The sequence below is a fragment of the Brassicibacter thermophilus genome (assembly GCF_055378355.1).
The window spans coordinates 576,714-634,384 of record NZ_AP042446.1 but is presented as its reverse complement, the minus strand read 5'-3'; the positions used below and the strand labels follow the sequence as shown (position 1 = coordinate 634,384).

Sequence of the window (57,671 nt, the reverse complement as noted above, 5' to 3'; positions counted from 1 at the left end):
ATTATATGTGGTATATTGACTCAATCTTCAGGCAGTATACTTATAGACGGCCAAATTCCAGGGCCATATACTAAATCGATCATCTCATATCTACCTGATAGAAATCACTTATACAAATGGATGAAAATAAAAGATGCTATCAATTTTTATAAAGATTTTTACAGAGACTTTAATGAAGAAAAAGCTTACGATTTATTAAAATTTATGAAACTAGACAAAAACTCAAAGATAACATCTCTATCAAAGGGAATGAGTGAAAAGCTAAATCTTACCTTAGTATTATCACGAGAAGCTAAGTTATACGTATTTGATGAACCTATTGCAGGTGTAGACCCAGTAGCTCGAGAACAAATCCTTAATGCCATTATTCAAAACTTTAATGAAAAAAGCTCTGTTATCATAACTACACATCTCGTAAAAGACATAGAACGAATTTTTGATGATGTAGCTTTTATATCTGAAGGAGAAATTATACTTAATGGTAATGCCGAAGAACTCAGAATAGAAAAAAATAAATCAATAGATGAATTATTTAGGGAGGTGTTTGAATAATGTTCAAGCTAGCAAAATATGATATAAAGGGAAGCTATAAGCTTTACCTCATAGTTTTTATATCAAGTATCATTTTAAGTTTAGGAGTATTCCTTAAACAAGATTCTTGGCAAAAAATTAGCATATTTTCCCTAATAACCTTAATAAGTGTTGCATTATTCATAATAGTATTAGTTTTTTCTGTAAGATCTTTCAGAAACGAACTTTACGAAGATAGAGGATACCTCACTTTTACATTGCCAGTAAGCGGTAAAGAAATATTGATAGCAAAAATACTTGTTACTTTATTGTGGTTTGCTATTGCTACAGTAATAACTGGTATTTTAGAATACTTTGCAGCAAATTTATTATTTAACAAAAATTTCATAAATATGATATTTCAAAGTATTAGTACAAAATCAGTGATTATTTCAATTATTTATGCATTATTTAATATGATTTTTTTAATGATTACCATATATTCTGCTATAACTATAAGCAAAGTAACTTTTAAAAAATAAAAAGGTTGGTGGTTTTGCAGGATTTATATTCTTTATTATAATTAATATCTTTACTTTTATGACAAGTTATAAACTTTCCAAAGCTTATCCATTATATGTTAAGATTAGCGATAAAATAAACCATATGAGATTTAACGAAATGGTCAGTTTTAATGTTTCCCCAAGCCTTGTGTATAAGATAAATGCTACTTCCGCTATAATTTATGTTTTAGCATTTATTGGCTTATTTATTCTGACTAGTTATCTATTAGACAAAAAAATTGATTTATAAAATTAACGGTAACTTTATAGATGACAATCAATCTGTAGAAATCGGAGAATTAAGAACATACAATGAATCTTACGATTTGGAAGGGCAAAAAAGCTTAGATGTAGATATTGACCTAAATGCAGTGAGAGTAAATCTAGAAAAAGCTGAAAATAAATTATTTGAATCAAACATAGAAACCAATATAAATAAAATGACTCCTGATATTAAACTTAATGGCAATAATTTATATATAGGTGACAAATACGAAAAATTTAAACCAAAAAGCTTAAATAATGCAAAAAATACGTGGGATTTAAAGCTTACAGATAAAATTCCATTAAATTTAGACATTAAAATTAATGCAGGTAAAAACAATTTTGACTTTACAGATATGATTATAGATAGAATTTCTTTAGAATTAAATGCTGTAGATAATGAAGTAACTTTTAATAGTATAAACAAAGGTAATCTTAAAGAATTTGATATAGATCTAAATGCAGCCTCATTGCAGGCAAATGGCTTGGGTTATGCAGGAGTAAGCGATATTGATGCAGAAATAAATGCTGGAAGCTTAGAGCTTAAATTTGACGAGAACATTCACAAAGATGTTTCGATAAAAATAGAAAGTAATGCTTCTAGTTCAACTATAATATTGCCTGAAGATGTAGGATTTAAAGTTGAACTGGATAAAAATCTATCTAGCCTAAATATTAATGACTTTGATTACTCAAATCCTCAAAAAAATGTATATATTAGCAATAATTACAATGACGCAAAATATAAGATAAATATAGAGATAGAAGGAAATATTTCAAGCTTCAATATCAATGGATTGTAAATAAAGATAAAACCTCTGGCTTGAAAACCAGAGGTTTATTTATGCCCTAAATATAACAGATTCTTTGTTAAACATCTTAATAGTTATAAAAATTGATAATCCTACGTATATTATACTCCATAAAACCACTATAACGATATGTTTAAAGTTTATTATGGGTACAATTGCTTCTTTTATTATAGCTATAGTATTAATTACAGGTATGTGGAAATATTTTTCTGGTATAGCTCTTCCGTCAAGAAACATAGTTAAATATGCTGGAATCATTAACACAATTGTTAAAGGGCTGAGATAAGTTTGAGCTTCTTTAAAGTTTCTTGCATAAAAGCTTACGACTAGTTCTAATCCAGCAAATACTAATGCAAGCCCTAAGCAGAATAATGCTATTACTATAATAGATGATACCGGCAACATTACTCCTGCTCCCATGAAATATGGATTAATTTTTGAAGCAATTAAAACCCCTATAAGTGCTGCTAAAGTTCCCATAATTCCAGCTATTACCACAGTAAAATATTTTCCTACAAGTATGGATAGCCTACTAGCTTTAGTAGTAAGAAGAGGTTCAAGTGTCTGCCTTTCCTTTTCACCAGCACCTAAATCAGTAGCTGCAGGTATGCCTCCAACAGCAGACCATATTGTAAGCATAAAGGGAAGTAACATAGCAAATATAGCCATGCTTGTTCCATCTTCTTTTGCAATAGAATTTTCTTTTATTTCTATAGGAGTCAAAATATCAGGGTCTATTCCTTTCTGTTTTAACCTTGTATAAGCTATTTCTTGTGAATAATCTTTTATGATACTTCGTAGTCGTGAAAAGGCTATACTTGAATTTTGGCTAGATTCATCATATATAAGCTCTATTTTCCCCATTTCACCTTTTTCAATATTTTCATCAAATCCTTTTTCTATTTTTAAAATTACCTTAACATCAAGCTTATTCAATGCTTCATAAGGATCACCTATGTTTTTAATATTAACATTTTTATTGTTTTTAAGATACTTCACTAATTGGTTATCTTCTTCATAAATAACTGAAATATCAACAGGTTTACTACCTTCGTCCATTAATCCTGATGTTCCTATTCCTATTACAAAAGCTAATACTGGAAATATTATTATGGGTATAATTATACTAGTAAAGATTGTTTTTCTATCTCTAAATGTATCTTTCAACTCTTTTTTTAATACTATCCACATATACCTAAAGCCCATTATTATCACCTACCAATTTCACAAAAATATCCTCAAGGCTTAATCCAGAATATTTATCTTTCAAATTTTCAAGCTTAGACACTTCAACTATGGAACCTTTATGAATAATTCCCACTTCATCACATAGTTTTTCTACTTCTTCCATAGAATGACTGGAGAATATTATTGTCTTCCCTTCATCCTTTAACTCTTTTATAAACTTATGTACTATTCTTATGGCCGTAACATCTAGCCCAGAAGTAGGTTCATCAAATAGCATTACTTCAGGATTATGAACTATACTCCTTGCTATAGCCACTTTTTGTTTCATCCCTTTAGAAAACTTTCCAACTCTTCTATCTATGTATTCATCCATATCCAATCTCTTAGATAATTCATTTATTCTTTCATTTATTTTATTCTTTTCCATACCATTTAATAGTCCAAAATACTCAATATTCTCTCTAGCTGTCAATCTATCATACAATCCTGTACTTCCTCCAAATAAAATTCCAATTTGAGCCCTTATACCTGCTGGATTTTTTACAAGGTCCACACCATTTATAATAGCAGTACCTTCCGTTGGCTCTAACATTGTAGCAAGCATCCTAAGAGTAGTAGTCTTCCCTGCTCCATTTTCGCCTAAAAGACCAAATACTATTCCCTTATCTACTTTAAATGAAATCCTCTTCACAGCTTCAACATTTTTAAATTTCTTAGTTAAATTTCTTAATTCTATCAATATATTCACCCCTTCAATTCATTTCTACAAGAGTACATACTGCTTGAGCAGATATTCCTTCCTCCCTTCCTTCAAAACCTAATTCCTCTGTAGTTGTTGCCTTTACATTTACATCTTCAACAGCTATATTTAAAGCCTGAGCAATATTTATCCTCATTTGTTCTATATAAGGTGAAAGTTTTGGTTTTTGTGCTACTATTATAGAATCTATATTATTTATCTTGTATCTATTTTCTTTTAATATTACTGTTATTTCTTTTAAAAGCTTAATACTTGATATTCCTTTATACTTATCATCAGTATCTGGAAAATGTTTACCAATGTCTCCTAAACTCATAGCACCTAATATACTGTCTATAATAGCGTGAATTAAAACATCAGCATCAGAATGTCCTAAAAGCCCTCTTTTATATTCTATTTCTACACCACCCAGTATCAATTTTCTACCTTCTATTAATTTATGAACATCATATCCAATACCTATCCTCATTGTACCTCTCTCCCATCATTTAAAAATGATAAAGCAAGATTTAAATCTTCTATGGTAGTTATCTTAATATTTCTATAATTTCCCATAATCATATGTACTTTTTCACCTATTCTTTCTACAAGCATACTATCATCAGTGGCTACTATATTATCTTTCTTCGCCTTTTTATGAGCATCTAATATTGTATTATAATAAAAGGACTGAGGTGTTTGCACAGCCCATAATTTTTTTCTTTCAGGAGTATCTACAACATTACGTTTGTCATCTACAATCTTTATAGTGTCTTTCACTGGCACTCCTAAAACACAACAACCATATTGAATAACACCTTCAATACAATTAATTATATCATTTTCTGTTATAAATGGCCTTGCCCCATCATGTATTAACACAATGCTTTTATTATTACTTACTTCTAATAAACCATTGTATACAGAATCTTGCCTCTCTTTTCCTCCTGTTATAATTTTAACAACTTTATTATATTTATACTTATGAATGATTTCTTTTCTGCAATAATCTATTTCATTTTGTTTTAATACTAAAATTATTTCATCAACATATTTACAATTATTAAACTTTTCTATCGTATGAGCTAAAACAGGTTTATCATTTAACAAAATAAATTGTTTATTTATCTTAGTATTCATCCTGCTACCTGTTCCCGCTGCAGGTATTATAACAGAAATATATTTTCCTTTATATGCCATTATCTTCACCTCTTAAATTATTATATCATATAGCATGTCTGTTAATGGCAAAGAAAAATGTATTAGAAAATATCTGCAAATTCTATTTACTTGAAGAAATCGTAAAAAAATAATCTATTAAATTTTAACCTTACAATAGTTATGTATTTTCTCACTTAAAAAAATTACATAAAAAAAGCCTAACTAAAATAGCTAGGCTTTATAAGTATACTATAAAAATTATACAGCTCTATCAACTAATGTTTTAGGTTTAGCAAATATCATTCTTCCTGCTGCAGTTTGTAGAACACTTGTAACTAATACACCTATTGTTTGGCCTATATGTTTCTTCCCACCTTCAACAACTATCATAGTACCATCATCAAGATATGCTAATCCTTGGCCTGATTCTTTACCGTCCTTTACTACCTGTACTACCATTTCTTCTCCAGGCAATACTACTGGTTTTACAGCATTAGCAAGCTCATTTATATTTAAAACATCAACTCCATGAAATTCAGCAACTTTATTCAAATTAAAGTCATTAGTTACTACCTTACCCTTTAAAAGTTGAGCAACCTTAAGAAGTTTACTATCTACTTCTGCAACGTCATCAAAGTCCTTATCATAGATAATCACTTCTATATCCAACTCTTTTTGGATTTTATTTAATATGTCCAAACCTCTTCTGCCTCTATTTCTCTTTAATGAATCAGATGAATCAGCTATATGCTGTAATTCTTCTAAAACAAACTCAGGGATAATCAATGGCCCTTCAATAAAACCAGTCATACAAATATCTGCAATCCTTCCATCGATGATAACACTTGTATCTAAGATCTTTGGCGTAGCTTTAGAAACAGTTTTAAGTGGTTTTTCCTTTGTTCCCGATTTCTTAAATACATTTAATAAAACACTAAAATCATCTCTTTTTCTAGTAGGAATTTTCACTCCAAGATATCCTAAAATTAAATAAAGTACTATTGAAACAATAACTCCTATATAAGGAGTATCAAGACTGTAAAATGGTTGACTTACCAAATATGCAATAACTAACCCAACTATTAATCCAACTGAACCTAAAATGATATCTGATGCTGGTATATTTTGAAGTTCTCCTTCCATAAAAGAAGTAATCTTTTTCCCCAACTTAACAAACTTTGGCGTTAAAATAAAAAATATAATTCCTCCTAACAAAACTATAAAAATGTTAATTAAAATGCCATAAATCCCCATTTCAGAAAGCTTTAATACTCCAAATGTCGATAAAGCAGTTACTACTCCATAACCTATTAGCATACCTATAAGAGTAATAAAACCTCTGATAATTTTATTTGCCATATTTTTAATCACCTCCTACTATCATTGTTTCCAATATATAATCATTCTATAACTAAGATACCACATTTTTCAATATTTAATCATAATATAAAACTATTATAGTGTAAAAAACCTTAGTTAAAATTTTTTTCTAATTAAGATATTATTATACTATCACTTATCAAAATATGCAACAAAAACAAGCGCCTAAAAAGACGCTAATTCACAATCTCTTCAATTAATTTCTCTGTTTCCGCCTGCCCTAACCCTTTTGATAAAACAATCTCACTTATCAGCATCTGTTTCGCACTGTTAAGCATCTTTCTTTCACCTGTGGATAGTCCTTTTTCCCTATCCCTTATAATAAGATTACGAACAACACATGCTATCTCATAAATATCCCCACTTTTAATTTTATCCATATTGGCTCTATAACGTCTATTCCAATTTTGAGGCATTTTAGTTTTATTATCACTTAACACAGCAAGTACCTGCTCTATTTCATTACTGTCTACAACCTCTCTGATACCAATCTGCTCTACATTGTCTATAGGAACCATAACTTTCATATCACCCATAGGCATCTGCATAACATAGTATTTTCGCTTTTCTCCTAATATCTCTTTTTCCTCTATTGCAACTATAATTCCTGCTCCATGCATAGGATATACTATTTTATCCCCTATATTAAACATAAAGCATAACCTCCCAACTATAGACCTGACTACATTATTAAGTATACTATATTTATGTAAGTTTGTCAAATAATTAAATAAATTATTTTACCACATAAGCTCTAGTGTTGTCAATGACATTTTTTTATTTCAAAATTAATTTTTCAATGAGTGATAATTAAATTGTTAACCCGTTTATCTTTTCTTAGTAAAAATTTTAATTTATATTAATTTAATAATTCTTTTAATTGACAAATGCTTGTACCAATCAGTATAATTAGAGTGTAGATATTAACTATAATTGAGGTGATTTAATGGATAGCGATAAACTTTGTGATGATTTTCAAAGTAAAGTATCCGATGTACTCATAAGGCACAAAAGTATATTAGACACAATTTCAAAGTTAGAAGAATCAAATGCTAGAATTAATAGAGCTGTAGTGAAGTCTACCACATCATGTGGTTGTATAAAAATTAATGCTAGTAAGCAAGAGTATAAAAAAGAAACCCTTGAAGAACTAAAATCCCATTTAAAAACCCATGTTGATGGCAAACTTTGTGAAATATGTAAAGAAAAAATCGAAGAAGAAATTGGTAATTATATGTTTTATTTAGCAGCATTATGTAACACCTTAGATATTAATCTCTCTGATGTCATATATAAAGAATTAAAAGAAATTAAAACCTTAGGTGTTTATAGTATGTATTAATATTAGCTCAAATTTGCCTAACAGCTAAATCTATGCTGTTAGGTTTTTGATGTATTATATGTGCCTATCTAGATAAAATTGTTCTTGAAATCTTCTTAAGCTTTCTTTAATAGTTTTCGCTCTAATCTCTCCTATGCCTTCTGCTGCATCAAGCTGAGATATAGAAGCTTTCAATATTCCTTGAAATGAACCAAACATATTTATTACATTTTCAATAACACTAGAAGGCAAACGAGGAATTTTACTTAAAAACCTATAACCTTTAGCATGTACTCCTTTATCTAAGGAATTAATATCATCATCATATCCTAACAAACTAGCAATAGTAGTTAAATTTAACAATTCTTCTGAAGATAATCGACTAATATCTTTCTTTATATCGAGATATTTATGTTCATTGCATTTAGTACAATAATCTCGAATAATATTTATACCGTCTTCTTCAACATTATCTATTAGTTCTTCCAATTGCATACTTATAAGCCTTCCTTCGTTACCTAATTCGATTATATATTTTTTTATTTCCAAAGATACCCTCATTACCATTTCTGTTCTCTGCAACACCTTCACTACATCATATACAGTAACTAAATCCTCGAATTCCAATGCTCCCAAATTTGCTGTCTCTTGTTTTAATACTGCTTTATATTTTTCAAGGGTTTGTATTGCCTGATTAGCATTATTTAAAATCTTACTTGAATCTTTTATTATATATTTACAAGTACCTTTATATAAAGTAATAATACTTCTTCGCTGTGAAATTGCAATAACTAACTCCCCAGTCTGAGTTGCAACTCTTTCCGCTGTCCTATGCCTTATCCCAGTTTCATTAGAAATTATAGAAGAATCTGGAATTAGCTGAGCATTAGCATATAATATTTTTTTGCAATCCTTGCTTAATATTATTGCTCCATCCATCTTTGCTAATTCATACAAATGAGCTGGTGTAAATTCACTATTTATGTAAAATCCTCCATCTACTATATCTAAAACCTGTTGAGTATCTCCTACTACTATCAATGCCCCTGTTTTTGCCTTTACTATATTTTCTAATCCTTCTCTTAGAAAAGTGCCAGGTGCTACAATTTTTAAGGACTCATATATATTTTTTTGCATAGGTAATTGTTCTTCCATAGTCCTTTACCCTCCTAGAACTATATCCAATGCATCAGCAACACTTGAAACCCCAACGATATCTATTGTAGTGTTTAATTTTAGATCCCTAAGATTAGACTTGGGAATAACTATTCTTTTAAATCCAAGCTTATCTGCTTCTAGTATTCTCTTATCAATATTATTAACAGCTCTCACTTCTCCAGTTAAACCAACTTCTCCAATTACTACAATATCAGAATCTATTTGTATATCTCTAAAACTAGAAGCAAGTGAACATATTATTCCCAAATCAATAGCAGGCTCTCTTATCTGAATTCCTCCTATTACATTAACATAAGCATCATAGTTTTGCATTTGAAGTCCTACTTTTTTCTCTAAAACTGCAATCATAAGTATAACTCTATTATAATCTATACCTGTAGCTACTCTTCTAGGCATTCCAAAAGCAGTATAACTTACCAAAGATTGAATCTCTATAAGCATAGAACGGGTACCTTCCATACTTGGAACAACAATAGTTCCCGAAGCATTTAACGGTCTTCCAGACAATAACATTTCTGAAGGGTTTTTTATCTCAACTAACCCTTCTTCCCTCATTTCAAATATTCCTATTTCATTTGTAGAACCAAACCTATTTTTAACTGCTCTTAAAATCCTATATATTAGATGCCTTTCACCTTCAAAATATAGTACAGTATCTACCATATGCTCTAAAACCCTTGGACCTGCTATAGCTCCTTCCTTAGTAACATGGCCTACAATAAATGTTGCTATCCCATTTATTTTAGCAAGTTTCATCAATATACCTGTAACTTCCCTAACTTGGCTTACACTACCTGGAGCTGATGTTATATTAGGGGTATATATAGTTTGAATTGAGTCTACTATTAATACATCTGGATCCAATTTTTCTACTGCATTTCTTATTATATCCATGTTTGTCTCAGATAATATGTAAAGATTATTAGACTTTATATTCAATCTATCAGATCTCATTTTTATTTGCTTAGGCGATTCCTCTCCAGATACATACAATACGTTAATATTATTATGAGCTAAGTTATTAGCAACCTGTATCAAAAGGGTAGATTTTCCTATTCCAGGGTCTCCTCCTACTAATATTAAAGACCCCTTTACTAAACCTCCACCTAGAACTCTGTCAAGTTCTTTTATTCCAGTTGTAGTTCTCTCTTCATCTTCTACCTTTATATCAATTAATTTTTCAATTTTCCCTGACGAATGTCCTTCAAATCTGTCAAGCTTACTATTTTTATGATATGTTTCTTCAACAAAAGTATTCCACTTATTACAAGATGGACATTTTCCCATCCATTTAGGAGTTTCATATCCACACTCTTGGCAAACAAATTTTGTCTTGATTTTACCCATTTTAATCCTCCTCTGATCTATACAATATCCTCATATAGTATTAAATATTCAATATACGCATAACAAAATCCTTGTATGAAATACTACTTATATTTCATACAAGGATTTGTTAATGTTTTTTATCTATCTACTATTAATACTTATTAAATACCAATTTATTATTATCGCAATCAACAGCTATATTATCATCTTTTGATACATTTCCTTTTAAAATCTCCTCTGACAATTGATCTTCAATTAGCTTTTTGATTGCTCTTTCTAAAGGTCTTGCTCCAAATGTTGGATCAAATCCTTTTTTAGCAATGTAGTCTTTAGCTTTATCTGTAACACTAATATTTATATTTAACTTCTCTAGTCTCTTTTCTAAATCCTTTATCATAATACCTACAATTTCCTTAATATGTTCTTCGTTTAATGCGTGGAATACTATAACTTCATCTATCCTATTTAAAAATTCAGGCCTGAAGGTCTTTTTTAATTCATCTGTAATATTTTCTTTCATTTTTTCATATTCAGCTTTTTCTTCATTAGCTTGTGCTGTAAAACCTAAAGTTTTTTGCTTTTTAATAGTATTAGCACCTACATTAGATGTCATAACAATTACAGTATTTTTAAAATCCACAGTTCTTCCTTTAGAATCTGTAAGCCTACCATCATCTAACAATTGTAATAATACATTGAATACATCAGGATGAGCTTTCTCAATTTCATCCATAAGTATTACCGAATACGGTTTGCGCCTAACTTTTTCCGTTAATTGTCCTCCTTCATCATATCCTACATATCCTGGTGGTGACCCAATTAATTTAGACACAGAATGTTTTTCCATATATTCTGACATATCTAGCCTAATTACTGCATTTTCATCGCCAAAGAGAGCTTCAGCTAAAGCTTTGGTCAAATATGTCTTACCAACACCTGTAGGTCCAACAAATATAAATGTACCTACTGGCTTATTTGGGTCTTTTAATCCAACTCTTGCTCTTCTTATAGCATTCGAAATAGCAGTCACTGCTTGGTCCTGCCCAACTACTTTTTTATGAAGAATTTTTTCTAAATTAAGTAGCCTTTCGCTTTCTTCTACAGTAAGCTTATTTACAGGAATCCCAGTCCATGTTGAAACAACATGTGCAATTTCATCATACCCAACTTCTGTAGAAATTGACTGTTTCTTCTGCTTCCATTCTTCTTTTCTTCTCTCTAGTTCATCTTTCAGCTTTTTCTCTTCATCTCTGATTTTTGCAGCTTTTTCATAATTTTGAGTATTAATTGCTTCTTCTTTTTCTTGGGATAATTCTTCTAATCTATCTTCTACATCCTTTAAATCAGCTGGTGCAGTTATTGACTTAAGTCTTACCCTTGAAGCTGCCTCATCTATCAAATCTATAGCCTTATCTGGTAAAAATCTATCAGTAATATATCTAGTAGACAATTCAGCAGCAGCGTTTAATGCTTCATCGGTTATTTTTACTCTATGATGTGCTTCATATTTATCTCTTAACCCCTCTAGTATTTTTATAGTATCTTCTATAGAAGGTTCATCAACCATAATTGGTTGAAATCTTCTTTCAAGAGCTGAATCTTTTTCAATATACTTTCTATACTCATCTAATGTTGTTGCCCCTATTACTTGTAAATCACCTCTAGCCAATGCAGGTTTAAGTATATTAGATGCATCTATTGCACCTTCAGCAGCACCAGCACCTACTATAGTGTGAAGCTCATCTATAAAAAGTATTATACTTTTAGCCTTAATTATTTCTTCAATAACTGCTTTTAATCTTTCTTCAAATTCTCCTCTATACTTTGCTCCTGCTAACATAGAAGACAAATCTAATGTTACTACTCTCTTATCTTTAATTATTTCAGGTACTTCCCCTTCAACTATCTTTTGTGCCAATCCCTCTGCTATAGCTGTTTTACCCACTCCAGGTTCACCCACTAAGCAAGGATTATTTTTTGTTCTTCTACTTAAAATCTGTATTACCCTCTCTATTTCCTTACTTCTTCCAATTACCGGATCAATTTTCCCTTCTATTGCCATCCTATTTAAATCTCTTCCGTACTTATCGAGATTTGGTGTACTAGTTGAACCCTTGCTATTGTAATGGCCTTGATTTCCTTTGTTATACCCATCATTCAGCATATTTATTATGTCTTCTCTAACTTTATTGAAATCTACACCCAAACTCTTTAAAATAATTGCAGCTACTCCTTCTCCTTCCTGCATAAGTGCTAAAAGTATATGTTCTGTTCCAATGTAATTATGTCCCAGATTTCTTGCTTCAATTAGACTTAGTTCAAATACCCTTTTAGTTCTAGGAGTAAATCCAAGTACATCTGTTACATAACTACCATAACCTATAGCATTTATAACTTGTTGCCTTGCTTTATTTATATCCACACCAACATTATTTAAAACCTTTGCTGCAACACCGTCAGCTTCTCTTAAAAGCCCCAATAATAGATGTTCTGTCCCAACATAATTATGTTTTAATCCTTTTGCTTCTTCTTGTGCCAACAGTATAGCCTTCTGTGCTTTTTCAGTAAATCTACCAAACATAGCCATATTATCACTCCTAACCTGTAATATTCTGTCTGATCATCTCAGCTCTCTTTATATCCCTCTCTCTTGCAGATAGTTCTTTATTATATCTTTTTTGTAAACTTGCTGGCTGACTATCAATCATCAAATTATCAATGATATTTATATCTACATCTTTTATAATACCCATTACTATACCCATTCTTACATTAGATAACAATTTCATAGCTTCCTTAGACGAAATTATTCTTGAATTTTTCAAAATACCAAAAGATCTGTAAACCTTGTCTTCAATCTCAATACTTCTTTTGTCCAAAAGAATTTTTCTTAAATCTCTTTCCTTAGCTATAATCTGCATTACAACATTATTTAATTTTTTGATAATATTTTCTTCTGTATCCCCCAAAGTTACTTGATTTGATATTTGAAATATATTTCCCATAGCTTCTGTTCCTTCTCCATACAGTCCTCTTACTGTAAGTCCTACTTGGTTAACCGCCTGTAAAACTGTGTTTATGTTGCCTGTCATAACAAAACATGGCAAATGCACCATTACAGAAGCCCTTAATCCAGTACCTACATTAGTGGGACAAGAAGTTAGATAACCAAATTCTTCATCAAAAGCATAATTAAGATTAGCTTCTATTTCGTCATCTACTTCACTACATATATCCCATCCTTTTTCCATATTTAATCCTGGCAAAATAACTTGTATCCTTATGTGATCTTCTTCATTTATCATGACAGTTACTTTTTCATCATTTTTTAACCAAAAACCACTTATTTGTGGTCTTTTAGTAAGCCTTGGGCTTATAAGGTGGTTCTCAATAAATACAGTTCTATTTAATGGAGACATAATGCTTAAATCATAGAAATTAAAATCCTGTAATAGAAAACTTTTGCTTTGTCTTAATGAACTATTTACAATATTAATAATCTCTCTTCCTTCTTCATCAGTTACAAACTGAGGAAATTTTTTATTAGATATATTTCTTGCAAGCCTTATTCTACTACTAATTACTATATCTTTTTCTCTTCCTTCTCCAATTAACCATTTTGCCAATTTTCTCACCACCAATCATTCATTAATCTTATTTTGTAATTCCTTAATTTTATCTCTTATAACTGCTGCTTGTTCAAATTCCTCTGCTTGTACTTTTGCATCTAATTCACTCTTTAATCTTTCTATCTCTCTTCTAACACTTAATTTTCCTCCTGCTCTTTTAGGTACTTTTCCAACATGGGTATCATGACCATGTATTTGTCTAAACAGAAGAGTTAATTTTTTTCTAAACGATTCATAACAATTACTACATCCAAACTTGCCAATTTGTTTGAATCTATCATAAGTCATCCCACAACTATCACATTTTATTTCTTGTTCAAAACTAATAGGCACCTGTCCTTCCTGCATATTATCCAACAAACCTGTTAAAAATTTATGAAAAGAAAAAGAAGGGTTAATTTCAAATTCTTTATGTTTAGCTGCACAACTTTCACATAAGTGTAGCTCTATTACTTTACCATTTATTATTTTCGTAAAATGTACAGTAGCTTGATTTTTCCCACAATCTTCACAAAGCATCATTTTACCTCCTAACTATTCTTTTACCAAAGCCAATATCATATTTTTTAATATACTAGCTCTAATCTTTCCCCTATCTGCTACTTCACCACTTAATGACCTATCGCTGAGAGCAATTTTCATTAAGTTTGCCTCTCTTTCTGTTACTATATTTTCATCTAAAAATCCTTCGATAATACTATATGCTTTTGCCTTAGATATAGAGTCTCCAATACACTTAAATACCTCATCCTTTATATATTCACCATCATTTAAATTAACTTTTACTATTTTTATATATCCCCCTCCACCTCTTCTACTCTCAACATAATATCCTTTATAAGAAGTAAACCTAGTTGTTAAAACATAGTTTATTTGAGATGGTGCACAGTTAAAATACTGTGCTAGTTCATTTCTTTGTATCTCCACTGTTCCATCTTCTGCATCACTAATAAGATTTTTTATAAATTCTTCTATTATGTTACTTAATGCTGACATGTTATCACTCCATCATATTGACTTTGACTTTCTTTGTCCTTCATCTTTATTTTCAATTATATCACATGTTTTTTCAATGTCTAATTATACTATTATTTATCAATAATTTAGGATTATTTACGATTAATAAAGTTTTAATTTGTTTTTCTAAGTTTTGCTAAGTATTTCATAAGTTTTATACGTTGAGAGAATTGCATAATTACTATAGAGTCAAATTTCTGCAAGTTATAAATTTTCTAACTCCGTTTTTTTGACTTTTGATTAAATTTATTATGAAATCTAAATAAATAAAAAGGAGAAGTAAATAATTACCTCTCCTCTAAAATCTACTCTTCATTTTTAGATTCTTCAATTATCTTTTCACTTATATTTGCAGGTACCTCTTCATATCTTGCAAATTTCATCTTAAAGCTTCCTCTTGCTTGAGTCATAGATTTTAAATCTATAGCGTACTTAAACATTTCTGCCTGAGGAGCTTCTGCTTTAATCAATTGTTGCCCGTCAGGTTGTTTTTCCATGCCAAGTATTCTTCCTCTTCTCTTATTCATATCTCCCATGATATCTCCCATATAATCTTCTGGCACTAAAATCTCCACACTCATTATAGGCTCTAAAAGAACTGGTTTGGCAGCCTCCATGCCTTTTTTAAATGCTATTGAAGCTGCTATTTTAAATGCCATTTCATTTGAATCAACAGGGTGATAAGAACCATCAAATAACGTAGCTTTCACATTCACAACTGGATATCCAGCTAAAACTCCCTTTTCCATACACTCTCTTAGTCCCTTTTCTACTGCTGGGAAATACTGCTTTGGTACTGCTCCACCAAAAACTTCCTCTTCAAAAACAAAATCTTCTTCACAAGGTTCAAATCTAATATGAACGTCCCCATATTGGCCTGCTCCACCTGATTGTTTTTTATGTTTACCTTGAACACTTGATGTACCTTTAATTGTTTCCCTATAAGCTACCTTAGGATCCGACATTTTAACATCAACACCAAATATACTCTTAAGCTTACTTGCTATAATAGTAAGGTGCATATTTCCCTGACCGCCTAAAAGTAATTGCTTAGTTTCATTATTTCTTTCAACAATAAAAGTTGGGTCTTCATCAGTTAATCTATGAAGAGATGAACTCATCTTTTCTTCGTCACCTTTTGATTTTGGTTCAACTGCCATAAATAAACATGGTTCAGGGTATTTAATAGGTTCGTAACATATAGGCGCATCCTTAGCACATAAAGTATCACCAGTTTCTGTGTATTGTAGTTTAGCTATAGCACCAATATCTCCTGCTACTATTTTATTAACTTCTATTTGATTTTTCCCTCTTAGGAAGAATAACCCCCCATTCTTTTCATTTTCATCCTTATTGGAATTGTAAATGTCATCATCTTTTGATAAGCTACCTGAGCAAACCTTAAAGAGCGATATTTTACCAACAAATGGGTCTACTATTGTTTTGAAAACAAAACCTGAAAATGGTTCTTCAATACTACACTTTCTTTCTATTTTATCAGTAGTACCAGGTTTAAATCCTTCAAATTTACCTCTATCTAATGGAGAAGGTAGATAATTTAACATCATATCAAGAAGAACGTCTATACCGATATCCTTAAGTGCAGAGCCTAATATCACTGGCACTAAATCGCCTTCTAATATTCCTTTTCTTAAACCTTTTTGTATTTCTTCCGGAGTAAATTCTTCTCCTTCAAAAAATTTTTCCATTAACTCTTCATCTGTTTCTGCTACTGATTCTATTAATTGTTCTCTTAATGTCTGTGCATTTTCTGCTAAATCTTGGGGTATATCAATATCTTTTACATCTTTACCACTATACTCTTTTCCTTTCATAGTAACTATATCAACAAATCCTTTAAAATTTTCATCTTTGCCAATAGGTAAAGCAAAAGGAACTACCTTATTTCCAAATTTATCTTTCAAATCATTAATCAGTTTTTCATAGTTAATATTTTCTTTATCCATTTTATTTACAAATATTAATGTTGGAATGTTTCTTTCATTCAAATATTTCCATGACTTTTCTGTACCTACTTCAACTCCAGAAGAACCATCAACCATTAAAACAGCTCCGTCAGCTACTCTTAATGCCCCATAAACTTCTCCTACAAAGTCAAAATATCCTGGTGTATCTAAAATATTAATTTTAGATTTTTTCCATTCTATAGGAATTAATGATGTACTTATAGAAAACTGTCTATTGTTTTCTTCTTTACTGTAGTCAGAAACTGTGTTCCCTTCTTCGATTTTCCCTTTTCTTTTAATAATTCCTGCCTTAAGTAAAATAGATTCTGTTAAACTAGTTTTTCCGCAGCTGCCATGTCCTAAGAATGCTATGTTTCTGATTTGATTTGTTTGATATTCTTTCATATATTTTCCCCCTTGCCTAGCTTTATATTTTTTCTGGCTTTTATCTTTTATACTAATTTATTCTACAATATTTTATAAATTCCTTTACAAAATATTGTATATATACATAGTAAAAAATAATACTGGTTTTTAACATTCATAGAAAATATTTCATTGTTTTATTATATTCAAAAAAAGCGTTATTTATAATGTTAAATTAAAAAATCGTTTTCACAAAAATTAAATAGAATTTCCTTATTTACAAATATATCATAAAATTCTCTTTAATCCAAATGTTTTTTATATAAAAAAAAGAAAATTGCATATTTAAAAAGGTATACCTTATAAATAAAGATATACCTTTCTTTTTTTACATTACTTTTTCTAATTTTATGCCAGTTTCATGTCCGTTTAAATCTTGCTTTTCAAAGTCTGGACCTGATACTTTCTCTATACTTATAGCTAATGTCTCTTTCATGATATAATCTTTATGCACTTCTACGGCATTTGCTATCTCTTCGTCTCCATCGTAATATATTTTTATATTATCCATCATTTGATATCCGTTATTTTTCCTCATCTGCTGAACCTTAGATATAAATTCTCTAGCATATCCTTCATCTAAAAGTTCTTTTGTAAGGTTTGTATCTAAGATTACAAACAAATTGTTTTCCATAGCAACATTAAATCCTTCTTTAGCTGATATGTTTATAGAAACATAATCTTTAGTAACTTCAAAGTCTTCTCCATCGAGGTTAACTGTAATAGTTTCTCCGTTCTCCAATTTAGGTGCTACTTCAGAAGAATCAAGATTAGAAAGCACTTTAGCAAAAGTCTTTACTTTTGGTCCAAGAACAGGCCCAGCAACTTTGAAGTTTGGCTTTAATGAAAAATTCATAAACTGATTTAAATTGTCCTCAAAAATTACCTTTTTAACATTTAATTCTTCTTTTATTAATGGAACCAAATCAGAAATAAGCTCTTCATATTTTCCATCTATCAATACTTCACTAATTGGCTGACGCACCTTTATCCTTACAGATTCTCTAGATGCCCTTCCAAGTGTAACTAAATCTCTAACTAAGTCCATTTTCTCTTCAAGTTTATTATCTATCATATCTTCGTTGAATACTGGATATTCACTTAAATGAACTGAAACTTCTCCTGTTAATTTTCTATAAATCTCCTCTGATATATAAGGTGCAAATGGAGCAATAATCTGTGATAAACCTTTCAAAATCTCATAAGTAGTCTTATATACAGCTTTTTTATCTTCAGTAAGTTCAGTAGCCCAAAAACGTCTACGTGAACGTCTAATATACCAGTTGGACAAATCTTCATTAATAAACTCTTGTATCCTTCTTATAACTCTAGTCAAGTCGTAAACATTTAAATCTTCTTCTACAGCCTTCAAAAGATTATTATATTTTGAAATAATCCATCTGTCTAACTCTGTCCTGTCTTTATAATCAACATCAAACTCTCTTGGGTCTATATCATCAGTATTTGCATATAGGGTAAAGAAATTATAAACATTTTCTATAGTTCTAAAGAATTTACTTTGAACTTCCCTAAGTCCGTCTTCATCAAATCTAGTTGGAGTCCAAGGTGGAGACACATAAAGTAAATACCATCTTAAAGCGTCTGCTCCATACCTGTCGAACAAATCAAATGGGTCTACAGTATTCCCTTTAGATTTAGACATTTTTCTACCATTTTTGTCTAAAATATGAGCATTTACTAAAACTCTTTTATATGGTGATTTGCCTGCTACAAATGTTGATATAGCAAGTAATGAGTAAAACCATCCTCTTGTTTGATCTATTCCTTCACAAATAAAGTCTGCAGGGAATAGTTCTTCAAAGAAATTTTCTTTATTTTCAAAAGGATAATGATGTTGTGCAAATGGCATTGAACCACTATCAAACCAACAATCAATTACATCCTTAACTCTAGTCATTGTCCCACCACATTTTGGACATTTTATATGAACATTATCAACATATGGTCTGTGTAATTCAATGTTTTCATCTATATCTTCTATTGCTTTTTCGACAAGCTCTTTTCTCGAACCTACACTTTCAGTATGCCCACATTGACATCTCCAAATATTTAAAGGAGTTCCCCAATATCTGCTCCTTGAAATAGCCCAATCATTTAGATTTTCAAGCCAATTACCAAATCTTTTTTCTCCTACATAATCTGGATACCATTCAACACTATTATTATTCTCGATAAGCTTATCCTTAAGCTCAGTCATCTTAATGTACCAGCTTGGTTTAGCATAATATAATAATGGAGTATGGCATCTCCAGCAGTGAGGGTAGTTGTGACCTATTCTTTGTTTTTTATAAAGCTTGCCATTTTCTCTTAACCATTTAATTATCTCTGGGTCTGCGTCCATTACAAACATACCCTTCCAAGGTGTATCAGTATATTTCCCCTTATCATCAACAGGTTGAAGAACAGGTAAATCATATCTCCTTCCAGTATTGTAGTCATCTTCACCAAATGCAGGTGCAGTATGGACTAATCCTGTACCGTCTTCAGTAGTAACATAATCAGCTAAAGTAACGAAAAACGCCTTTTTATCAGTTTTTATAAAAGGCATAATCTGTTCATATTCCATATACTCCATGTCTTTACCTTTTAATTCTTCTAAAACTTCAAATTCACCTTCTATTACTTTTGAAGCTAGTGTCTTTTCTACATAATATACTTCTCCATCTTCTGATTTAACTCTTAAATAAGTTGCTTCAGGATTTACAGTAATACTTACATTTGAAGCCAATGTCCACGGAGTAGTTGTCCATACAAGGAAATATTCGTCCTTATCTTTAAGCTTAAACTTAACTATAACTGTATCAGTCTTTATCTCTTCATAGCCCTGTGCTACCTCATGAGAAGCAAGTCCTGTACCACATCTTGAACAATAAGGGAGAATCTTATGTCCTTCGTACATCAAGCCTTCTTTATTAAATTTGTCTAAAAGCCACCATACTGTTTCAATGTAATCATTATCGAGAGTAATATAAGGATTATCTAAGTCTATTAGATAAGCCATCCTCTTAGTCATTTCTCTCCATAATCCTTCATATTCAAATACAGATTCCTTACATTTTTTATTAAATTCCTCAATACCATAGTTTTCAATATCTTGCTTATCTTTTAAACTTAATTTTTTCTCTACTTCAATTTCTACAGGAAGACCATGAGTATCCCATCCTGCTTTTCTTTCTACTTTGTAGCCTTTCATAGTCTTATATCTGCATACAGAGTCTTTTAATGTTCTTGAAATAACGTGGTGTATACCAGGTCTACCATTTGCTGTTGGAGGTCCTTCATAAAAAATAAATGGTTTATTTCCTTCCCGAATTTCTACACTTTTCTTCAAAAGGTCAATATCGTCCCAATATTTTGATATCTCTTTTTCTCTTTCACATACCGGTAACTTTGAAAGCTCTTGAAATTTTGCCATGTTTTCACCCTTCCTCTTTTAAGTATTGTTCAAAAATTATTCTCTTGTAAATAAAAACCCTAAGCCAAAAGACTTAGGGACGAATTTACCGCGTTACCACCCAAATTATAGGATAAATCTAATTAAATAGAATATTATCCTATCACTCATTATACTTTAACGCAAGTATACGAGAAACCCTACTAAAAATTTCAGGTTTCCAGCTCAAAGGTGATTTTCATAAGGGAGCTCATTATAATCTCTCACCAAAATGATTATTTCTCTGTAAACTACCTTCCCTTACTACTGTCCTCGTCATAGCCATTACTATTACATTTTGAGTATTAGTATATCAAACTACACTTTTTTGTCAAGTAAATTTTATGCTTTTAAAGTTCATAAATCTTTTCAGCCACTCGTATTCCATCAACTGCAGAAGACATTATACCTCCTGCATATCCTGCACCTTCTCCCATAGGATATAATCCTCTAATATTGGATTGGAATGAATCATCTCTTTTGATTCTTATGGGTGAGGAACTTCTTGTTTCAACTCCTGTCATAATCGCTTCATAATCTTTGAAACCTCTAATCTTTTTATCAAAATACAATATAGCTTCCTTTATAGTTTCAACAACATAACTTGGCAAACAATCTCTCAAATCAGCAAAAACTACACCCGGTTTATAAGTTGGTTCTACTTTACCAAATTTGGTGCTTACTCTATCATTTAAAAAATCTCCAACTAACTGTACAGGAGCAAAATAATTATTTCCTCCTAGTTTAAAAGCTAGTTCCTCCCACTTTCTTTGAAATTCAACTCCTGCAAGAGGATGATTACTGCCATAATCTTCTGGATTAACCCCAACAAGTAAAGCAGAATTAGCATTTTTGCCATCTCTTTTATATTCACTCATCCCATTTACCGCTATTCTATTTTTTCTGATGCTGCTGCTACTACATATCCCCCAGGACACATACAAAAAGTATAAGCAGATCTTCCATTCTTTGAATGATATGAAAGTTTATAATCAGCTGCCCCTAGTTTATCATGTTTGTAATATTTGCCATACTGAGCTATATTAATAAATTCTTGAGAATGCTCAATTCTTACCCCTATTGAAAAAGGCTTCTGAATTATATTAACTCCTTTTTTATATAACAAATCAAATGTATCTCTAGCACTGTGTCCTATCCCAAGTAAAACTTTATCTGTCCTTATTTCTTCTGAATCATTAATAACTAAGCCTTGAATTTTATTATCTTTTATTATAAAGTCTGTAACTTTTGAATTAAATCTAACTTCTCCACCGTTTTTGATTATCTCATTTCTTATATTCTTAACTACTTCCTTTAGAATATCCGTCCCAATATGAGGCTTATTTGTATAAATTATTTCCGAAGGTGCCCCTGCCTTTACAAATTCTTCCAAAACAAATCTACATCTTTTATCGTTTATAAGAGTAGTGAGTTTACCATCAGAAAATGTACCTGCACCTCCCTCACCAAATTGAACATTGCTTTCAGTGTCTAACTTCCCGTTTGTCCAAAATTTATTTACTTTTTTCGTCCTTGTATCTACATCATCACCTCTTTCAAGTAAAATAGGTCCATATCCCATCCTTGAAAGCATTAACCCTGAAAATAAACCGGAAGAACCAGTACCTACAATTATAGGACGATATTTTATATTTTTATTTTTTGGCTTAGGAAACTCATATTTCGTATCTTTAACATTAGTAACCCCATTTTTAATTTTACGCAATACTACTTCTTCATTTCTAATATCTACATCTACAGTATAATTAAAATTTATGTCATCCTTTCTTCTAGCATCTATTGATTTTTTGTGTATAGTATACCCTTTTAAATCTTCCTTTTTAATTCTTAATTTTTTAATTATTTTTCTCTCTAACTCGCTTTCTTCATCATTTAACGAAAGTCTTATATTTGAAATTCTAAGCACAATTACTCCTCCTAAAAACTTATCTTTATGTTATATTGCTGCATTTTTCCCTGCTACATATCCTGATGACCATGCCCATTGAAGATTAAAACCTCCACATTGCCCATCAATATCAATAATTTCACCAGCAAAATATAGTCCATTAACCTTTTTTGATTCTAATGTATTTTGATTTATTTCTTTAGTATTTACTCCTCCAGCAGTAATCTGTGCATCAGGCCAAGACTTACTTCCTTTTATAGTAAATCTCCAGTCAGTCAAGAGTTTAGCAATCTTTCTTATATCCTTTTTAGAAATTTGAGAAACACTACATTTGATATCATTTATACCAGACTCTCTTAATACCACATTAATCATTCTTTTATTTATCAATCCTACTAGGCTTAAGTTAATTTGTCTATTAGGCATTATATCAAACCTTTTGATTAAATACTCGTAAAGTTCATTTTCACTTTTTGTAGTTATCATACTCACCTTTAATATAGGTTTCTGTCCTTTGTTTAGTAGCTCTACAGCTTTCCTGCTTATCTGTAGTATTGGAGGACCTGATATTCCATAGTTAGTAAAAAGTATATCCCCTTTATCTTTTCTTATACTTTTATTATTATTTAACAATTCTACTTCTCCAACGAATTTGACACCCTGTATCTGTTTAAAAAAATCTCCTTCTAATTTTAATTTTACTAAACCTGGAAAAATATCAATTATGCTATGTCCAAACTTTTTAGCGAGCTCAAATCCATTTCCATCTGAGCCAGTTGAAGGTTTGGCCTTACCGCCTGTAGTCAATATAACTTTATCTCCTTTAAATATCCTACCATCTTCTACTTTTACTTCAAATATATTTCTAACTTTTTTTATATCCTTGACATATGCATTACATATTCTAGTTATCCCTAAATCATCTAATTTATATAATAATACATCTAACACACTTGAAGCCTGATCTGACATAGGAAAAACTTTGCCTTGGTTCTCTACCTTATGAGCTATGCCTAGCCTTTCAAAAAAGTCTATAGTATCTTTAACTCCAAACTGAGAAAATACACTGTATATAAACTTTGGATTTTTGCCATTATAGTATTCAACTTCTTCACCAAATATATTGGTAAAATTGCACCTTCCATTTCCAGTAGCTAATATCTTTTTTCCTACCCGTGAATTTCTTTCTAATATAATAGGCTCTGCTCCTGCTTCCTTAGCTGAAATAGCAGCTATAAGCCCTGAAGCTCCTCCACCTACAATAATTACTTTTGTTTTCTTTGCCATAATAAAACTCCTCTTTAAAAATTAAAAGTCTTCTTATATAATATAGAAGACTTTTTTATTATATCAATTTTCCCATATGAATAAAAGATTATGCAAAATATCTTATCTTACCAAAACATTTAAAAAATTATATATCATCAAGGCAGCTTCTTCCTTTTTAATTTTGTCAAGTGGATTTAGTAATCCATTGTCTGCACTTACTATTCCTAGTCCATACGAAATAGCTACACTTCCTAGTTTTTCAGGAGATATCTTATCAGCATCTTTAACAGGTACTATGTATATATCTTTTATCGATGCCAATTCATCATATCCTAATGCTCTTACGATAAATACAAGTGCATCCTCTTTTTTAACTGTAGAGTCTGGATTTTTTTCCTCTTCTTTAATAATCCCTCTATCAATAATATATTCATATAAATCATCATCATATGAACCATCTTCTAAGAATGGTATATCTCTATATGGATATGTGGCTTTTGTTAGTAAGTATAAAAACTCCCTTTGTGTTATATATTCTCTTGGTTTAAATTCTTTTGTAGGAAGAGAAATACCGTACTTTGCTAATTCTTGTATTTCTTTTTCAGCAATACTACATTCTATATCTGTATATTCAACAATTCTCTCGTCAATGAAAATTTCTCCATTATTTTTTAATATATTACCTGTTCTTGGGTCAACATTTAATGGTACATATTTCCCCATTGTGTATATAAGCTTAGTTTGTCTTTGATTATCAGTTGAAGTTTCATACGATCCTTCCTTCTTTTCATAATCATATATATACATCAAATTCATACCTGCTTTTTCAAATATAATCTCATGAGCCTTATCCCTTGAAATTATATCATCAGCAGATGGGAATTCCCCTTTATACCACTTGCATTGATATCTAGTTACCTCGCCAGTTACTGCATTTACTGTTATATCAAATCCATCTTCAAGTACATAAGCTCCATTTACTTTCCTAACAAAATTAAAGCTCTGTGTTAAAGGTAATTTTTGTTCGGTATCATTTAAATAAATAACTGGTTTTCTTAAAACTAATCTTTCTACCATATCAAATTTATCAGGTTGATATTCTTTTATAAAATCTTCTGCTATTTTAAGGCTTTGTTGTTCATCATACTTTGCTACGTCGTCTTTTTCAAAAGAAGTGGATTTATAAAAATATTTTATTTCTCCCGTTTTAGCATCTAATCTAACTGTAGCTGATTGATAATTTTCTTCATCTTCGTTTTTAAAGTTTATGTCCCAAATAAAATCTTCATTATTTAGTCTATCTTTATACAATCTAGAATAATTAATTTTTAAGTCTTGGCCTATATTTAGTTTCTCCCTAGCCATTTCTTCAGCTTTTTCTTTTGAAAGCATTTCTTTAATATTTTCTATGGCTTCAATTTCTGCTTCTGTAAGTATTTCTTCATAGCTATATGCATTTGTATCACCATCTTCTATTTTTACTTCTTGCTCCCTGAAATATATAGGATAATATTCATTTATTATCTTCCCAGTTTTAGCATTAATAACTCCAGGCTTAATATTTGAATATACAAGGTAAGGTTCTACTTTATCTTTCTCCCATTTATACTTATAAACAAGGTCTAACCCTAATTCACTTGAATATATTTCTTTGGCTTCATCTAATGATAAAATATTATTTGTACCTAAAAATGTCACATCTTTATCCCAATTAAGATAATACCTTCTAACATTTTTTGAATATTTATCTATGCTAATACTGACATAATTATTTGGAAAATCTACACCATTTTCTCTCCTTACATATGTTATATCATAATCATTGCTATAAATACTTTCTGGATAGTTATCTTTTTCATAATACAAATGGTCTAAATAATCAGGTATTATTTTTTCAATAAATTTATCAGCTATTTCCTTTGCTTCTTCTCTGCTTATTTTATTTTGAAATGTAATTGGTACTTCTTCATTGTAAATATAATGGCTATAACTAGTTATTATCCCGTCAGAGTCTACATTTACATATATTTCTCCTAATTCACCTTGGCTATCACTCCATCTAAGGTTATATTGTTTTTCTCCACCGTATTCCCTTATGTCATATTCAAACTTGTCATATTCTTCTCTTATGTTTAGTAATTCCTTTACTTTCACTATAATTTCTTTTAGTTCTTCATCCTGTTCAGCTTTTGCAAAACTAGGGGTAAATATACTTATAACAAGCATTAAAGACAAAATTATCGAGACTGTTTTCTTCATGATTTACACTCCTCCTTATTTTTAAAATTAAGAAAATTGAATAATATGTATAGACAAATACCTTCAAAAGCTAAATTATCACACCTTGAATTATATACCTTTATGGCAGCTTGTTCTAAAATTAGAACTTTTATCTCTATATACATATACTCAAACTTTAAGTCCTTTATATAATAAGACGATAACTTTTAAAAAATGTTCCTTAATTTTTTAATAAAATAAAAGCACACTGACTACTATCATCAGTATGCTTTATCTGAAAAATTATACAAACTTTTATCTTTTATGCTACTTTCTTTTCTTGTATTTTCCCTCTGTTTAATACTGCATTTAATACAACTCCTACTATTGCAGCGAAACTAAGTCCTTTGATTGCTACAGTTTCTGTAACTGGTATTCCTATTATTATTCCTAACCTTTTTTCTATATATGATGAACCTAAGCCTAATATCAGTATAGCTGCCATAACTATTATGTTTTTAACATCAAATTTTACATTATTATTTTTTATAGTTTTAACCCCTATTAAGGATATCATACTAAATAACATCAGACTTATTCCACCCATTACTGGAGTTGGTATTGTATTTAAAAATACCCCTATTTTAGATACAAATCCCAAAAGCATTGCAAATACTGCTGCAAGTCTTAATATTGAAGGGTCATAGTTTTTAGTTATTGCAAGTACTCCAGTATTTTCTCCATATGTTGTATTTGCAGGACCTCCTAAGAAACCAGCAACCATTGTTGCAAGGCCATCTCCTAATAAAGTACGATTTAGTCCTGGATCTTCTATGAAATTCTTTCCTACTACCTGTCCGTTGGTAGTTATATCTCCAATATGCTCCATAAATACCGCTAATACTACTGGTGCTATAATTGCTATAGCTCCTAAATCAAATTTTGGTAATGTAAATCCCGGTACTGATATAAACTTAGCTTGACTTATTGCTGCTGTATCTACCAATCCAACACTTAATGCTACAGTATATCCTACTATTACGCCTATGAGTATAGATAATTGTTTTACAAATCCCTTAGCTTTCAATGTAATTGCTAAAGCAGTGAGTAATGTTATTGCTGCAATCATAAGATTTCCTGAAGCCATTCCATATGCTGTAGGTATAAGATTTAACCCTATAACCATTATCATTGGTCCTACAACTTGTGGAGGTAAATATTTCTGTATCCTCTCAACTCCTATGCTCTTAATCAATAAAGAAACTATTACATATAACAGTCCAGCTATTATTATTCCACCTTGAGCATAAGCTAGATCTCCATTATATAATTCTTTTACGCTAAGAATAACTGGTATGAATGCAAATGATGATCCTAAAAAAACAGGAACCTTTTTCTTAGTTGCGAAGTGAAATATCATTGTCCCTAGTCCTGCTGAGAAAAGTGCTACTGATGGATCTAATCCTGTCAATATTGGTACTAAAACTGTAGCTCCAAACATCGCTATCAAATGTTGTAATGCTAAAATCACTCTTTTTGATCCCACTAAAAAGTCACTTTGTGCATGAATACTTTTTTCTTTCAATACATTTTCTGACATAAAAAAACCTCCTTTATATTTTTTACAATACCAAGGAGAAATTTAACTCTCCCCTTTTCGGCCTCTCTGGACCGATTTAAAAGGTACTGTATATTTTTTGTGCATAAAAAAACTTCTTGCCAACTGGCAAGAAGTCATAATAATCCTTCTAATACATACGACTAAATCTTGCCAGCCTCTCTGGACTGACTTAAAGATTTCTTATACACTTGAATGAATTATAACATTATTTGTTTAAAAAATCAAGAAAAATATTTTAAAAATTTAACCGCACTTAGAATACCCACAGTTTCTACATATCATACATCCACCTTCGTGTTCAACAACGCTTCCGCATTCTGGACATATTCCTCTGTCATTATATACAGAATTATCTATACTAGCTCCAATTTCTGGATTAATAATATTTTGGCTAATCTCTTGTTTTTCATCTTCCTGTTCTATTTCCATAGCTATGTCATTTACATTTGTATTGTTTACTTCTACATAAGTATTCATAACTCTTTCAAGTGCCTTTCCTATTGCATCTGGGCATGACAATACCTTTATATCTTTCTTAGTAGCTCTTTGCCTCAAAGTTGAATGGCATCTGATCCCTTTTAGCTGTTCAATGATTTCCTTCACTTCCATTCCAGATCTTAAAGCTATAGATACAAGTCTACTTGTTGCTTCACTTTGACTAGGACAACCGCCTGCTCTTCCTACATTTGTAAATACTTCACATATTCCATTTTCATCATAATTTACAGTAATATAAAGATTACCACATCCAACCCTTACCTTTTCTGTCATACCTTGAGTAATTGATGGTCTCTGTCTAGGTACTATTTTATTATTTGTCTGCTCTTTTTTATCTTCTTTTTTTGTTTTACCTGTACTTAAAACTTGATTATATCTGCTTCCATCTCTATATATCGTAACTCCTTTGCATCCAAGCTTATATGCTAATTCATACACTTCCTTGACATCTTCTTTAGTAGCTTCTTTCCTAAAATTAACTGTTTTAGATACAGCATTGTCTACATATTTTTGAAATGCAGATTGCATTCTTATATGCCAAACTGGTGATATATCGTGAGCTGTTACAAATATTCTTTTTACATCCTCAGGTATCTCTTCTATATGTGCTAATGTACCTTCTTCAGCAATTCTTTCCATAAGTTCTTTAGTATAGAATCCTCTTTCTTTAGCTACTTTTTTAAAATATGGATGAATCTCTAAAAGTTTATCATTATCCATAACATTTCTTACAAAAGATATAGCAAACAATGGCTCAATACCACTACTTGTTCCGGCTATAATACTTATAGTACCTGTAGGGGCTATAGTAGTAGTTGTTGCATTTCTTATTTTAATTCCTTTTTCTTTATATATGCTATTATCATACGCAGGAAATGTTCCCCTTTGTTCTGCTAACTCCATAGATTTTGCTTTTGATCTATCATCTATAAATTTCATTATTTTTTCTGCAATATTAACTGCTTCTTTAGAGTTATAAGGTATCCCTAAGTAAAATAACAAGTCAGCGAAGCCCATAATTCCAAGCCCAATTTTTCTTGTTGCTCTAGTAGTTTCTGCTATTTTTTTCAGTGGGTACTTGTTAACATCTATAACATTATCTAAAAAGTGAACAGCATTATCAACAGTTTTACCAAGTTTGTCATAATCTACCTCGTATTTATCCCCAACCTTAGTTAACATTTTAGATAAATTAATAGAGCCTAAATTACATGATTCATATGGAAGCAGGGGTTGCTCCCCACAGGGATTAGTACTCTCTATTTCACCTAATGCTGGAGTAGGATTATCTTTATTCATCCTGTCTAAGAATACAATACCTGGCTCTCCACTACTCCAAGCCATATCAACTATGTATTCAAAAACTTTTCTAGCATTAAGTTTCCCCATAACTTTTTTAGTATGAGGATCTATTAAATCATAATCCTCGTTATTTTCTACTGCCTTCATAAAAGCTTCTGTAAGTCCGACACTTATATTAAAATTAGTTATTTCTTTTATATCTTTTTTACAACCAATAAAATCCATGATATCAGGGTGATCTACTCTTAATATACCCATATTAGCTCCTCTTCTAGTTCCACCCTGCTTTACTGCTTCTGTAGCAGAATTAAATACTTTCATAAAGCTAATAGGTCCTGACGCTACCCCTCCAGTAGATTTTACTGTAGATCCTTTAGCTCTTAACCTTGAGAAACTAAAACCTGTACCTCCACCGCTCTTATGTATTAAAGCTGCATTTTTTATAGCATCAAATATTCCTTCCATAGAATCTTCTATTGGAAGCACAAAGCAAGCAGATAGCTGTCCTAAATCTCTTCCTGCATTCATCAATGTAGGAGAATTAGGAAGAAATTCTAATTTGGTCATCATATCATAAAAAACAGCTTCTGTTTTATTTATATCAGCATTTTTATCATAAATTTTATCAGCTTTAGCAATATGTTTTGCTACCCTTTTAAACATTTCTTCTGGAGTTTCAATAACATTTCCTTCAATATCTTTAGCAAGATACCTCTTTTCCAATACCACTTTAGCATTTTGGGTAATCTCCATCATTTTTTCCTCCTCAATCACTATATTTTGTGCTTGTGTCTAATATGCACCCTAAATATTGTATCACTAGCACGTAAATTTTGCAAAACTTTTTTTATCCTTGATACTGTCAAGTAAAAGTTGGCAAAATTATTATTTTTAAATTTAATCATCCAATTTTGCTGTTTTAATTATGTTTTTATGCCCGATAGGGCAAGAGTATTCTATTTATACTTTCTACAATTTTAAAAATAAATTTACATATACTTTACAATGATTTCAAAATTGTTATTCTATAATACTAGACTTATGATTATAGAATAACAATAAGTCTGAGAGCCCTATTTTTAGGTCTAATTCTATTTATTCATCAGTATTAATGCTCTATTATGTTGTATTTTTTTAGGCTTATATTAGAGCATAGGTATCGTATGTTAGCTTATTCTTTTAAGTTATATAATATATTAGATATTAAAAACTTAGGTTCATTTGACTTGCACATTTGCAACCTAACATGTCCTTTATGGCTTTTCTTCCGTTAGTTACTGAACATTGACTAAATGGCATGCTTGCTCTTTTGTGTTTGTATATCTTGCTTTTCTTTGGCTTTTTATTTACTTCTGCTGCTGTTAATCCTACTTTTTCTATTATTTCTTCAAGCTTTTCTTCTTTTATTTCTTTGTTCAGTAGTGATTTTATTGTTGTTGCTAATTCTTTGCTTGCTTTTTCTGCTAGTATCTTGGCTAAGTTACTGGCTCCTTGTATTGACCAACTTGTTTTATTCCCTTTCATCCTTTGTGCTAATATATCACATATGCTATGTTCCATTGTTCCTAGATTTCTATATTTAATTCCTTCTGGTGGTTGCGGCATATTTATGTCTGGGCGAAGTTTGTAGAGCACTATCCCTTCTTTGTTGTTTACTAGGTAATTATATAGTGCCTGTAATTTCTTCATTTTCTTTTGATTATCATTGTTTTCTATCATTAGTTTTGTTATCATTTCTAATCCTTCTTCTATGTTACCATTGCTTAGTTTCTTTATTATTTCTTTTGCCTTTTTCTTATCTTCTATGTTCTTAAGTACTGCTTGATTTCTATGAAATGGATCTAATTGAAAGTGTGAATTGTCTTCTTTTATAACTTCTTTTATCCAGTTTGCTCCATCTCCATTTACTATTTTTGTTTCTATTTCGTCAGTATTATATTGTTTCGCTATTTTGGCTTGTCTTAGTTTTCTAAATTCTTTACTACTTCCAAAGCTTGCATATGCTTTTTTGTTCTTTAGTACATATCTATCTTTTTTCTCATGCTTCTTCTCCCAGCCTTCATAAAAAATTCCTAATTTTAGTTCTTTTTTCTCTTTTCCCTTAGTCTTTTTATCTTTACCTTGGATATTTATCCACACTCCATCCATTTCTTCAAACAATATTTTTGTTTCTTTTTTGCCTTGTAATTTTTCTTCGTTGTTTAATTTTATTTCGTGTTTTTCTTTTTGTTTTAGTTGTTCTCCTAAGTTTTGTATTATGTTCCAAGCTGCTGAATGACTTATACTTTGGTTTGTCATTTCTGTTATTTTATTTGCTGTTTTTCTATATGATTCATCTGTTGCTAGATCTACTATTTTTTCTACTAGATTTGTAGATATATGTCCTATGGTTTCCATTTTTAAGTATTCATCTAAAAGGCATTTGTAACCTCTTTTACCCTCTTGTGTAGTATATTGATATATTCTACGTTTATATTCAATTTCGCCCATTATTGTTTTTATGGTAGTTTTCTTTAATCCTTTATTTCTATATTCTTCTTTATCTCTTTCTTTCATTAATTTATTATCTAATTTTTCTAATAGCTCTACGAGCATTTCACATGCCTGTCGGCATACAAGCTTATATATAATTTTCTCTAAGTTCTTGAAATTAATTTCTTTTTCATCTAAACTTATATTATACATGTAATCATCCCTTTTATAGTTTTCTTATTAATTACTATTATATTGGATGATTCATATATGTTAAAGGTGCTTTCGGGCATCTTTTTCATTTTTGTTGTTTTTGCCTACTAAAATTATACTCTAAGTTTATCCTTTTTATTCTTAAAGTTTTATCATTAAATTATTTTAAGTATAAGGCTTATTTTCCTATAAAAAAACAGGTCCATAGATTCAGACCTGTTTGTTAGGTAACACAGTTATCTATTCAGCTTCTAAAAGAGCTCCACCAGTATAATTATTGCCTGCATTCCACAATATCCATTCAGTCAATCCTGCATCATAAGTAGCCTGAATTTGAGCTCTTACTTGTTCCTTCCCATAGGTTATATAATGAGAACCGTAATCCTTTTTAAGCCAAGGAGCTGAAAAATCCTGAAGCCATGGTCTTAGTATAGCCTTTTTTTCGTTTGTTTCTAACGTGTCTATTCTTTCTTTAGCTCTAGACATACTAGTATATACTATCTTATATGGATTTGAATCAGGATATTTAATTCCATAGCTCCCCATAGCATAGTGTGAAGGATATACCATCGGACATAATATATCTACACTAGTCGCTAATGTTTCTAAGTGCTGTCCAAGACCCATGTCATCTTTTACTGTAGTTACAAGACCAAATATATCTGCCGAAACATATACACCTAATGGTTCTAATCTTTCTCTAGCATATTTTAAAAATCCAGCTATAGCTTCAGCCATGGTTGTGCCTTCAGCAGCTTGTCCATAATCAATCATTGCACGATTCCCGTCAGTAGGAAATCTAACATAATCAAATTGTATTTCTTTAAATCCTTTTAATGCAGCTTCTTCTGCAATTTGTATAGGGTATTCCCATGATTCTTTATTATATGGGTTAAGCCATGCATTTCCACCTCTATCTCTCCAAATCTGACCATTTTTAGATTTTATAGCTAAATCAGGTCTCTTAGCCCCTGCAGTTTTATCTTTAAATGTAACAATCCTTGCAATAGGATAAATATCATTATCTCTTAATATTTTCATTTTTTCATCAAGATTTTTAACTCTAATATTCTTGTTTGCTCCTACATCTATAGCAAATTTTACATCAGTGTCATAAGTTAAAAGACCTGAATCGTCTTTTATATCGATAACCATAGCATTTAATTCTGTAGACTTGACTAAATCTACTAATTGATTAAATCTTTTATCATATCCGAATGTATTTCCAGTTAAGTATATACCTTTAACCTCAACTTTTTTTTTGTAAGCAGCCCAATTTGTATCAGGTTGTATAAGATAATCATTAGTAAAAGTATTACTATTCAATCCCGTTGCCATTACTACCTCATTAATCATTCCCTGAAATACTATCACCAAAACTAAAGATAATATTGCTAGAAAAAATTTTTTTAATAAGTGCATAAATAATATCTCCTCTCAAAGTGAATATATTACAAAAAATTACAATAATATTTCTAAAATCTCATTTACCGTATCTCGAGCATACTCACCCTTTCTATATTTTCTCATTGCAATTATTCTATTAGGTTGACTTCCGCCTTGAATTATATTTTTTAATTTTTTAGGTTGTTCTACAAAGCTGCCTAATTCTTTGAAATTTATATCATAGAATACAAATGTAGGGATTTTGACTCTTTCATTGTAGGAAAATTTTTTAAAAAATTCTTCATTACCTTCTCTCCCAACTATTGAGATTTCTATATTGTTGTTTAATTTTCTCATTCGCTCAACAATAGGAACATTTATCATGCAGTCAGGACACCATATTTCTGCACATATTAAAACCTTTACTTTCTTTTTTATACTTTTAATCTTCTCTATAATTTCATTGTCAAATTCTATACTATTAAATATAGTCATAGTCTTTTCCCTATAGGTATCTGTATCTTTATTTACAAATTCTTCAAAAGAAACCCCTTTATTATATAAGGTAGATATATCCATAAAATCCCCCCACAATACTATTATATAAATTAATAGAACAAAATGGAACTAAATAAATATTATTATATTGTATAGTAAAGTATATTATAGTAACGCTTATATTACAACTTGTATTAAGTGGAAAATATCCATGATTTTTTATTTATCCTTTTTGTTTAAAATCTTTGGTTTTACTTTTACATATATATATCTAACCAATAATATAATCAATGTAAAAACAACTAAATACGGTATTATTACAGCTATTCCTATTATTATTTCTTTTACTAATCTAATAACACCTTTTACAGAATTATTAAAACCATATGCAATCTTAGCTCCTAATGATTCCGGTTCTTCTTCTGTAAGGTCTTGAACCTCATATACTGTAACCTGTATAGTAGCAAAATTAACCATATTATCCCATTTTCTAAGCGTTCCTGTCAAATTCTCAATTTGATATCTAACATCTGACAATTCTCTTTCTAATTCTATTATATCTTCTATTTTGTCTGCTTTTTTTAGTATATCCAAAAGCCTTTCTTCCTGTATTTGAAGTGATTTCAGTCTAGCTTCAGAGTCAAAATACTGGCTTGTAATATCAGTACCTGTCTTCTCCTGCAATATTACATTCCCTATATTATTAAACTCCATCATAAAATTCTCAAATTCATTTTCAGGAACTCTTAGCTTAAATGTTGCTATTCTGTTACTTGAGCTACTTTTATCATTTATTCTCCTGCCATTTATATTGGATGTTTCTGTATATCCACCTATAGCATTGACTTTAGCAATAATAGCATTTGTTGCCTTATCAAATTCTTTAGTTTCCATTTCAATTCTACCTGATTTAATTATTTTTCTTCCAGTGTCGATAGGATTACTGTTTTGCTCAATACTATCAGTTCCTCTATCTACTCCTTCATATTCAGCAACATTATCAAACCCTATATCTTCGTTCACCTGAGGTTGCACTGAGTCAGATGAACCCTTATCCATTGCTATTTCATTTCTAGAAGAATTATTACTTCCACACCCTGATAACATCAATAACACAGTAAATATAATTAAAAGCAAAGTAAATTTTCTATTTTTATTTAATAACATGAATTCCCTCCTATTTAATTCATTTATTCTTTAGACTGTTTTCTTTATGTTTTTGTTCCAAATGAATTATAATAAATTGATAAAATTCTCAAAAATCAACTTATTTTGAACTATTTTTTTCTCATCTTCCAAATCATAAATATAATATTTATCGAAATTTGGATCATTCTTTTTATAGTTAGCAATATTCTCCTTAGTTTTTTCCAATCCATATTCAGGGTGAAATTGAGTTCCCCAAATTGGTAAATTTTTATACTGGAATGCATGAATTGAACAATTTTTGTTTTTTGCTATTATCTTAAAATCATCATTTAAATCAAATACTTCTTCATAATGAAATACACTAAATACAGGGTCAGATATTCCTTCAAATATTTTGTTATCATCAATATCAATTTTAGCAAAGCCAATTTCTGCTTTCTTAGCTTTTCTAATATGTTCTGCTCCTGCCAATACTCTGACAAGGAATTGGTGACCATAACATATTCCTAATATTGATTTATTATTATTTACAAAGTACATTATTATCTTTTCAAGAGTAGAGTTCCAAGGATTATATTCCGCAGCTGAAGCTCCAGATCCTGAAATAATTAGATGAGTATATCTATTTAAATCAGTTACCTTATTAGCTTCTCTCACCCTAATGATTTCAAAACTATTGCCCATATTTCCAAGATATTCTTCCATAGCTTTATTAAAATCTTTTACACTTTTCTCCTCTAGTAAACAGTTTAATATTAAAATCATATTCTTACCCCTCTTTATAAAAATACTCATTCTAAACTATATAGGTATACGCCCTTAATACTTTAAATCTTTATACCTAAAGTTCTATATCCACATATTTCAGTCTTCTATATAAAATATACATGTATTTCTACTTATATTATTCTCCTGATCTTTTACTTCAAAAGTAACCACATGGAAAGCGTTATTTTCTAAATTAATATCATCATCTAAGCATAAATTATTTTCTTCTTTGACGTATTTTGATTTATATTTAACACCATCTATAATAATTCTAAAATCTAAATTTTTTTCTTTATCATCTTTTACTAATATTTTTGCCTTCAGTAGTTTTTCTTTACTACATATTATGCTTCCCAACTTTATATTTGGTATTATTTCAATATTATTTTCTCGCCTTACTTTAGCCGCCTTTTGAACTTCTGCCATTACCCTAAGATTATTTAACCCTAATATTTTTCTTATATCTTCTTCTGTATAATTTCTTTTTAATAACTCTAATGTTATTTTTGGAATGTCTCTTGCTGTTTGTATGTCTACAGGCATAGAAGCACCATCAAAATCAGAACCTAAACCAACATAATCTATCCCAACCAATTTTACTATATAATCTATATGATCTACTAAATTTTTTACATTAACTTCTTCTTTAGGTCGCCCTAAAAGTTCCCACCAATAATTTATATTTACTAATCCATTATTTTCAGCTAATGCTATAATTTGTTCATCAGTTAAATTTCGAACATGAGGACATAATTTTGAAGAACAAGAATGACTAGCTATTATAGGAGCTTTAGAATATTTAACTACATCCCAAAAAGTTCTTTCATTCATATGAGAAACATCAATTATCATACCTAATCTGTTCATCTCATCTGTAACTTGATATCCTAATTGCGTAAGCCCCATATTATCTGGTCCTTCTATACCAGATCCTAAAGCATTTTCCTGATTCCATACATATGCTATGACTCTCACTCCTAAATCATAATATTGATTTAATAATTCTATAGCATTATATTCTCCTAAAGAATAAGCTCCCTCTATCGCAGGCACTGCTACTATTTTCCCCGTAGAAAGTATTTCTTTTATTTCTTCTACTGTAGTACCAATTTCTAATCTATTTTTATTATGATCTCGGGTCCAGTAAAGTGCATTAATTAATGCTAGTATACTGCTATTAGCTTTTTCATACGACTCTTTTCTACTAGAGAAAGCAGCAAAATAACCAATATCTAAACCTCCTTTCTTAGCCTTTTGTAAATCTAATTGAAGATTCGTATCTTTTCCTATATCTATCTTAGGTAACCCCGTATCATGATCTATGACAGATAACATTGTATCGTTATGACTATCTAACACTATAGAATTAAAATGAATCTGATTTGCTTTTTCTTTGATCATTTTACGCTCCCCTCTAATACTTCTCCTAAATATTTTTACATAATATAAAAAGAGAAAATTTATTTTATTAAGGCTCTTTTAACTTTAAACTTATATATCTATATTAACACTAATATTGTTATTTAGGAAATTTTATAATGTTAATATATTTTTCATCAATTTTTGAACTTGTAATAACTATTTAATTCCTAAAATATTAAGAAGGGTGCACTTAGTGCACCCTTCTTAATATTTACATAATAATTTATGAAATTAATCTGTATTTTTTCTAGTATTTTGTACCTTTATATTAAATAAAAAACCGGCAACGACCTACTCTCCCAGGACGTCTCCGTCCAAGTACCATCAGCGCTGAGAGGCTTAACTTCTGTGTTCGGTATGGGAACAGGTGTGACCCTCTCGCTATCGTCACCGGATATTTTTAAGGCTTGCGCCTTCAAAACTGCACAGTGAATTTTCCTGGTCAAGTCCTCGACCTATTAGTATCACTAAGCTAAAGATATCACTATCCTTACACCTGTGACCTATCAACCAGGTAGTCTACCTGGGGTCTTACTCTTTAAAAAGATGGGAAATCTTATCTTGAGGGTGGCTTCGCGCTTAGATGCCTTCAGCGCTTATCCTTTCCAGACTTAGCTACTCAGCCATGCTCCTGGCGGAACAACTGATACACCAGTGGTCTGTCCATCCCGGTCCTCTCGTACTAGGGACAGCTCCTCTCAAATTTCCTACGCCCACGACGGATAGGGACCGAACTGTCTCACGACGTTCTGAACCCAGCTCGCGTGCCTCTTTAATGGGCGAACAGCCCAACCCTTGGGACCTACTCCAGCCCCAGGATGAGACGAGCCGACATCGAGGTGCCAAACCTCCCCGTCGATGTGGACTCTTGGGGGAGATAAGCCTGTTATCCCCGGGGTAGCTTTTATCCGTTGAGCGATGGCCCTTCCACTCGGTGCCACCGGATCACTAAGTCCAACTTTCGTTCCTGCTCGAGATGTATCTCTCGCAGTCAAGCTCCCTTCTGCCTTTACACTCTACGCACGATTTCCGACCGTGCTGAGGGAACCTTTGAGCGCCTCCGTTACTCTTTAGGAGGCGACCGCCCCAGTCAAACTGCCCAACTGACAGTGTCCCAAGACCGGTTTCACGGCCTCTGGTTAGAATTTCGGCATCATAAGAGTGGTATCCCAAGGTCGACTCCACCGAAGCTGGCGCCCCGGCTTCTAAGTCTCCCACCTATCCTGTACATACGATACCAAAATCCAATGTCAGCCTGCAGTAAAGCTCCACGGGGTCTTTCCGTCCTGTCGCGGGTAACTCGCATCTTCACGAGTACTACAATTTCACCGGATCCCTTGTTGAGACAGTGCCCAAATCGTTACACCTTTCGTGCGGGTCGGAACTTACCCGACAAGGAATTTCGCTACCTTAGGACCGTTATAGTTACGGCCGCCGTTTACTGGGGCTTAAGTTCACACCTTCGCTTTCGCTAAGCGTTCCCCTTAACCTTCCAGCACCGGGCAGGTGTCAGCCCCTATACATCGTCTTTCGACTTAGCAGAGACCTATGTTTTTGGTAAACAGTCGCTTGGGCCTCTTCACTGCGGCTAAATAAGGCTTCATACAGCTAGTGTATTAACCTCTTTTAGCACCCCTTATCCCGAAGTTACGGGGTCATTTTGCCGAGTTCCTTAACAAGGGTTCTTCCGCTCATCTTAGGATTCTCTCCTCGCCTACCTGTGTCGGTTTGCGGTACGGGTACCTGCTCGCTCGATAGAGGCTTTTCTCGACAGTGTGGAATCAGTTAGTTCGCTACTTATTTTTCGCTCCCCATCACCTCTTAGGATTACTTCTACGGATTTGCCTATAGAAGCTCCCTACTGGCTTAGACACACTCAACCAACGGTGTGCATAACCTATCCTCCTGTGTCACCCCATTTCTCAAACGCTTACAGGTAGTACAGGAATCTCAACCTGTTGTCCATCGCCTACGCCATTCGGCCTCGGCTTAGGTCCCGACTAACCCTGAGAGGACGAGCCTTCCTCAGGAAACCTTAGGCTTTCGATGGGTAGGATTCTCACCTACCTTTCGCTACTCATGCCAGCATTCTCTCTTCTGTATAGTCCACCATTCCTTACGGTATAGCTTCAGTCCATACAGAATGCTCCTCTACCGATACATACGTATCCCACAGCTTCGGTGACAGGTTTGAGCCCCGGAAATTTTCGGCGCAAGACCACTCGACCAGTGAGCTATTACGCACTCTTTAAATGAATGGCTGCTTCTAAGCCAACATCCTGGTTGTCTGTGTAGTCTTACATCCTTTTCCACTTAACCTGTACTTAGGGACCTTAGCTGGTGATCTGGGCTGTTTCCCTTTTGACTACGAAACTTATCTCACGTAGTCTGACTCCCAAGAAACATGACTGTGGCATTCGGAGTTTGATAGGTTTTGGTAGCGTATGAACGCCCCTAGACCATTCAGTGCTCTACCTCCACGTCACTATTACTTGAGGCTAGCCCTAAAGCTATTTCGAGGAGAACCAGCTATATCCGGGTTCGATTGGAATTTCACCGCTACCCACAGGTCATCCGATAGCTTTTAAACGCTAAACGGTTCGAGCCTCCACGAAATTTTACTTCCGCTTCACTCTGCCCATGGGTAGGTCACCCGGTTTCGGGTCTACGACATGCAACTAAAACGCCCTATTAAGACTCGGTTTCCCTACGGCTCCATTGCATAGCAACTTAACCTTGCTGCATATCGTAACTCGCTGGCCCGTTCTACAAAAAGTACGCGGTCGTACATAAAAAGTACTTCCACTGCTTGTAAACATAGGGTTTCAGGTTCTATTTCACTCCCCTCCCGGGGTTCTTTTCACCTTTCCCTCACGGTACTACTTCGCTATCGGTCACCAGGTAGTATTTAGCCTTGGGGGGTGGTCCCCCCAGCTTCCCACAGGGTTTCACGTGTCCCGTGGTACTCTGGAATACAGCTAGAATTCTTATCGTTTAACTTACAGGACTTTCACCTTCTATGGTGGTACTTTCCAGAACTCTTCAGCTACGATAATCCTTCTTTTATGCTGCATCCACAACCCCAGTAAAGGAAACCTCTACTGGTTTGGGCTCTTCCCCGTTCGCTCGCCGCTACTTAGGGAATCGATTTTTCTTTCTCTTCCTCGGGGTACTTAGATGTTTCAGTTCCCCCGGTATCCCCTCAACTACCTATGTATTCAGTAGTTGATACCTAGAGTTTGCTCTAGGTGGGTTTCCCCATTCGGAAATCCCCGGATCAAAGCCTACTTGCGGCTACCCGAGGCATATCGGTGCTTATCCCGTCCTTCATCGGCTCCTGGTGCCAAGGCATCCACCCTATGCTCTTAATAACTTGACCAGAAATTGTAGTACTTAGTTACTCTTAGTAGTTACCAGCAATTAAATTGCTAGTATCTATCCATGTATCTAGTACTTACTATATTCACTGTGCAATTTTCAAGGTGCAATGGTGGGCCTGGGTGGACTCGAACCACCGACCTCACGCTTATCAGGCGTGCGCTCTAACCACCTGAGCTACAAGCCCTTGTAATAAATATAAATACCTTTTAAAGTATCAAAAACAAAACAGTACAGAACCCTAAATAGTCTAAATTAAAGTGCTACTCCTTAGAAAGGAGGTGATCCAGCCGCACCTTCCGATACGGCTACCTTGTTACGACTTCACCCCAGTCATCGGTCCTACCTTCGACAGCTGCCCCCAAAAGGTTAGCTCACTGGCTTCGGGTATTACCGACTCCCATGGTGTGACGGGCGGTGTGTACAAGGCCCGGGAACGCATTCACCGCGACATGCTGATTCGCGATTACTAGCAACTCCGACTTCATGTGGGCGAGTTGCAGCCCACAATCCGAACTGGGACCGGCTTATTGGGATTCGCTCACTCTTACGAGCTCGCAGCCCGTTGTACCGGCCATTGTAGCACGTGTGTAGCCCAGGACATAAAGGGCATGATGATTTGACGTCATCCCCACCTTCCTCCGGTTTGTCACCGGCAGTCTCTCTAGAGTGCCCAGCATTACCTGATGGCAACTAAAGACAAGGGTTGCGCTCGTTGCGGGACTTAACCCAACATCTCACGACACGAGCTGACGACAACCATGCACCACCTGTCACCTCAGTCCCCGAAGGGAAAGTCCTATCTCTAGGACGGTCCGAGGGATGTCAAGCCCTGGTAAGGTTCTTCGCGTTGCGTCGAATTAAACCACATGCTCCGCTGCTTGTGCGGGCCCCCGTCAATTCCTTTGAGTTTCAGTCTTGCGACCGTACTCCCCAGGCGGAGTGCTTATTGTGTTAACTGCGGCACTGAAGGATGTCTCCCCCAACACCTAGCACTCATCGTTTACGGCGTGGACTACCAGGGTATCTAATCCTGTTCGCTCCCCACGCTTTCGTGCCTCAGCGTCAGTTACAGTCCAGAGAGTCGCCTTCGCCACTGGTATTCTTCCTAATATCTACGCATTTCACCGCTACACTAGGAATTCCACTCTCCTCTCCTGCACTCAAGTTATGCAGTTTCAAATGCTTACCTCGGTTAAGCCGAGGGCTTTCACATCTGACTTACATGACCGCCTACGCACCCTTTACGCCCAGTAATTCCGGACAACGCTCGCCCCCTACGTATTACCGCGGCTGCTGGCACGTAGTTAGCCGGGGCTTCCTCCTAAGGTACCGTCATTATCTTCCCTTAGGACAGAGCTTTACGACCCGAAGGCCTTCATCGCTCACGCGGCGTCGCTGCATCAGGGTTTCCCCCATTGTGCAATATTCCCCACTGCTGCCTCCCGTAGGAGTCTGGACCGTGTCTCAGTTCCAGTGTGGCCGTTCACCCTCTCAGGTCGGCTACCCATCGTCGCCTTGGTGAGCCGTTACCTCACCAACTAGCTAATGGGACGCGGGACCATCCTATACCGCTAACACTTTGACTCACATACCATGCGGTATTAGAGTTTCATGGGGTATTAATCCCGGTTTCCCGAGGCTATCCCCCAGTATAGGGCAGGTTTCCCACGCGTTACTCACCCGTCCGCCACTAAGCTTTAACTATTCCATCCGAAGACTTCCTAATTAAAGCTTCGTTCGACTTGCATGTGTTAGGCACGCCGCCAGCGTTTGTCCTGAGCCAGGATCAAACTCTCGCATTAAAAATTTTTATCTAAAAGCCTAAGCTTTTACTCTTCAGAATTAACAGGTTCTGTACTGTTCAGTTTTCAAAGAACTATTTAGTCGACAACATTTGTTTGCTGTCGACTTTTATTATATTATCATGTTTATACATCGTTGTCAAGGGTTTTTATATGCAATTTTTTATTTTCAATATACTTTTAAATTGCAATATTAAATGCAACACTTTGTGAGAAGAAGTATGTTATAGATATCCAAACTCTTATAGTTTTATAATTTTAGGTCGATATTACTTTATTTTGTTGTCAAGGGAAGGGTGGAGATTTTCGAGCATATGCGAGAAAATACTACCCGACCTTGACAACGTATCGAAATGATATAATTGGCTTTAGGCCTTTTGGCATACTAGCCGAAAGGCCTTAACGATATAAGATCATTTACTAAGGCACTCCTGTCTTTTGTTTCTTAGCTACATTTATTTGCTAAATCTCAAACGATAGACGACAGCAAATGCTTGTCCTTGAATTCATTACTATTCTTACATAACCTCAATAGTTCTTCATAAAAACATTCTTTTGGCGTTTTATAATCCAATATCTTCCTCGGATATTCATTCATCCAGTCTTCGATACTCTGGATGAATGATAAAGGTATTCTTTTTATTGTTTTTCCTTTCGGAATAAAACGTCTGATTATACCATTTTGTCTCTCATTGCTTGCTCTTTCCCATGATGAATAGGGATGAGCAAAGTAGGCTTCACTTTTATACTTCTCTAAAATACTGGATAATTCACTAAATTCTGAGCCATTGTCAGCGGTTACACTACGAAATATCTTAGAGAATAAAGCACCATATCGGTTTTTAAGCTCTACAAATACGTTACGAACAGCTTGACTGTTCTTTAAATCTAGTAAAAATATCAATTCATATCTTGTTTTCCTCTCGGTTAATGTTAAAAGTACTGCGTCATTCGAACGTTTACCGACAACAGTATCGATTTCCCAGTGTCCAAACTCTTTACGAGTTTCTACTTCTTTTGGTCTTAAATCTATACTTTTGCCCATAATTCGTTTATGTTTTTTGGAGTTGTTTTTATTTTTAGGTTTTAATCTAGGTTTGAGTTGTAAATCAATATTGCGTACTTTAAGAAATCCTCTGTCTATGTAATTATATAGAGTTTTTGTGCAAACCATCGGTTTTTCCTTCCATTTAGGATCTCTTTTGCAATACCCTACGATGCTATCTGGAGACCACTTCTTTTCTGCTAACATCTTTTTTTCAGCAAACTCAATAAATTCCTTGGCATGTGAAAGCTTGCATTTAGCACCACAGTTTTTACGGCGTTTTTCATATACTGCCTGGCCTGCTTCAGGAAAATAGGCTTCATAAGTCGATAAATCGTACTTAAGTTGAGTTACAGTCCCTCTTTTTATTTCTCTACTAATGGTGCTAGCATTACGACCAAGTTGTCTTGCAATATATCGAAGGCTCTTTCCTTCCGCTAAAAGAGCTGCAATTTTTCCTCTCTCATATACATTTAGGTGTTTAAAAGAGCGTCTTTTCGTGGTACAATTAGATTGAACCATAGTGAGACCTCCCTATATTTTTTTTAGTTTGGATAACTATATCATACAGGATTTCTCACTATGGTTCTATATTTTTTACCTGTTGCATTTAATTTTACAATGAACCTTTTCAATATACTATAAGCTAATATGGATTAAAAAATATCAAATTTCTCCTTTAAATATCTAAATATACATTACCTTCAGATATAATATAGACGATCCCTGAGATATTAATTTTTTCTACTGCTCCATTCCACTTTGCACTTACATTAATATTCCCTTTAGGTTGTTTTAATATTAATGAATCGACATTTTTCTTATTCTTATAAGCAATAGCAGCAGCAACTGCAGCAGAACCTGAACCACAACTACTTTCCCAAACAAGAGAATTTATTTTCTTAACATATATTAATGGAGTTAATAAATTTTGATCATTTATGCTATATTATTTCTAATCAATTATTATACAATATTACTGTGCTTCACCTGCATTGCTCATTTGTTTTGATTTTGTAAACAACGATACTAAAACAAAAACTATTAAAGATACTAATGCTGAATATATTTCAACCGGAATCCCTAATATATCAACTTTTGATAATATTCCTACCAGCGCTATTATTGATCCTATTATCGCTGAAACTACTGCACCTTCTCTAGTAGCTTTTTCCCAAAGCACACCACCTATTACTGGGATGAAAATACCTGCTGTGTACATAGTATATGAATATATTAAAGCATCAATTATTCCAGGAACTGATAAAGCTATTAATAACGATATTATACCTATTAAAATAGTTGAATTTCTTGTTAATTTAAGTAATCTTTCTTCTTCCTCTAATTTAGCTTTATGAAACGTTTCTATCCACAGGTCTTTAACAAAATGAGAAGTAGCTGCTGTCAATAAAGAGTCTGCCGTTGACATAATAGCAGCAATTATTGCAGCAAGGACAATTCCACCAACAACTGGATGCATTAAATTTGTTAATATCCAAGGTACTGAATCACTTGGATTAGTTATATTTGATAATCCACGTGCACCCATACCCATTATAGCTGGGAAAAGGCTTAGTATTATTAATATAATACCTCCTATTAAAGAAGCTTTTTTAGCCGTTTTAGCATCTTTTGCTGAAAAAATTCTTTGATAAAAATCTTGCCCTATAAGGGTATACATAATAGTTGGAAGCAATAACCACATAATACTTTCAAATCCCATTCCACCAATACTAAAGAAATTCGAACTAAGTCCTTTATTAACAAGCATATTTGTTAATCCTGAATATCCTCCAGCATTTGTAAAAACCAAAATACTTGCTATTATTACTCCAATCCCAGCTATTACAACTTGAATAAAATCTGTCATTGTTGCAGCCCAAAGTCCACCTGATGCAGTATATACAATAAATACTATAGTAGCAATAATTGCTCCCGTATTCCCTGTAATACCAAGTATTGCAAGTGCACCTTTTGCAGCAAGAACCTGTGCTGCTAAAATTCCTACTAATGCAAATAATGATAATAAACATCCTATAACTCTTATAGTTTTTCCTCCATATCTTCTTTCTAAATAATCAGGCACAGTATATAGACTTAAATCTCTAAATTTATGTGATGTAACAAGTGCAAGAAAAATCAGTCCAATACCGCATGAAATCCCGTACCAAGCACCTGATAAACCATATTTAAATCCGTATTCTCCTCCACCCATTACTGCTCCACCACCAAAATGAGTAGCCATTAAAGTTGCTGCCAAGAGTACTGGTCCTAACCTTCTACCTGCTAATAAAAAGTCTGTCATGTTATTAATATAATGTTTATTGCACCACCACCCAATTACTAACATAAACACCATATAAACCACAACAATAAATATAATCACTTTTTTTCCTCCCTTTTAATTTAATAAACATGATTATTTTACTTTAAACTATTTTAAAAAGTTTTTACCGCATAATACATCATCCTCCTTTCTTATCAATTTATGTAAAATTTTTATAAAGAATTTGTTAGATATTTCAGAATTTTTACTTTATTATATTTAATAATAAATTAAACAATTACTACAGGGTTAGGATTTTGCAAATTATAAATTTTTCAAAATATCTTATTTAAAATATCTTATTATGCAATTTCTTTAAATAAGTAATATATTTCATCTTGTTGGTAACGTTTTCGCAATGTATTTAATTTATGATAATTTACATTATACGAGCATTTTATTATTTATTGTTTATTATAGATATAATTTGATATTTTACCTATATTTATAATTATATGAATATTACTTTATTAAAACATCTATTTTTTATTAATATACACATTTAATTTTTAATTTTCTAAATAATTTTAACAAAATATGATGTCTTTCCTGCTGCAGTACTATAAAAGCAAAAAAAACAACTAAAGTGACACTTAGTTGTTTTTTGCCTATCAAATTCCTAATTAAAATTTACTCCCCACTTCCCCTTTTCAAAGCTCTCAATATATCTATCTCATAGCACTCCTCTACTTTCCCAAGTAATTCAATTCCTTTATCGCAATATTCCTCTAATTTTAATGGAAGATAGGTTGAAAAAACTTTTTTAAGATTGTTGTTATGGTCTATATTAGCCCTAATTTCAGATTTCACTCTATAAACTAGCCCGAGTTCATATGGGCTCTTCATCTTATATGCATATTTTTCTGCTGCTTTTAAATACTCTAAAGCCTTTTTATAATTCCCTTCTTTAATAAGCAATAAACTCATATACCCCTGTGCAATAGAACGTCCCCATATTGAATCAATAATATTATAAACTCTAATAGCTCTATTAAAATATTCTCTAGCTCGACCATAATCACCCATATCAAATGCAGCTTGTCCTGCATTTGTATTAAATATTGTAATACCCCTTAAAACCTTAATATCTTCACAGATTGAAATGGCTTTATCATAATAATTTAAAGCATCGGAAAATTTCATATTATACCGTCTTATATCTCCAATGTATTTATATGCCGCTGCAATGTTCAAGGCATATTTATTCTCATATTTGTTTAACATGGTAAAAATTTTTATAGACCTCTCTAAAAGCTCTTCAGCTTCCTCATATTCACTTGTCATTATGTTATATAGTCCTTTAAGCCTTAAAAGTATAGCCACATCCTTTTTACAATCATGTTTTATGGCAATTTGCAAACCAAGCTCTAAATATTTACTCATTAGTTGTATGTTATGAGTCTGTATACAATAAAAAATCATCTGTCTATAGCCTTTTAGTGCATACTCGTAATAATTAATTGATATAGATTTATTTATTACCTCTTGAATAAGATTTATTCCTTCTTTGTATTCTCCTTCCTTAATAAAATACCTACCTTTCATATGAAGAAATGTAATTTCTAATCTTAAAATTTCTTCATTTATCCCATAATCAAGCTTTACTTCATTTATTAGCTTTTCTATATCATTAAAATATTTAATAGTCTTTTCCTTAGTCATATATAAGTACTCATTGTTTGTTATAGCAGCAGTGTTTATTTCAGGAAATAACTCATGACTAAAATCCAAATATCTATTTATATCTTTAATTCTATATTTTAAAGCTGCAATTTTATTTCCGCTTTTTGAAAAATGATATACTAGCTTAGGATATATAACTTCATCACTTTTTTCGTTTTTAAGACTATTTTCCAATATAATTCCTATTTTATCATGTAAAATCTTCCTTCTAGCAGGGGACTGTTCAAGATATACAAATTCTCTTAACTTTTGATGAGTAAATTGAAATGCTATTTTATTTGAATCAGAAACTTCTTTTATAATATATTTATCTTTAAGCTGTTCTATCACATCTATGATTTGTAATTCACTTTTACCACTTATTTTTTGTAAAATATCTAGTGGAATTTCATCAAAAAACATTGATGCTATATTAAGCATTTTTTGAGCATCGTTAGACAAGTCTAAAATCTTGCTTTTTAATATATCCTTCATTTTTGATGTCATCACATTAGTACTCTTGTTTTGTCTTAAAATATTTAAAAATTCTACCATGAAAAAAGTATTACCTTCTGTTTCTTTATAAATCTTATCAATAATAGTTTTATTTATTTTTTTATTAGGAAGAGCTTTTTTTATGAAATCGTAAGTTTCTTCTTTGCTAAATCTAGGAATTTCAATAACATTTATTTTATCGTATTTAAACATCAAAGCCATAAACTTATCAATAGCTTCATCATATCCATTTCTTAATGTACCTAAAAAAGCAATATTTCCATTATTTATATGTAAAATTATGCTTGTCAATAAAGATATACTCATATCATCCATCCATTGAAGATCTTCAAAAACTAACAATATTTTCTTTTTGCTAGAAACTTTGTCAAAAAAACTTAATATGGTATTTTCTATTACTTCATATTTTAATGTATCAAGTTTTTCGACTGGGTTAATATTATCAGTAGAATCATCTACAGAAAAACATGGAAATAACAAAGAAATTACATTTTTCCACAAAACAGGAATATCTATGCCCTCAGCATTAATAGTTTCATGAATTTTAGAAAAAACAGTATGCCAAGGCTTCAACATATTAAGTCTTTCAGATTGGTAACAATTAGCTTCAATTAAGTATATGTTTTCATTATCGATAGATTTTAAAAATTCTTCCTTAAGTCTTGTTTTCCCTATTCCTGCCTCACCTAAAATAATTATAGATTTAAATATCTTATTTTTTATAAACATATTATAGTTGTCTTTTAATAATTGTAATTCTACGCGTCGTCCATAAAAAAAATTTCTACTACCTTTATTAGGTGTTTGATATAAAGTATTTTTAAGACTAACTATTTCTTCGTATAATTTTGTTGTATTTATATCAGGAGTTATTCCTAGTTCATTTTCTAAAACATCTGATAATGTATTGTATACATCAATAGCTTTGTTATATTTACCTTGATCTCTATACACCTTCATTAATATCCTATAAGCCTCTTCATTAAACTCATCTTGTTCAATTAATAATTTGGCATATTTTTCTACATTATTGTAGTCTTCTATACTTGTTGCCATTTCTATTTTTTCTAATAGTTTCTTCATATATATGTCTTTATAATAATCTCTTTTATTCATCATCCAGCTTATAAAATTTTCTGCATCTTTTATATAAAATCCCTTAAGGAATTCTCCAGTATAAACTTCTATATCTTTTTGTCTATCTTCCATAAATATGTCTATATCTTTTATTATCTTTATTTCAGGATTTATGCATATTACTCGCTTATAAGAAGATAATATTATATCTGTGCCAAAGGTCTTCCTAATTTTATACATAGTATTTCTTAAATTCTTTTTTGCCTTTTTTTCATTAAAATCTGCCCATAATAAACCTACAAGTTCATCCCTTGTTGCTTTATTATTTACTATTAAATAGTAAAATAAAGCTTCCGCTTTTCTTAAGGGAAATGAAATCTTTTTGTCATTTAAATAAACTGTTGGAATATTAAATAAATTTACTTTAATAGTATCCATTTAGCTTTGTCCCCCTTTAAGGAGTACATCTTAGCTTAAAATTCTAATATTGAAATTAAAGTCATAGTAATTTACTATGACTTTAATTTTATCATATTTAAATAAATATTGGAAATGTTTAATATGTTACACATTATCAAAATTTATAAATTGACTTTAGAAAGTACTTCTTTTTCTAACTCTTGTACTTTTGCTTCTAATTCTTCAACCTCTTTAGCAGTCTTTTTAACAAATTCCTCATCTTTTATAGAACCTAAGTTAATCTTTACATTATATAGTGCAGATAGTACAGCAGTTCTTGCCATCATTGCCGCTACAGCACCGTCAGTAACAGCATTTTTATTGCCTTTGTCCACCACCTCTGAAGCATAGTCCATTAATTTAAAAGCATCTTTTGCTATTTCCAATGGAACTAACGCAGCTTTTTTTAAACTGTTTTGCATTGCTTCCCTTCTTTTAGCCTTTTCTTCGTCATTGGTCTTTGGAAGCTTTAATGATTCCATAACTTCGTTAAAAGCAGCAGAATCTCTGTCTATATCATTTACAAATTTTATCCTAAGTTCATCAGCAATACTTAATATTTTTTTCATTTCTTCTTCTGACTTCTCATAGCCTTTTTTCCCTATGGTAAGGTTTGCAACCATGGCTATAAGGCTTGCAGATAAAGATGCACTTAAAGCTGCTACACTTCCTCCTCCTGGAACAGGGGCTCCTGATGCTGTTTTAGCTAGAAAGTCTTTTAAACTTAAATCTTGTAGCATTTACACTCCTCCTCTACTGTTTTTCAAATACTAATTTACCATTTTTTATTACCTTTTCAACAGTGCTAACAGCTATATGATATGGTATGTACTTATATGATGGAAATTCTAATATTATTATATCACCTTTTTTGCCTACATCTATACTACCTATGTTTTCTGCTCTACCAACTGCTGCAGCTCCATTTATAGTTAAAGCTGTTATTGCTTCTTCAACTGTCATGTTCATATATAATGTAGCTAATGCAAATATAAGTGGAATAGATTCTGTAAAACAACTTCCTGGATTTAAATCTGTTGCTAATGCAACTGCACAATTATTATCTATCATAAATCTTGCTCTAGCATATTTTTCTTTAAGACTAAAAGCAGTACAAGGAAGTATTGTAGCTACAACTCCAACCTCTGCCATTGCTTTTATACCTTCATCAGAAGCCTGAAGCAAATGATCTGCAGAAGTAGCTCCTAACTCAGCTGCTAGCTCTGCACCACCAAGTTGAACAATCTCATCTGCATGTAGCTTAAGCTTAAATCCCATCTCCTTTGCTTTTGAAAGAAGTTTTCTCGATTGTTCTATTGAAAATACATTTTTTTCACAAAAAATATCACAAAATTCAGCAAGATTTTTATTTGCAACTTCAGGCATAACCTCATCTATTATAAAATCAATAAATTCATCAGTTTTTCCACTATATTCCTTTGGTACAGCGTGAGCACCTAAAAATGTTTTAACTATGTCAAGAGGATGGTCTCTATTAAGCTCATCCATAACTTCTAACTGCTTTATTTCAGTATCAAAGTCTAACCCATAACCACTCTTTCCTTCTACAGTAGTAACGCCAAAAGAAAGCATAGAATTAAGTCTTTTTATTCCCTCATTATATAGTTCTTCTTTTGTTGCATTTCTAGTGGCTTCAACAGTGTTTACTATTCCCCCACCTCTTTCCATTATTGACATATAGCTATCTCCTCTAAGTCTCCAAGAAAACTCTTCAGCTCTATATCCACCAAATACGAAATGAGTATGTGAATCAACAAAACCTGGTAATACAGCTTTACCTGATGCATCTATTACTTCATATTTTGATTGGTCATATTTTTTTATTATTTCTTCAGTTTTACCTACTTCCTTTATTACACCATTTTCTATAACTATTGCTCCGTCGTTTATTACGTGCAAATCAGACATTTCTTTTCCATGCTTTGCCTTAAAACCGCTACATGTAACAACTTCATTAGCATTTTTTATGATCAGATTCCCGCTATCCATCTATTTCACCTCCAAAATGTTAATTCAACAATGTCCCTTTGGACAATTTATCCAAAGGGACTTCATTATACTGTTATTCCATTAACCTACTTTCTAGTATTTGATCCATTGAAAAATTCTCTACTCCTAGATAATATACCGCAGTATCTATAAGAGCTTCCATTGGAAGCAAGCCAATTATTTCACTGCCTACTACATTTACTCCATATCTTCTAGCTTCCATTTTAATCATCTCAAATGATCTATAAAGAGCAGTTTTTGTATAATCAGTCATGTTCATAGAAACTTGAACTATTCCTCTTTCTTTTAGTTCTACTCCTATTGCTTTACAATATCTTAGCCCACCATTAATGAATCTTACATTTCTAGCTATCTTATTAGCTATTTCAAGGTTATCAGTATCTAGGTTTACATTAAATGCAACTAAAGGCATCCTAGCCCCTACAGCTGTAACACCAGCAGTAGGATGTATCTCTTGTGGTCCAAAATCTGGCTTCCATTCTGGTTGTTTAATTTTTTCTTTCATTCCTTCAAATTGTCCTTTTCTTATCTTTGCTAAATTTTCTCTTTCTGGTCTTGTAGCTGATTTTTCATAAAGGAAAATTGGTATATTATATTTTTCACTAGCTTCCTTTGCAACTTCTTTAGATAACTCTATAGCTTCTGTCATAGATACGTTTCTTATAGGTATAAATGGTACAACATCTGTAGCTCCCATTCGTGGATGCTGCCCTTCATGTTTCGTTAAGTCAATTAATTCAGTAGCTACACCCATTGCCTCTATTACTGCAGTTTTAAGAGCCTCTGGTTCTCCTACTACTGTTACAACACATCTATTGTGATCTTCATCTCTACTATAATCTAAGAGTTTTACTCCTTTTTTACCTCTAAAAGGGCTTACAATCTTCTCTATCTTCTCTAAATCTCTTCCTTCACTAAAATTAGGCACACATTCTATTATTTTTTTCATTAGAACCATTTTGATCACCTTCCTAATATTATCATTTGTTACTTCATTTCTTTCCATGCCTTTTCTACTAGTTCTTTTATCATATTTTCATCTGGTATAAATGGTAATGTAATGTGATCAGTTCCTTGTCTCATTTTATTATATTCTATACAAGTTGAAATTGAGTTTTCGTTTCTTGCCCATGAACGTCTAGCAACTCCACCCATTACGTCCCATGGTATTGCTCTTTTTATGATATTATCTACTCTTTCGCTTCCATCAAGAACTAATCCAAATCCTCCATTTATAGCTTTTCCTATTCCTACTCCTCCACCATTGTGAAGAGCTACCATAGTCATACCTCTTGCAGCATTTCCAGCAAAACATTGAGTAGCCATATCTGCCATAATATTAGAACCGTCTTTAATATTTGCAGTTTCTCTAAATGGTGAATCAGTTCCACCTGCATCGTGATGATCCCTACCAAGCATTACAGGACCTATCTCACCTTTTCTTACCATATCATTAAACTTAAGAGCTATTTTCATTCTTCCTAAAGCATCTTGGTAAAGAATTCTTGCTTGAGTACCAACTACAAGATTATTTTTATCTGCATCCCTTATCCATACCCAGTTATCTTTATCTTGGAATCTTCTATTTGGATCTATACATTCCATAGCCGCCTTATCAGTCTTTAATAAGTCCTCTCTCTTACCACTTAAGCAAACCCATCTAAATGGTCCATATCCATAGTCAAATAGCAATGGTCCTAATATGTCTTCAACATATGATGGGAATATAAATCCATCTATTGGATCCTTACCATTTTTACATATTTCAGTAACTCCCGCATCATATACAGCCTTCATAAAGCTGTTTCCATAGTCAAAGAAATATGCTCCTTTATTAACTAATGCTTTAATTAATTCATAATGTTTCCTCAATGATTTATCAACTAATTTCACAAATTTTTCTCTATCATTAGCTAACATCTCTGTTCTTTCTTCAAAAGTTAACCCTTGTGGACAATATCCTCCATCGTACGCAACGTGGCATGATGTCTGGTCTGATAGCAAATCTATGTGTATATCATGTTCAACAGCATATTCTAATAAATCTACTATATTTCCATAAAAAGCTATTGCTATTGATTTTTCCTTCTCCATGTATTCTTTAGCCACTTTAAACGCTTCTTCTGGATTATCAATTATCTTACTAACCCATCCTTGTTCATATCTAGTTTTTATCCTTGAATAATCAACTTCAGCTATAATTCCTACTCCATTTGCAATTTCAATAGCTTTACCTTGTGCACCACTCATGCCACCAAGACCAGATGTAACATATAAATGTCCTCTTAAATCACTATCTGCAGGAATACCTAATTTATCTCTACCTGCATTTAAAATAGTACTATATGTTCCGTGAACAATTCCTTGAGGTCCTATATACATCCATCCACCTGCAGTCATCTGTCCATAGTTTGTAACTCCTAAAGCAGCTCCTCTATTCCAGTCATGTAAATTGTCATACATACCTACCATAAGACCATTAGTTAATATTACTCTTGGAGCTTCAGGAGTAGATTTAAATAATCCTAATGGATGACCAGATTCAACAACTAAAGTTTGATCCTCTGTCATTATTTCAAGATATCTCTTAATTAACCAGTATTGCATCCAATTTTGACAAACCTGACCTGTTTCTCCATATGTTACTAATTCATATGGGTATAGTGCTACGTCAAAGTCCAAATTGTTATCTATCATAACTTGAATTGCTTTCCCTTGTATAGTCTTACCTTTGTATTCGTCAATTGGCTTTCCTTTTATCCTCCCTTCTGGTCTAAACCTATACCCATAAATTCTTCCTCTTGTTAGAAGTTCATTCAAAAACTCAGGTGCTAGTTTTTCATGCCATTCTTCTGGTATATATCTAAGTGCATTTTTAAGTGCTAATTCAGTTTCTGCTTGTGTAAGTGTAAATTCTCTTTTTGGAGCTCTTCTTATACCTTCAACAAATTTAGGCATTTCAGGTAATTCAGTAAATATGTCTGTAAGCTTAACTTTCATAGCCTTTGAAATATCAAGATTACTTATCATGTAAATCCCTCCTAATGTAATTTAAATTTAGGAAATTGCAAAAATTGTTTTCTTGCAAAGTAAAAATTTCACAATTTTCTAACCTATTAAATTCTACTTTAATTATATCGTGAAAACGTCACCAAAACGTCTACCAATGTATACATAATAGTTATAGAATAAAACTAATTATTTTCATATTTCTTCTTATATAAAACCTTTTTAATGTCTACATATGAAATATAATCTGGTAATTTTTCCTTAATAGGTTTTAAAAATTGCCTTCCTACTTCTTCGACTACTTCTAAAACCTGCTTCTCTATATCACTATCGACAATATTATCCCAATTTATTTTTTTACCTTCTTCATGACATTTCACAAAATGCCTCAAAACTGTATCCTCAGTTAATTGTCTTTCTTTAGCTATTTCTTCAAGCAATTTTCCTTCTTTGTATAGACTATATGTAATATCATGAGTCTTAACTTTATTTGATTTACCGTTATTAAACCTTTCATTTTCCTTTGCTATGTTTTTAATAGGCTCTGCTCCAGTTTCTTCTTTATATTTTGTTATAGCATCTAAAAATATTTTTCCATAACTTTCAAATTTATTGACTCCTACACCTTTAATTAATAGCATTTCTTCTTTGTTTTTTGGGAGATAAGCACACATCTCCTTTAATGTAGTATCCGCAAAGATAATATAAGGTGGAACATTTTTTTCTAAAGCTAACTCCATGCGAATTTTTCTAAGGTTTTCAAATAATTCTTCGTGCAAAGATAAAGTGTTCTGTAATGGTACTTTTTTATTCTCTACTTTCTTATAAACCTTTTCTTTTCCTTTTAACACTAATGCTGATTCAGGAATCTGATAACATAAAGATTTGCCCCCACTAGTAGGCATGATTCCCAGTACATCTTTCCCGTTAAGCACCCCATTTATTAAATCTTCTTGTCCTATTCTAAAGTTTTTATATCCAAAATATTGGCGAAGTATCTGTTGTGCGTCCATATTTTCACTCCTTAGTTATTTCCCCTTTTAAAAATTTCTGTCTTAGCTCTGAATCAAATTTCTCTATTGCATATCGAAGCATTGTCCGTGACATACCCATTCTCCAATTTTACGTTCACGTAAATCATTATCTATAATAATCTCAATCTCAGATTTATCAGCAAAATCCTTTATAGTGTCAATAGCTCTTTTATAAGGACTAGAATAAATAAAGGTCTGGTTGTGCATGGCGAACAAAATATATATTTGTTTGTGTTTTATTCTTGGTCTTTAAAATGCTTTTCATTTCATTTCCTCCTAAATATGTAATTGCCTTTAGTTATAATATCTTATATAATAACTTAATATTCCACATTTCTTATTAAAATCCTTTGATAATTGAGGATATTTTAATATAGAAACTCTTTTTAATATATATTTTCTTGCAGTAATTTATTTTTCACTTTCGTTATTGTTTGTAGTAATATATTTACATGAGAAAATTCCATAATGAAACTTTTTTTTATTTTTTTTCGTATAATTATATGTTTGTATATAAAAAGGGGGGTTTTTGGTGCAATATATTAAAGAATTTATATATAAACATAAACATCTCGGGTGGATGTTATTATTCATTCCACTCAAATATTGGTTTGAATATTGTGAACAAACTATTGTTCCGCGTTATATATTACATGTCTCAATAGATGACAAGATACCTTTTATTAAGGAATTTATTATCCCTTATATTATTTGGTATGCTTTTGTAGTATATGCCTTTGTATATACTAATGCTACATGCAGAAAAGACTATTATAAGTTAACTATATTCATATTAGGGGGTATGACTATATGTTATACAATTTACATGATATTCCCAAATGGACAAGATTTAAGACCTGTTATTGTAGAAAATGATATATTTTCAAAAACTATAAAATTTCTCTACACTATAGATACACCTACTAATGTATGTCCAAGTATTCATGTATTTAATTCTATTGCTGCAAATTCAGCTTTACTTAACTCAAAAGAATTCAGTAAAAAGAAATATGGAAGAAAAATATCAACCACTATAGTAATCTTTATTTGTCTTTCAACAGTATTTATTAAACAGCATTCAATTGTTGACGGTATATGTGGCATTATATTAGCATTAGGATTTTATATGCCTTTATATGGTATACCTAATATTAAACATTATAAGCTAACTTATAAAAAAGAAGATTATAAAATTACAGAGCTAATTAAAGTAGCAATAAATTATTAATAAGGAAATTACAAAATTTAATATAATGCTTTATTATTCAATTTTCCACCATTTCGCTTAATAGGGAGGCATAATACATGAAAGTTGCACTGTTCACAGATACGTACGTTCCTCAGATTAATGGCGTTGCATTAACTACAAAAAAGTTAGCAGATTATTTTAACAAAAATAACATCCAATATAAAATAATAGCACCTAGTAGTTATGCAAAAGATATAGATATAAACGTAATTAGATATTTAAGCATCAAATTTTTACTATATCCCGAATGTAGATTATCTATTCCTGCTTATCGTTCTATGTCTAAAATTATGAATGATTTTAAGCCAGATATTTTTCATGTTATGACACCAATAAATATTGGACTATGCGGATTAAAGTACGCTAAAGATTATGATATTCCTCTTGTCTCACATTATCATACAAATTTCAGTC

General features: G+C 31.9%; 40 protein-coding genes, 1 tRNA gene, 3 rRNA genes, 1 pseudogene and 1 other annotated feature (2 of these 46 cut by a window edge). Of the genes and pseudogenes, 6 read left to right on the top strand and 39 right to left on the bottom strand.

Annotated elements, in window-relative coordinates; translation table 11 throughout:
* The 3 genes from ACZ41D_RS02970 to ACZ41D_RS02960 all read left to right on the top strand — a co-directional run.
* A protein-coding gene (locus tag ACZ41D_RS02970; RefSeq protein ID WP_464152428.1) for an ABC transporter ATP-binding protein crosses the window boundary here: on the top strand, positions 1 to 552 show its 3' portion. The gene continues 144 nt to the left of window position 1, outside the view; the window shows 552 of its 696 coding nt (coding positions 145-696); the start codon falls outside the window, past its left edge; the stop codon is at positions 550 to 552.
* Complete coding sequence (locus ACZ41D_RS02965) at positions 552 to 1,052, top strand: hypothetical protein (RefSeq protein WP_464152427.1); 501 nt, start codon at positions 552 to 554, stop codon at positions 1,050 to 1,052. The genes ACZ41D_RS02970 and ACZ41D_RS02965 overlap by 1 nt, the downstream gene beginning before the upstream one ends.
* 260 nt (positions 1,053 to 1,312) lie before the next feature.
* Positions 1,313 to 2,140, top strand: coding sequence for a toast rack family protein (locus ACZ41D_RS02960; protein WP_464152426.1), 828 nt, complete (start codon positions 1,313 to 1,315; stop codon positions 2,138 to 2,140).
* Positions 2,141 to 2,179: 39 nt separating this feature from the next.
* On the opposite strand, the gene ACZ41D_RS02955 is transcribed toward ACZ41D_RS02960, so the two are convergent.
* The 6 genes from ACZ41D_RS02955 to ACZ41D_RS02930 form a co-directional block, all read right to left on the bottom strand.
* Positions 2,180 to 3,355 carry an ABC transporter permease gene (locus ACZ41D_RS02955; RefSeq protein ID WP_464152425.1) on the bottom strand — a complete coding sequence of 392 codons (1,176 nt, stop codon included), beginning with the start codon at positions 3,353 to 3,355 and terminating at the stop codon, positions 2,180 to 2,182.
* Positions 3,345 to 4,076: an ABC transporter ATP-binding protein gene (locus tag ACZ41D_RS02950; RefSeq protein WP_464152424.1), complete on the bottom strand. Its 732-nt coding sequence runs from the start codon at positions 4,074 to 4,076 to the stop codon at positions 3,345 to 3,347. The genes ACZ41D_RS02955 and ACZ41D_RS02950 overlap by 11 nt, the downstream gene beginning before the upstream one ends.
* A gap of 13 nt (positions 4,077 to 4,089) precedes the next feature.
* Positions 4,090 to 4,566 (bottom strand): 2-C-methyl-D-erythritol 2,4-cyclodiphosphate synthase, encoded by a 477-nt coding sequence (ispF, locus tag ACZ41D_RS02945; protein ID WP_464152423.1) that lies wholly within the window; start codon positions 4,564 to 4,566, stop codon positions 4,090 to 4,092.
* Positions 4,563 to 5,276 (bottom strand): 2-C-methyl-D-erythritol 4-phosphate cytidylyltransferase, encoded by a 714-nt coding sequence (gene ispD / locus ACZ41D_RS02940; RefSeq protein ID WP_464152422.1) that lies wholly within the window; start codon positions 5,274 to 5,276, stop codon positions 4,563 to 4,565. The genes ispF and ispD overlap by 4 nt, the downstream gene beginning before the upstream one ends.
* A gap of 219 nt (positions 5,277 to 5,495) precedes the next feature.
* Positions 5,496 to 6,596, bottom strand: a complete 1,101-nt coding sequence (locus tag ACZ41D_RS02935; RefSeq protein WP_464152421.1) for a PIN/TRAM domain-containing protein — start codon at positions 6,594 to 6,596, stop codon at positions 5,496 to 5,498.
* 197 nt (positions 6,597 to 6,793) lie between these two features.
* Positions 6,794 to 7,270, bottom strand: coding sequence for a CarD family transcriptional regulator (locus ACZ41D_RS02930; protein WP_464152420.1), 477 nt, complete (start codon positions 7,268 to 7,270; stop codon positions 6,794 to 6,796).
* Positions 7,271 to 7,563: 293 nt separating this feature from the next.
* Between ACZ41D_RS02930 and ACZ41D_RS02925 the strand changes: the two genes are divergently transcribed.
* The gene (locus tag ACZ41D_RS02925; protein ID WP_464152419.1) at positions 7,564 to 7,959 is read left to right on the top strand and encodes a DUF1573 domain-containing protein; all 396 of its coding nucleotides are present in this window, start codon (positions 7,564 to 7,566) and stop codon (positions 7,957 to 7,959) included.
* 54 nt (positions 7,960 to 8,013) lie between these two features.
* Here the strand turns inward: ACZ41D_RS02925 and disA are convergent, their stop codons facing one another.
* The 33 genes and pseudogenes from disA to ACZ41D_RS02760 form a co-directional block, all read right to left on the bottom strand.
* Positions 8,014 to 9,093, bottom strand: a complete 1,080-nt coding sequence (disA, locus tag ACZ41D_RS02920; protein WP_464152418.1) for a DNA integrity scanning diadenylate cyclase DisA — start codon at positions 9,091 to 9,093, stop codon at positions 8,014 to 8,016.
* A 6-nt stretch (positions 9,094 to 9,099) separates the two neighbouring features.
* Positions 9,100 to 10,464, bottom strand: a complete 1,365-nt coding sequence (gene radA, locus ACZ41D_RS02915; protein ID WP_464152417.1) for a DNA repair protein RadA — start codon at positions 10,462 to 10,464, stop codon at positions 9,100 to 9,102.
* A 133-nt stretch (positions 10,465 to 10,597) separates the two neighbouring features.
* A complete protein-coding gene (locus ACZ41D_RS02910) occupies positions 10,598 to 13,033 on the bottom strand; it encodes an ATP-dependent Clp protease ATP-binding subunit (protein WP_464152416.1) in 2,436 nt (811 codons plus the stop codon).
* 10 nt (positions 13,034 to 13,043) lie between these two features.
* Positions 13,044 to 14,081 carry a protein arginine kinase gene (locus ACZ41D_RS02905; protein ID WP_464152415.1) on the bottom strand — a complete coding sequence of 346 codons (1,038 nt, stop codon included), beginning with the start codon at positions 14,079 to 14,081 and terminating at the stop codon, positions 13,044 to 13,046.
* 6 nt (positions 14,082 to 14,087) lie between these two features.
* Positions 14,088 to 14,594, bottom strand: coding sequence for a UvrB/UvrC motif-containing protein (locus ACZ41D_RS02900; RefSeq protein ID WP_464152414.1), 507 nt, complete (start codon positions 14,592 to 14,594; stop codon positions 14,088 to 14,090).
* A gap of 15 nt (positions 14,595 to 14,609) precedes the next feature.
* Positions 14,610 to 15,071, bottom strand: coding sequence for a CtsR family transcriptional regulator (locus tag ACZ41D_RS02895; RefSeq protein WP_464152413.1), 462 nt, complete (start codon positions 15,069 to 15,071; stop codon positions 14,610 to 14,612).
* Positions 15,072 to 15,397: 326 nt separating this feature from the next.
* A complete protein-coding gene (gene fusA, locus ACZ41D_RS02890) occupies positions 15,398 to 17,464 on the bottom strand; it encodes an elongation factor G (protein ID WP_464152412.1) in 2,067 nt (688 codons plus the stop codon).
* A 349-nt stretch (positions 17,465 to 17,813) separates the two neighbouring features.
* A complete protein-coding gene (ileS, locus tag ACZ41D_RS02885; protein WP_464152411.1) occupies positions 17,814 to 20,921 on the bottom strand; it encodes an isoleucine--tRNA ligase in 3,108 nt (1,035 codons plus the stop codon).
* Positions 20,922 to 20,993: 72 nt separating this feature from the next.
* Positions 20,994 to 21,228: a binding site (T-box leader), on the bottom strand.
* A gap of 61 nt (positions 21,229 to 21,289) precedes the next feature.
* Positions 21,290 to 22,521, bottom strand: a pseudogene (locus tag ACZ41D_RS02880) (NAD(P)/FAD-dependent oxidoreductase).
* A 375-nt stretch (positions 22,522 to 22,896) separates the two neighbouring features.
* A complete protein-coding gene (locus ACZ41D_RS02875) occupies positions 22,897 to 24,135 on the bottom strand; it encodes a BaiN/RdsA family NAD(P)/FAD-dependent oxidoreductase (protein ID WP_464152410.1) in 1,239 nt (412 codons plus the stop codon).
* 102 nt (positions 24,136 to 24,237) lie between these two features.
* Positions 24,238 to 26,376, bottom strand: a complete 2,139-nt coding sequence (locus tag ACZ41D_RS02870) for a YcdB/YcdC domain-containing protein (RefSeq protein WP_464152409.1) — start codon at positions 26,374 to 26,376, stop codon at positions 24,238 to 24,240.
* 283 nt (positions 26,377 to 26,659) lie between these two features.
* Positions 26,660 to 27,937 (bottom strand): uracil-xanthine permease family protein, encoded by a 1,278-nt coding sequence (locus tag ACZ41D_RS02865; RefSeq protein ID WP_464152408.1) that lies wholly within the window; start codon positions 27,935 to 27,937, stop codon positions 26,660 to 26,662.
* Positions 27,938 to 28,201: 264 nt separating this feature from the next.
* A complete protein-coding gene (locus ACZ41D_RS02860) occupies positions 28,202 to 30,514 on the bottom strand; it encodes a vitamin B12-dependent ribonucleotide reductase (protein ID WP_464152406.1) in 2,313 nt (770 codons plus the stop codon).
* 447 nt (positions 30,515 to 30,961) lie between these two features.
* Positions 30,962 to 32,443, bottom strand: coding sequence for an ISLre2 family transposase (locus tag ACZ41D_RS02855; RefSeq protein ID WP_464150702.1), 1,482 nt, complete (start codon positions 32,441 to 32,443; stop codon positions 30,962 to 30,964).
* Between the two features lie 240 nt (positions 32,444 to 32,683).
* Positions 32,684 to 33,865, bottom strand: a complete 1,182-nt coding sequence (locus ACZ41D_RS02850; protein WP_464152405.1) for a putative glycoside hydrolase — start codon at positions 33,863 to 33,865, stop codon at positions 32,684 to 32,686.
* 39 nt (positions 33,866 to 33,904) lie between these two features.
* Positions 33,905 to 34,408: a thioredoxin family protein gene (locus ACZ41D_RS02845; RefSeq protein ID WP_464152404.1), complete on the bottom strand. Its 504-nt coding sequence runs from the start codon at positions 34,406 to 34,408 to the stop codon at positions 33,905 to 33,907.
* A gap of 138 nt (positions 34,409 to 34,546) precedes the next feature.
* Entirely contained in the window at positions 34,547 to 35,494 is a 948-nt protein-coding gene (locus tag ACZ41D_RS02840) for a DUF4349 domain-containing protein (RefSeq protein ID WP_464152403.1), read from the bottom strand.
* 66 nt (positions 35,495 to 35,560) lie between these two features.
* The gene (locus ACZ41D_RS02835; RefSeq protein WP_464152402.1) at positions 35,561 to 36,241 is read right to left on the bottom strand and encodes a type 1 glutamine amidotransferase; all 681 of its coding nucleotides are present in this window, start codon (positions 36,239 to 36,241) and stop codon (positions 35,561 to 35,563) included.
* Between the two features lie 99 nt (positions 36,242 to 36,340).
* Complete coding sequence (locus tag ACZ41D_RS02830; RefSeq protein ID WP_464152401.1) at positions 36,341 to 37,645, bottom strand: dipeptidase; 1,305 nt, start codon at positions 37,643 to 37,645, stop codon at positions 36,341 to 36,343.
* A 299-nt stretch (positions 37,646 to 37,944) separates the two neighbouring features.
* Positions 37,945 to 38,061 (bottom strand): 5S ribosomal RNA (gene rrf / locus ACZ41D_RS02825).
* A gap of 43 nt (positions 38,062 to 38,104) precedes the next feature.
* A 23S ribosomal RNA gene (locus ACZ41D_RS02820) occupies positions 38,105 to 41,045 on the bottom strand.
* 109 nt (positions 41,046 to 41,154) lie between these two features.
* Positions 41,155 to 41,231, bottom strand: a tRNA-Ile gene (locus ACZ41D_RS02815).
* Positions 41,232 to 41,318: 87 nt separating this feature from the next.
* Positions 41,319 to 42,849, bottom strand: a 16S ribosomal RNA gene (locus tag ACZ41D_RS02810).
* Together the 16S, 23S and 5S rRNA genes with 1 tRNA gene alongside form the textbook arrangement of a ribosomal RNA operon.
* A gap of 469 nt (positions 42,850 to 43,318) precedes the next feature.
* Positions 43,319 to 44,416, bottom strand: a complete 1,098-nt coding sequence (locus tag ACZ41D_RS02805; protein WP_464152400.1) for an IS30 family transposase — start codon at positions 44,414 to 44,416, stop codon at positions 43,319 to 43,321.
* 157 nt (positions 44,417 to 44,573) lie between these two features.
* The gene (locus ACZ41D_RS02800; RefSeq protein ID WP_464153107.1) at positions 44,574 to 44,837 is read right to left on the bottom strand and encodes a hypothetical protein; all 264 of its coding nucleotides are present in this window, start codon (positions 44,835 to 44,837) and stop codon (positions 44,574 to 44,576) included.
* Between the two features lie 33 nt (positions 44,838 to 44,870).
* Complete coding sequence (locus ACZ41D_RS02795; protein WP_464152399.1) at positions 44,871 to 46,280, bottom strand: sodium:solute symporter family protein; 1,410 nt, start codon at positions 46,278 to 46,280, stop codon at positions 44,871 to 44,873.
* A gap of 570 nt (positions 46,281 to 46,850) precedes the next feature.
* Positions 46,851 to 49,913: an AAA family ATPase gene (locus ACZ41D_RS02790; protein WP_464152398.1), complete on the bottom strand. Its 3,063-nt coding sequence runs from the start codon at positions 49,911 to 49,913 to the stop codon at positions 46,851 to 46,853.
* 143 nt (positions 49,914 to 50,056) lie between these two features.
* Positions 50,057 to 50,674 carry a cyclodeaminase/cyclohydrolase family protein gene (locus ACZ41D_RS02785; RefSeq protein WP_464152397.1) on the bottom strand — a complete coding sequence of 206 codons (618 nt, stop codon included), beginning with the start codon at positions 50,672 to 50,674 and terminating at the stop codon, positions 50,057 to 50,059.
* A 13-nt stretch (positions 50,675 to 50,687) separates the two neighbouring features.
* Positions 50,688 to 51,944, bottom strand: a complete 1,257-nt coding sequence (hutI, locus tag ACZ41D_RS02780) for an imidazolonepropionase (protein ID WP_464152396.1) — start codon at positions 51,942 to 51,944, stop codon at positions 50,688 to 50,690.
* 73 nt (positions 51,945 to 52,017) lie between these two features.
* On the bottom strand, positions 52,018 to 52,914 hold the full coding sequence (ftcD, locus tag ACZ41D_RS02775; RefSeq protein WP_464153106.1) for a glutamate formimidoyltransferase: 897 nt from the start codon (positions 52,912 to 52,914) through the stop codon (positions 52,018 to 52,020).
* A gap of 38 nt (positions 52,915 to 52,952) precedes the next feature.
* Complete coding sequence (locus ACZ41D_RS02770) at positions 52,953 to 54,995, bottom strand: urocanate hydratase (protein WP_464152395.1); 2,043 nt, start codon at positions 54,993 to 54,995, stop codon at positions 52,953 to 52,955.
* A 164-nt stretch (positions 54,996 to 55,159) separates the two neighbouring features.
* The gene (locus ACZ41D_RS02765) at positions 55,160 to 55,987 is read right to left on the bottom strand and encodes a helix-turn-helix domain-containing protein (RefSeq protein WP_464152394.1); all 828 of its coding nucleotides are present in this window, start codon (positions 55,985 to 55,987) and stop codon (positions 55,160 to 55,162) included.
* A gap of 63 nt (positions 55,988 to 56,050) precedes the next feature.
* On the bottom strand, positions 56,051 to 56,215 hold the full coding sequence (locus tag ACZ41D_RS02760; RefSeq protein ID WP_464152393.1) for a histidine phosphatase family protein: 165 nt from the start codon (positions 56,213 to 56,215) through the stop codon (positions 56,051 to 56,053).
* 325 nt (positions 56,216 to 56,540) lie between these two features.
* Between ACZ41D_RS02760 and ACZ41D_RS02755 the strand changes: the two genes are divergently transcribed.
* A complete protein-coding gene (locus ACZ41D_RS02755) occupies positions 56,541 to 57,236 on the top strand; it encodes a phosphatase PAP2 family protein (RefSeq protein ID WP_464152392.1) in 696 nt (231 codons plus the stop codon).
* A 77-nt stretch (positions 57,237 to 57,313) separates the two neighbouring features.
* Positions 57,314 to 57,671, top strand: the 5' end (the start) of a protein-coding gene (locus tag ACZ41D_RS02750; protein WP_464152391.1) for a glycosyltransferase family 4 protein. It continues 788 nt past the right edge of the window; only the first 358 of its 1,146 coding nucleotides appear in the window; it begins with the start codon at positions 57,314 to 57,316; the stop codon falls past the right edge of the window.

Excerpts from the sequence above, each read along its gene's own strand:
- ACZ41D_RS02860 (WP_464152406.1), bottom strand. The coding sequence starts at position 30,514 with ATGATGGAGATTACCCAAAATGCTAAAGTGGTATTGGAAAAGAGGTAT.
- ftcD (WP_464153106.1), bottom strand. The coding sequence starts at position 52,914 with ATGAAAAAAATAATAGAATGTGTGCCTAATTTTAGTGAAGGAAGAGAT.
- ACZ41D_RS02835 (WP_464152402.1), bottom strand. The coding sequence starts at position 36,241 with ATGATTTTAATATTAAACTGTTTACTAGAGGAGAAAAGTGTAAAAGAT.
- ACZ41D_RS02895 (WP_464152413.1), bottom strand. The coding sequence starts at position 15,071 with ATGTCAGCATTAAGTAACATAATAGAAGAATTTATAAAAAATCTTATT.
- ACZ41D_RS02875 (WP_464152410.1), bottom strand. The coding sequence starts at position 24,135 with ATGGCAAAGAAAACAAAAGTAATTATTGTAGGTGGAGGAGCTTCAGGG.
- ACZ41D_RS02925 (WP_464152419.1), top strand. The coding sequence starts at position 7,564 with ATGGATAGCGATAAACTTTGTGATGATTTTCAAAGTAAAGTATCCGAT.
- disA (WP_464152418.1), bottom strand. The coding sequence starts at position 9,093 with ATGGAAGAACAATTACCTATGCAAAAAAATATATATGAGTCCTTAAAA.
- fusA (WP_464152412.1), bottom strand. The coding sequence starts at position 17,464 with ATGAAAGAATATCAAACAAATCAAATCAGAAACATAGCATTCTTAGGA.
- radA (WP_464152417.1), bottom strand. The coding sequence starts at position 10,464 with ATGGGTAAAATCAAGACAAAATTTGTTTGCCAAGAGTGTGGATATGAA.
- ACZ41D_RS02900 (WP_464152414.1), bottom strand. The coding sequence starts at position 14,594 with ATGCTTTGTGAAGATTGTGGGAAAAATCAAGCTACTGTACATTTTACG.
- ACZ41D_RS02930 (WP_464152420.1), bottom strand. The coding sequence starts at position 7,270 with ATGTTTAATATAGGGGATAAAATAGTATATCCTATGCATGGAGCAGGA.
- ACZ41D_RS02845 (WP_464152404.1), bottom strand. The coding sequence starts at position 34,408 with ATGGATATATCTACCTTATATAATAAAGGGGTTTCTTTTGAAGAATTT.
- ileS (WP_464152411.1), bottom strand. The coding sequence starts at position 20,921 with ATGGCAAAATTTCAAGAGCTTTCAAAGTTACCGGTATGTGAAAGAGAA.
- ACZ41D_RS02870 (WP_464152409.1), bottom strand. The coding sequence starts at position 26,376 with ATGAAGAAAACAGTCTCGATAATTTTGTCTTTAATGCTTGTTATAAGT.
- ACZ41D_RS02770 (WP_464152395.1), bottom strand. The coding sequence starts at position 54,995 with ATGATAAGTAATCTTGATATTTCAAAGGCTATGAAAGTTAAGCTTACA.
- ACZ41D_RS02830 (WP_464152401.1), bottom strand. The coding sequence starts at position 37,645 with ATGATCAAAGAAAAAGCAAATCAGATTCATTTTAATTCTATAGTGTTA.
- ACZ41D_RS02955 (WP_464152425.1), bottom strand. The coding sequence starts at position 3,355 with ATGGGCTTTAGGTATATGTGGATAGTATTAAAAAAAGAGTTGAAAGAT.
- ispD (WP_464152422.1), bottom strand. The coding sequence starts at position 5,276 with ATGGCATATAAAGGAAAATATATTTCTGTTATAATACCTGCAGCGGGA.
- ACZ41D_RS02935 (WP_464152421.1), bottom strand. The coding sequence starts at position 6,596 with ATGGCAAATAAAATTATCAGAGGTTTTATTACTCTTATAGGTATGCTA.
- ACZ41D_RS02910 (WP_464152416.1), bottom strand. The coding sequence starts at position 13,033 with ATGGCTATGTTTGGTAGATTTACTGAAAAAGCACAGAAGGCTATACTG.
- ACZ41D_RS02965 (WP_464152427.1), top strand. The coding sequence starts at position 552 with ATGTTCAAGCTAGCAAAATATGATATAAAGGGAAGCTATAAGCTTTAC.
- ACZ41D_RS02855 (WP_464150702.1), bottom strand. The coding sequence starts at position 32,443 with ATGTATAATATAAGTTTAGATGAAAAAGAAATTAATTTCAAGAACTTA.
- ACZ41D_RS02765 (WP_464152394.1), bottom strand. The coding sequence starts at position 55,987 with ATGGACGCACAACAGATACTTCGCCAATATTTTGGATATAAAAACTTT.
- ACZ41D_RS02760 (WP_464152393.1), bottom strand. The coding sequence starts at position 56,215 with ATGCACAACCAGACCTTTATTTATTCTAGTCCTTATAAAAGAGCTATT.
- ACZ41D_RS02850 (WP_464152405.1), bottom strand. The coding sequence starts at position 33,865 with ATGCACTTATTAAAAAAATTTTTTCTAGCAATATTATCTTTAGTTTTG.
- ACZ41D_RS02865 (WP_464152408.1), bottom strand. The coding sequence starts at position 27,937 with ATGTCAGAAAATGTATTGAAAGAAAAAAGTATTCATGCACAAAGTGAC.
- ACZ41D_RS02840 (WP_464152403.1), bottom strand. The coding sequence starts at position 35,494 with ATGTTATTAAATAAAAATAGAAAATTTACTTTGCTTTTAATTATATTT.
- ACZ41D_RS02785 (WP_464152397.1), bottom strand. The coding sequence starts at position 50,674 with ATGCTACAAGATTTAAGTTTAAAAGACTTTCTAGCTAAAACAGCATCA.
- ACZ41D_RS02805 (WP_464152400.1), bottom strand. The coding sequence starts at position 44,416 with ATGGTTCAATCTAATTGTACCACGAAAAGACGCTCTTTTAAACACCTA.
- hutI (WP_464152396.1), bottom strand. The coding sequence starts at position 51,944 with ATGGATAGCGGGAATCTGATCATAAAAAATGCTAATGAAGTTGTTACA.
- ACZ41D_RS02790 (WP_464152398.1), bottom strand. The coding sequence starts at position 49,913 with ATGGATACTATTAAAGTAAATTTATTTAATATTCCAACAGTTTATTTA.
- ispF (WP_464152423.1), bottom strand. The coding sequence starts at position 4,566 with ATGAGGATAGGTATTGGATATGATGTTCATAAATTAATAGAAGGTAGA.